Origin of the sequence: Mammaliicoccus sp. H-M34, assembly GCF_022386495.1 — a bacterium.
In the GTDB taxonomy this organism is placed as follows: domain Bacteria; phylum Bacillota; class Bacilli; order Staphylococcales; family Staphylococcaceae; genus Mammaliicoccus; species Mammaliicoccus fleurettii.
Map to the genome: position 1 here is coordinate 1 of NZ_JAJNIK010000009.1, position 57,671 is coordinate 57,671.

At 32.6% G+C, this 57,671-nt stretch carries 48 protein-coding genes (1 of these 48 running past the window's edge); 37 read left to right on the top strand and 11 right to left on the bottom strand.

Features of this window, described 5'->3' with window-relative positions; genetic code table 11:
* From LQ608_RS10430 to LQ608_RS10450, 5 genes are all read left to right on the top strand, one after another.
* Positions 1–482: LPXTG cell wall anchor domain-containing protein (locus LQ608_RS10430; RefSeq protein ID WP_481817138.1), on the top strand; the 482-nt coding region annotated here is incomplete at its 5' end.
* A 53-nt stretch (positions 483–535) separates the two neighbouring features.
* Entirely contained in the window at positions 536–3,142 is a 2,607-nt protein-coding gene (locus tag LQ608_RS10435) for a YfhO family protein (RefSeq protein ID WP_239751794.1), read from the top strand.
* Between the two features lie 64 nt (positions 3,143–3,206).
* Positions 3,207–3,503 (top strand): DUF3219 family protein, encoded by a 297-nt coding sequence (locus LQ608_RS10440; RefSeq protein ID WP_239751795.1) that lies wholly within the window; start codon positions 3,207–3,209, stop codon positions 3,501–3,503.
* A 5-nt stretch (positions 3,504–3,508) separates the two neighbouring features.
* A complete protein-coding gene (locus LQ608_RS10445; protein ID WP_239751796.1) occupies positions 3,509–4,486 on the top strand; it encodes an LLM class flavin-dependent oxidoreductase in 978 nt (325 codons plus the stop codon).
* A gap of 170 nt (positions 4,487–4,656) precedes the next feature.
* On the top strand, positions 4,657–5,178 hold the full coding sequence (locus tag LQ608_RS10450) for a VOC family protein (protein ID WP_239751797.1): 522 nt from the start codon (positions 4,657–4,659) through the stop codon (positions 5,176–5,178).
* Positions 5,179–5,272: 94 nt separating this feature from the next.
* Here LQ608_RS10450 and LQ608_RS10455 read toward each other — a convergent pair whose 3' ends face one another.
* Together LQ608_RS10455 and LQ608_RS10460 are read right to left on the bottom strand one after the other, a co-directional pair.
* Positions 5,273–7,072: an acyltransferase family protein gene (locus LQ608_RS10455; protein ID WP_239751798.1), complete on the bottom strand. Its 1,800-nt coding sequence runs from the start codon at positions 7,070–7,072 to the stop codon at positions 5,273–5,275.
* Between the two features lie 360 nt (positions 7,073–7,432).
* Positions 7,433–7,735: a hypothetical protein gene (locus tag LQ608_RS10460; RefSeq protein ID WP_078357429.1), complete on the bottom strand. Its 303-nt coding sequence runs from the start codon at positions 7,733–7,735 to the stop codon at positions 7,433–7,435.
* A gap of 321 nt (positions 7,736–8,056) precedes the next feature.
* Between LQ608_RS10460 and mqo the strand changes: the two genes are divergently transcribed.
* The 6 genes from mqo to LQ608_RS10490 all read left to right on the top strand — a co-directional run bounded on the left by mqo (position 8,057) and on the right by LQ608_RS10490 (position 18,036).
* On the top strand, positions 8,057–9,541 hold the full coding sequence (mqo, locus tag LQ608_RS10465) for a malate dehydrogenase (quinone) (RefSeq protein ID WP_078357428.1): 1,485 nt from the start codon (positions 8,057–8,059) through the stop codon (positions 9,539–9,541).
* Positions 9,542–10,124: 583 nt separating this feature from the next.
* Positions 10,125–11,702: a fatty acid degradation protein FadX gene (gene fadX, locus LQ608_RS10470; protein WP_239751799.1), complete on the top strand. Its 1,578-nt coding sequence runs from the start codon at positions 10,125–10,127 to the stop codon at positions 11,700–11,702.
* 14 nt (positions 11,703–11,716) lie between these two features.
* Positions 11,717–13,234 carry a long-chain-fatty-acid--CoA ligase FadD gene (fadD, locus tag LQ608_RS10475; RefSeq protein ID WP_239751800.1) on the top strand — a complete coding sequence of 506 codons (1,518 nt, stop codon included), beginning with the start codon at positions 11,717–11,719 and terminating at the stop codon, positions 13,232–13,234.
* A gap of 64 nt (positions 13,235–13,298) precedes the next feature.
* Positions 13,299–14,504, top strand: a complete 1,206-nt coding sequence (gene fadE, locus LQ608_RS10480; protein ID WP_239751801.1) for an acyl-CoA dehydrogenase FadE — start codon at positions 13,299–13,301, stop codon at positions 14,502–14,504.
* Between the two features lie 54 nt (positions 14,505–14,558).
* Positions 14,559–16,817 carry a 3-hydroxyacyl-CoA dehydrogenase/crotonase FadB gene (gene fadB / locus LQ608_RS10485; RefSeq protein WP_239751802.1) on the top strand — a complete coding sequence of 753 codons (2,259 nt, stop codon included), beginning with the start codon at positions 14,559–14,561 and terminating at the stop codon, positions 16,815–16,817.
* A gap of 31 nt (positions 16,818–16,848) precedes the next feature.
* Entirely contained in the window at positions 16,849–18,036 is a 1,188-nt protein-coding gene (locus tag LQ608_RS10490; RefSeq protein WP_203154117.1) for a thiolase family protein, read from the top strand.
* Between the two features lie 180 nt (positions 18,037–18,216).
* On the opposite strand, the gene mbcS is transcribed toward LQ608_RS10490, so the two are convergent.
* Positions 18,217–19,797 carry an acyl-CoA synthetase MbcS gene (mbcS, locus tag LQ608_RS10495; RefSeq protein ID WP_239751803.1) on the bottom strand — a complete coding sequence of 527 codons (1,581 nt, stop codon included), beginning with the start codon at positions 19,795–19,797 and terminating at the stop codon, positions 18,217–18,219.
* A gap of 232 nt (positions 19,798–20,029) precedes the next feature.
* Between mbcS and LQ608_RS10500 the strand changes: the two genes are divergently transcribed.
* The 5 genes from LQ608_RS10500 (at position 20,030) to LQ608_RS10520 (ending at position 25,788) form a co-directional block, all read left to right on the top strand.
* A complete protein-coding gene (locus tag LQ608_RS10500) occupies positions 20,030–21,682 on the top strand; it encodes a Na/Pi cotransporter family protein (protein WP_239751805.1) in 1,653 nt (550 codons plus the stop codon).
* 242 nt (positions 21,683–21,924) lie between these two features.
* Complete coding sequence (locus LQ608_RS10505) at positions 21,925–23,001, top strand: Gfo/Idh/MocA family protein (RefSeq protein WP_239751806.1); 1,077 nt, start codon at positions 21,925–21,927, stop codon at positions 22,999–23,001.
* A gap of 17 nt (positions 23,002–23,018) precedes the next feature.
* Positions 23,019–23,735, top strand: a complete 717-nt coding sequence (locus tag LQ608_RS10510) for a ThuA domain-containing protein (RefSeq protein ID WP_239751807.1) — start codon at positions 23,019–23,021, stop codon at positions 23,733–23,735.
* 17 nt (positions 23,736–23,752) lie between these two features.
* The gene (locus LQ608_RS10515; protein ID WP_239751808.1) at positions 23,753–24,796 is read left to right on the top strand and encodes a Gfo/Idh/MocA family protein; all 1,044 of its coding nucleotides are present in this window, start codon (positions 23,753–23,755) and stop codon (positions 24,794–24,796) included.
* Between the two features lie 23 nt (positions 24,797–24,819).
* Entirely contained in the window at positions 24,820–25,788 is a 969-nt protein-coding gene (locus LQ608_RS10520; RefSeq protein WP_239751809.1) for a sugar phosphate isomerase/epimerase family protein, read from the top strand.
* A gap of 95 nt (positions 25,789–25,883) precedes the next feature.
* Here LQ608_RS10520 and LQ608_RS10525 read toward each other — a convergent pair whose 3' ends face one another.
* Entirely contained in the window at positions 25,884–26,318 is a 435-nt protein-coding gene (locus LQ608_RS10525) for a VOC family protein (protein ID WP_158079035.1), read from the bottom strand.
* 187 nt (positions 26,319–26,505) lie between these two features.
* Here LQ608_RS10525 and LQ608_RS10530 point away from each other — a divergent pair, with 187 nt between their 5' ends.
* The 15 genes from LQ608_RS10530 to cysC all read left to right on the top strand — a co-directional run bounded on the left by LQ608_RS10530 (position 26,506) and on the right by cysC (position 42,873).
* A complete protein-coding gene (locus tag LQ608_RS10530) occupies positions 26,506–27,579 on the top strand; it encodes a YkvI family membrane protein (protein ID WP_239751811.1) in 1,074 nt (357 codons plus the stop codon).
* A 140-nt stretch (positions 27,580–27,719) separates the two neighbouring features.
* Entirely contained in the window at positions 27,720–29,054 is a 1,335-nt protein-coding gene (locus LQ608_RS10535; RefSeq protein WP_239751812.1) for a sodium-dependent transporter, read from the top strand.
* Between the two features lie 35 nt (positions 29,055–29,089).
* The gene (gene cidR, locus LQ608_RS10540; protein WP_239751813.1) at positions 29,090–29,974 is read left to right on the top strand and encodes a cidABC operon transcriptional activator CidR; all 885 of its coding nucleotides are present in this window, start codon (positions 29,090–29,092) and stop codon (positions 29,972–29,974) included.
* A 308-nt stretch (positions 29,975–30,282) separates the two neighbouring features.
* The gene (locus LQ608_RS10545) at positions 30,283–30,666 is read left to right on the top strand and encodes a CidA/LrgA family protein (protein WP_078357906.1); all 384 of its coding nucleotides are present in this window, start codon (positions 30,283–30,285) and stop codon (positions 30,664–30,666) included.
* Positions 30,663–31,352, top strand: a complete 690-nt coding sequence (locus tag LQ608_RS10550; RefSeq protein ID WP_078357905.1) for an LrgB family protein — start codon at positions 30,663–30,665, stop codon at positions 31,350–31,352. Before LQ608_RS10545 ends, LQ608_RS10550 begins: the two co-directional genes overlap by 4 nt.
* A 363-nt stretch (positions 31,353–31,715) precedes the next feature.
* A complete protein-coding gene (locus tag LQ608_RS10555; protein WP_239751814.1) occupies positions 31,716–33,338 on the top strand; it encodes a BCCT family transporter in 1,623 nt (540 codons plus the stop codon).
* 225 nt (positions 33,339–33,563) lie between these two features.
* Positions 33,564–34,295, top strand: a complete 732-nt coding sequence (locus LQ608_RS10560; RefSeq protein WP_239751815.1) for a phosphoadenylyl-sulfate reductase — start codon at positions 33,564–33,566, stop codon at positions 34,293–34,295.
* Between the two features lie 109 nt (positions 34,296–34,404).
* Positions 34,405–36,225: an assimilatory sulfite reductase (NADPH) flavoprotein subunit gene (locus LQ608_RS10565; protein WP_239751816.1), complete on the top strand. Its 1,821-nt coding sequence runs from the start codon at positions 34,405–34,407 to the stop codon at positions 36,223–36,225.
* Positions 36,226–36,240: 15 nt separating this feature from the next.
* The gene (locus LQ608_RS10570) at positions 36,241–37,944 is read left to right on the top strand and encodes an NADPH-dependent assimilatory sulfite reductase hemoprotein subunit (protein WP_481817139.1); all 1,704 of its coding nucleotides are present in this window, start codon (positions 36,241–36,243) and stop codon (positions 37,942–37,944) included.
* Positions 37,945–37,963: 19 nt separating this feature from the next.
* Entirely contained in the window at positions 37,964–38,734 is a 771-nt protein-coding gene (gene cobA, locus LQ608_RS10575; protein WP_078357900.1) for a uroporphyrinogen-III C-methyltransferase, read from the top strand.
* Positions 38,735–38,749: 15 nt separating this feature from the next.
* On the top strand, positions 38,750–39,490 hold the full coding sequence (locus LQ608_RS10580) for a sirohydrochlorin chelatase (RefSeq protein WP_239751818.1): 741 nt from the start codon (positions 38,750–38,752) through the stop codon (positions 39,488–39,490).
* Between the two features lie 25 nt (positions 39,491–39,515).
* The gene (locus LQ608_RS10585) at positions 39,516–40,148 is read left to right on the top strand and encodes an NAD(P)-binding protein (protein ID WP_239751819.1); all 633 of its coding nucleotides are present in this window, start codon (positions 39,516–39,518) and stop codon (positions 40,146–40,148) included.
* A gap of 3 nt (positions 40,149–40,151) precedes the next feature.
* The gene (locus tag LQ608_RS10590; protein WP_078357897.1) at positions 40,152–41,060 is read left to right on the top strand and encodes a sulfite exporter TauE/SafE family protein; all 909 of its coding nucleotides are present in this window, start codon (positions 40,152–40,154) and stop codon (positions 41,058–41,060) included.
* 15 nt (positions 41,061–41,075) lie between these two features.
* Positions 41,076–42,254, top strand: a complete 1,179-nt coding sequence (sat, locus tag LQ608_RS10595; protein ID WP_239751820.1) for a sulfate adenylyltransferase — start codon at positions 41,076–41,078, stop codon at positions 42,252–42,254.
* A gap of 19 nt (positions 42,255–42,273) precedes the next feature.
* The gene (gene cysC / locus LQ608_RS10600) at positions 42,274–42,873 is read left to right on the top strand and encodes an adenylyl-sulfate kinase (protein ID WP_239751821.1); all 600 of its coding nucleotides are present in this window, start codon (positions 42,274–42,276) and stop codon (positions 42,871–42,873) included.
* A gap of 481 nt (positions 42,874–43,354) precedes the next feature.
* Here the strand turns inward: cysC and cudC are convergent, their stop codons facing one another.
* Positions 43,355–43,909 carry a choline uptake/conversion transcriptional regulator CudC gene (cudC, locus tag LQ608_RS10605; protein WP_078357894.1) on the bottom strand — a complete coding sequence of 185 codons (555 nt, stop codon included), beginning with the start codon at positions 43,907–43,909 and terminating at the stop codon, positions 43,355–43,357.
* A 209-nt stretch (positions 43,910–44,118) separates the two neighbouring features.
* Here cudC and betB point away from each other — a divergent pair, with 209 nt between their 5' ends.
* Together betB and betA are read left to right on the top strand one after the other, a co-directional pair.
* Entirely contained in the window at positions 44,119–45,609 is a 1,491-nt protein-coding gene (gene betB / locus LQ608_RS10610) for a betaine-aldehyde dehydrogenase (protein ID WP_239751822.1), read from the top strand.
* A gap of 41 nt (positions 45,610–45,650) precedes the next feature.
* Complete coding sequence (betA, locus tag LQ608_RS10615) at positions 45,651–47,333, top strand: choline dehydrogenase (RefSeq protein ID WP_239751823.1); 1,683 nt, start codon at positions 45,651–45,653, stop codon at positions 47,331–47,333.
* 476 nt (positions 47,334–47,809) lie between these two features.
* On the opposite strand, the gene LQ608_RS10620 is transcribed toward betA, so the two are convergent.
* The gene (locus LQ608_RS10620) at positions 47,810–48,700 is read right to left on the bottom strand and encodes a fructose bisphosphate aldolase (protein ID WP_119634091.1); all 891 of its coding nucleotides are present in this window, start codon (positions 48,698–48,700) and stop codon (positions 47,810–47,812) included.
* A 180-nt stretch (positions 48,701–48,880) separates the two neighbouring features.
* On the opposite strand from LQ608_RS10620, the gene LQ608_RS10625 reads away from it, so the two are divergent.
* Positions 48,881–49,210, top strand: coding sequence for a DUF4889 domain-containing protein (locus LQ608_RS10625; protein WP_078357888.1), 330 nt, complete (start codon positions 48,881–48,883; stop codon positions 49,208–49,210).
* 47 nt (positions 49,211–49,257) lie between these two features.
* Here the strand turns inward: LQ608_RS10625 and LQ608_RS10630 are convergent, their stop codons facing one another.
* The 3 genes from LQ608_RS10630 to LQ608_RS10640 are packed head-to-tail and all read right to left on the bottom strand — an operon-like array spanning position 49,258 to position 52,754.
* A complete protein-coding gene (locus tag LQ608_RS10630; protein WP_107509629.1) occupies positions 49,258–50,661 on the bottom strand; it encodes a PTS transporter subunit EIIC in 1,404 nt (467 codons plus the stop codon).
* Positions 50,662–50,682: 21 nt separating this feature from the next.
* Entirely contained in the window at positions 50,683–51,414 is a 732-nt protein-coding gene (chbG, locus tag LQ608_RS10635; RefSeq protein WP_239751824.1) for a chitin disaccharide deacetylase, read from the bottom strand.
* Positions 51,411–52,754: a family 4 glycosyl hydrolase gene (locus LQ608_RS10640; protein WP_239751825.1), complete on the bottom strand. Its 1,344-nt coding sequence runs from the start codon at positions 52,752–52,754 to the stop codon at positions 51,411–51,413. Before LQ608_RS10640 ends, chbG begins: the two co-directional genes overlap by 4 nt.
* A 133-nt stretch (positions 52,755–52,887) precedes the next feature.
* Here LQ608_RS10640 and LQ608_RS10645 point away from each other — a divergent pair, with 133 nt between their 5' ends.
* The 3 genes from LQ608_RS10645 to LQ608_RS10655 all read left to right on the top strand — a co-directional run bounded on the left by LQ608_RS10645 (position 52,888) and on the right by LQ608_RS10655 (position 55,272).
* Positions 52,888–53,601, top strand: coding sequence for a GntR family transcriptional regulator (locus LQ608_RS10645; protein WP_239751826.1), 714 nt, complete (start codon positions 52,888–52,890; stop codon positions 53,599–53,601).
* A 16-nt stretch (positions 53,602–53,617) separates the two neighbouring features.
* Complete coding sequence (locus tag LQ608_RS10650) at positions 53,618–54,103, top strand: GNAT family N-acetyltransferase (protein ID WP_239751827.1); 486 nt, start codon at positions 53,618–53,620, stop codon at positions 54,101–54,103.
* Positions 54,104–54,333: 230 nt separating this feature from the next.
* A complete protein-coding gene (locus tag LQ608_RS10655) occupies positions 54,334–55,272 on the top strand; it encodes a mechanosensitive ion channel (protein ID WP_078357886.1) in 939 nt (312 codons plus the stop codon).
* 232 nt (positions 55,273–55,504) lie between these two features.
* On the opposite strand, the gene LQ608_RS10660 is transcribed toward LQ608_RS10655, so the two are convergent.
* Positions 55,505–56,866: a CitMHS family transporter gene (locus tag LQ608_RS10660; RefSeq protein WP_239751828.1), complete on the bottom strand. Its 1,362-nt coding sequence runs from the start codon at positions 56,864–56,866 to the stop codon at positions 55,505–55,507.
* Positions 56,867–57,013: 147 nt separating this feature from the next.
* Positions 57,014–57,671, bottom strand: the 3' portion of a protein-coding gene (bioB, locus tag LQ608_RS10665) for a biotin synthase BioB (RefSeq protein WP_239751830.1). 305 nt of this gene lie beyond the right edge of the window; only the last 658 of its 963 coding nucleotides appear in the window; its start codon lies off the right edge, out of view — the gene reads right to left on this strand; its stop codon occupies positions 57,014–57,016.

Genomic DNA, 57,671 nt, shown 5'->3' on the forward strand with positions numbered 1-57,671 from the left:
GTACAGAAGAGCCAAGCACAGAAGAACCAAGCACGGAAGAGCCTAGCACTGAGGAACCAAGTACAGAGGAACCAAGTACAGAAGAGCCGAGCACAGAAGAACCAAGTACGGAAGAGCCAAGTACGGAGGAACCAAGTACAGAAGAGCCAAGTACGGAAGAACCAAGTACAGAAGAGCCAAGCACAGAAGAACCAAGCACAGAAGAACCAAGTACAAATTCAAGTATAGAAAAACCAAATACTGATCCAAGTACTAAAGAACCAAGTAGTCCTGCAGAAGGGAATCAATTAAAACCAAATGATGATTCTAGCAGTACAGATAAAGACAAACATTCAAATAGTCAAATACAGAATAATGATAAAAACAACTTTTTACCAAATACGGGTGAAGCAATTAAATCTCATCCAGTAATATCAACTTTCATTGGTATTTTATTATTAGTGATAGGTATTGGATTATTTACTTTTAGACGAAAACAATAACATTAATGCCCTTTCTTGAATTTAAGAAAGGGCTCTATTTATAGGAGAATATAATGAGAAATATAATTAACAAAAAAATTGCGAAAGTGATAATTGGATTTGGGATATTGTTGCTTTTAGCATTAATTGTAAACGGGTATCCAATATATCAATTTTATAAAAATGAAATTATTTTTACAGGACCAAATGATGGTATATCTCAGATGTTGCCATTTCAAATGTACATTTTTGAACAATATACTTCTGGAAATTTCTTTTATTCAACTGATTTTGGTTTAGGTGGAGACTTTTATTCAGATTTAGCTTATTATTACTCAACTTCAGTAATATTTATGTTAAACATTATAGGTGTATCACTTATTAATATTATCCATCCACTCAATACAGGAGATATTAAATTTTGGGCAGAAAATGCAATTTATATTTCTGTGTTTAAGAGCATGCTTATTATAGGATTTACGTATTTGTACTTTAGAATCATTAAAATGGGGCATTTAACTAGTGTACTCGGTGGATTGCTCTTTGCGTCTTCATCACTTTACTATCGTTTTACGACACACTGGTCTTTTTTTAGTGATGTCTTTATTTGGTTACCTATTTTATTAATAGCTATTGAATTATTTTTTAGAAAAAAACAATATTGGCCGATTATTTTGATTGTAGCACTTTCATTAATTAATAATTTTTATTTTGGTTATTACCAAGCTATAACTGGTATATTTTATTTTGTTATTAGGATTTTTTATAAACAGAAAGATGATTTAAAGGTTAGTAAAAAAGACTACATGAAGTTTATTTTTTCTACTATTCTTGGTTTTGGTATTAGCTTATTTGCATTTTTCTATTCAGCTAGAAGCTTTATAAATAATGAACGACCAAAATATAACGTTGATGTAGGTTTATTTAATCCTTTTAATGTTCATGCAAATATCTTTTATGACAATTATTTAATTGTAATTTTGTTTGTGGCAATCCAAGCAATATTCACTATCTCATTATATAAATATCGTTTTTATAAGATGTTTAGTATTGTGACGATTACTTTGATGTTATTATCTTTTACAAGCTTGCCAGATATCTTTTTTAATGGATTTTCAGCACCTCAGAAAAGATGGCATTATTTATTGGCGTTCTTTTCTAGTGGATTAATTGTGCAATATGTTCAATATTTCAAAGAAATTAAGATAAAAACATATATCATCTCTTTAATACCTACGTTGGTTATTTTAATAATAGGCTGGATGGTAGCAAATTATTTTACAGTTTGGCTATTAATGTTTCCCATAATTTCTGGTATCGGTTATATCATTTTAATTACCAATAAAGAAAAATTGAGAAATGGATTATATATCGCCTTAATTATAAATATCGGCATTTTGTCAATTTTAGTAGCGTATGTTAATACTGACAAACAAATTTATCATGATGATCATCGTAAAAGGGCTTCATTATATTATTTGAATTCCAGCGTATACGATAGTGGCTTACAAAAATATTATATTAATGAAATGAATCGTAATAAAAAAGATGAGGAACGAATAGGTTGGAGAGTACTGAGTCAAGATAACTCACCTTTATATCAAGGTTATAAAGGGATGAGCATTTACTCAAGCATCTTTGATAAACAGTGGGTAGATTTTTATTATAGGAAGATGAAAGTTAATTTGCCTCACGAATCAGTTAGTAGATATACATTGTTTCAAGACCGTTCAAATATTTATAGTTTATTTTCTACAAAATATTTTATGAAAAAATCATACGATCAAGGACATCCGACTAACTTCGAAAAAATTAAAGCAGATGGAAAGTACGACATATATGAAAATAAAATGCAATTACCTGCAGTTAAAGTTACTAATAAATATTATGATGATGAAAAATTGAATACGCCTATTGATAGAGAACACGCTATGATAGATGGCGCAATTACTGATAAAGGAACTGAAAAAATTAATGAATCGAAAAATATGTTAAATCATGCTGAGATAACATATAAAAATATCGCTAAAAAGAATGGTAAATATGAGTTTATGCCTCATAACGAAATTAAAATTCATCTTAACAATGATATTAAATCAAATGAAAATTACTATTTATCTATGTATATAGATCGTAAATCTGTAGAATCAAATTTTAAAGTTTTTGTTAATGATTATCAAAATTTAAGATTATTTGAATCATCAAAATATCGTACTCATGAAAATAATTTGTTATATAATACAAAACCTGATAAAAATGGCGATATTATCGTTCGAGTTACACCTGGTGTTTATAAATTTAAATTGCAAGAATTACATAAAGAGAATTATGAATACTTAAAGTCAGGCATTAAACAATATCCAAAAAATCAATACACATATAATGAAACAAAAAATGATATACAAATTCGATTGAAAGAACACAAATCAGGTAAAGCAATCGTTAATATTCCCTACAAGAAAGGTCTAACAGCTGAAGTAGATGGAGTGAAGAGAAAAGTAGAGAGAGTGAATTATGTAATGACAGGAATAGATGTGAAAAGTAATGAACATCACATCGTATTAAAATACTTTCCTCCTTATTTTAAAATAATCGTTAGTATTAGTATTATTTCTTTAATCTTAAGTATAGTTTTTTGTACTAAATTAGGTGGAAAATTGAAATCTTTCATAAACAAATAACAAGTAATATAAGTACATAAATATTATAATTATCTATAAGAAATGATTACTAAGGTGGGATAATTTGATTAAAGAAATTTATATAGATGACACGCGTGTTCAATTAACTCATTTTGAAGATGAAGTGGATCAAGGATTATACAAGATATCAATTGAATTTGATGTAACAAGTGAAGCGTATCATGACATTGCCGTTTTATTATATAGGGAAGAGTTCGATATAAATATTCCTGAGAAAAACAAGCGTTTTAATGCTAAAATATTCAATTATGCTACATCTTTAACGAATTTATATGAGTCAGATCAAGTTGCGCAATATAGACTCATTCTTGTTGAAATACCAGAAGAAACAAAGGAATGATAAATATGAAATTGAGTATACTTGATCAAGCGCCAATCTCTCCAAATGAAACTGCTCAAGATGCCTTGAATGGATCAATAGAATTAGCTAAATTAGGAGAATCATTAGGTTATTCTAGGTATTGGTTGACTGAACATCATGGGTTATCAAACCTCGCAAGCTCTGCACCAGAAGTGTTATTGGCATACATCGGAGCGCATACGAAAAAGATTAGAATAGGCGCTGGCGCTATATTATTACCGCATTACCGACCTTATAAAGTGGCAGAATTATTTAATACTTTATCTACATTGTTTCCAAATCGTATAGACTTAGGTATAGGTAGGGCACCAGGTGGTTCAGCAGAAGCGACAAATGCGTTATCTACTCAATATTTAAAGCAAGTTTGGGCATTACCTGAATTGTTAGATGAATTGCTTATGTTTTTAGAAGATAATTTTCCAGAAGAACATGAGTACAGCAAAGTAGCTGTGTTACCTAAACCAGATGTTTCGCCTGTTCCTTGGTTATTAGGTACGAGTGAGAAAAGTGCATTGTTAGCAGCTAAATATGGATTGCCATATGTGTTTGGAAAATTCATGAGCGATCAAGATGGAACAGAAATCGTTCAAAGTTATCGTGACCATTTTAAGGAGAGAGTGTCTGGTAAGAAGTCTGAAGTGATTGTCACTGTATCTGTTATATGCGCAGAAACAACACAAGAAGCGGAAGAGCTTGCAGTAAAAAGTTTAATTCCAGCAGTTCAAAGTGATGATAAAAATCATAAAGTAGTCGAGTATGAAGAACTTTCTGAAAGAGAAATAAACATGCTAGATGAAATGAAGAACAATATGATTATAGGAGATACTAAAAAGGTTAAATCAGAACTTCAATCACTCCAAAATCAATATGGTTGTGACGAGATTATGATTAGTACGAATACAATTTCTTATGAAGACAGAATTCAGTCGTATCGATTAATCGCACAAGCGTTATTAGTCTAATTAAAGGGTGATTTCCATGATTCTTTTAATAGGAAAAATAATTATATCAGTCGGCCTTATAGTAGGTTCAATTATAGAAGAAACAGTGAGATCAAGACGAAAGAAAGAGAAACAAAATAGCCACAATGACACTCGTTTTTAATAGTCAAAATGAGACAGGAGAGATTTCATTGAGTATTACAAGAGGAATTAATCATATAGGATTAACGGTTCCTAATATCGATGAAGCAACTGAATTTTTCAAAGAAGCACTTGAAGGAAAAATAGCTTATGATAGTCAAACAGAAATTGATACTCCAAGAGCCGGAGAGTTTGTTGAAAATGTATTAGGACTTGAAGATGGGGCTAAAATAATTAAAAAGAGAATGATGGTATTTGGCAATGGTCCTAATATAGAAATGTTCGAATTCAAAGATGCTAAACAAAAAGAACCTGTTTTGTTACAAGATGTAGGTTATACACATTTATCATTTTATGTAGATGAATTTGATAAAGCTTTTGAACGTATACAAAAAGCAGGTGGTGTAGCATTATCAGAGCCACATGATAATACAAGATATGAAGATACAGAAGGAAATAAGACTGTCTATGTGCAAGCGCCGTGGGGAAGTTTAATAGAATTACAAACTGTACCTTCAGGATTTTATTACCCAGAAAATAGTGAAGCGGAAGTATTCACACCAGAAAAATAAAAACCCCCTGAAGTTGGATTATATAATCTAACTTCAGGGAGTTTTTGTGTAATGATCAAGACTCATAAAACAAGCTCGTTAGCCTACAATATCATCATTTTAAATGTTTATTTATTTCAGAAACGAGTGCTTGTACGCCTTTACGTTCTAAGTGAATACCGTCATATGCAAAGTAGTCTGTGTTACCTTCTGCTCTACAGTTCCAATCTATTAATTGTACATTTTTATGTGTATTGGCAACTTTTGATAATTTTTCATTTACGCTTTTTTTCCAATCACGAGGGACATTTGTATTTACTACGTACACTTTAGAATCTCCAAACAGACTAATTAAATTATTTAAATCTTCATATGAAAAGTCACCGTTTGTACCGAGTTCAAGTACTACTTGTTGGTTTTTTTGTTTAAAATCACTGTACTTATCTTGAACAAGTGGAATGGCATCATATAAATTACGTCCCACCTTACCATCTATTATAGAATCTGGATAATCTTTATGAAGTTCTTCTCCTATATCAACCATTACTGAATCTCCAATAAATAAAGGTGGATCTTTATGGATGTTTTTATTAGTGGTATGTGGTTTGTTTATATCTATTTTAGGCACAGGTAAAATGACACTTTTATGTGAGGTGTCATTACTTGTTACAGTATAAGCAGTCTTTACTTCTTTTTTATTTTCGTGTTGTAAATAGTCATAGTGCCCAAATAAAGTAATAATTGAGCAGCTTATCAATATTAGGGCCGTGCAACTTCTTAAAATCATTTTCTTTAACGCATATTTATTAGGTATGAAATATTTTAATCCTTCTTTTCTAAAAGGCACTTCAACATAACGGTATGAACATTCTGCTAATATCAAAGTTAAAATGATTTCTACAATAATTATATAAAATGGTATTTGTCCTTGAACAAAGTGTCTATTAGTAAACGTTATAACTGGATAGTGCCATAAATATAAACTATAGGATCTTTGACCAATCCATAAAAATATTCTATTACCCAATATTTTGGATAATAAAGTGCTAGGATGAACAGCACTAGCTATTGCAGGAAGTGTACATAATGATATGAAATAAATACCACCAAAATAAAACCAATTGTCATTTGAGGAAACAGTCATAATAAATATAATGAGTAATCCTATTGAAATAAGACCAAAAGATTCAATAGTTATCTTAAGTGGTAATTTGATTTTATCTTTTAATCTAAACGGTGGCCATATGTATGCTAGCAGAACACCTAACAATAAAGTTTGTAATCTAGTATCCGTACCAAAATAAACTCTCGAATTATCAGCATTAGGATGTGCGATAAAAATCATTGCTAAAACAGAAATGATAGAACAAATAAAAATAATCAGTAAAAAATGTTTTTTCAGTTTCTTAATACGAATTAAGAGTAAGAGTAACAGTGGCCATACAATATAGAATTGTTCTTCAATGGCTAGACTCCACAAATGTTTCAGTGGCATAATTTTAAAGCTATCAAAGTAACTAACATCATGAAAAATATACCACCAGTTTGAAACATAAAATAATGCTGCAAGAGCATCTTGTTTAACATTCTTAATGATATTAGGTTCGAAAATCAATGTATATATTAAGACAACACTTATTAAAAATAAGACTGCCGGGAGTAACCTTTTAATTCTTTTCTTCCAAAATTGAATCAAATCAATTGAGCCTGTATGATTATATTCATGTAAGAGTATGCTCGTTATTAAATAGCCAGAAATGATAAAGAACGTATCAACACCTAAAAAACCACCCGATAACCATTTAGGATTAAGGTGATAAATAATAATTGAAATAACAGCTAAAGCTCTCAATCCATCTAAGCCATATAAATATCTAATTGGATGGCTATTTATATTTTTTTCTTGACCATGCATTGTTTATTGGCTCCTTGTAATAAATGTATATATTTGAATCGGTAGAATTATACCATAATTTGACAAATATATACATAAAAAGGATAAAACAGAGAGGGTACATAAATAAGTTTTTTTTAAAAATGAAATAGAGGCTGGGACAATTAATTTGTCCCAGCCTCTGCTTCATCATACTTTTACTATCTGGCCAATATGTGAAGCTCCTTAGAAAGCTCTAACTGGCAAAATTCCGAATAATGCTCCTTAGAAAGCTCTAACTGGCAGAATACTGAATAGTGCTCCTTAGCGACAGCACCTCTTACGGACATTACTCGAAATTATGTCTCTAACACTTCTATACTAGTAATCCTAAATATTGAATTAACCCATACGTTTGAGTAATTCAGCTTTAATAATATTCAATGCTTCTTTATAATTTTCTGCAGTATGTTCTTGTGCATTTACAATGAGTAAATCGATTAAATCAGTATCATTTTTTTGACTAACTTCTTCTTCAAATTGAAAAATATTTTCTTCAGTCTCTTTGTGACTAGCATTTGGTTTAACAATTTGATAGTAACTATCGGCGCCTAATCCACCTTCTTCAATCATTACTGAAATTTCTGAGGATCTATGTTCATTTTGTCGGTTCACTTTGATAAGATTTTTACCTTCAACAGTCATTTGAAAAACCTCCTTGATTACTAAATATTAAAATCCAAAATTTAAAACTAGAGAGACAGTTCTTAATTATCTTTAGTGTATTATTACACGACAGAAAATACAATTAGAATGCTCAAAAAAATTGGGGGGTAAATATATTAGCGCTTTCACATCTTCTAATTTACATTTGATACCAGTTGTTTTAATATAATGATATACAGATTTTTTTCTTGTATTATAAGTGTTTTTATATAAATATTTAGTTTGTTATTGATAAGCTCAAAAGAGATTGTTATTTTTATATAAGAATATTATGGATATTAATCGAGAAGGGTGATTAAAATGGATAATAAGCAACCAAAAGAAATTATTTTAATTGGTGCTGGTATTTTAAGTACGACATTTGGTTCATTTTTGAAAAATGTTGAACCAGATTGGAATATTAAATTATTTGAAAGACTGGATCAGCCGGCTATTGAAAGTTCAAATGAAAAAAACAATGCTGGTACTGGACATGCTGCTTTATGTGAGCTTAACTACACGGTTGAGCAAGAAGACGGTTCTATTGATGTTGAAAAAGCTAAAGAAATCAATGAACAATTCGAAGTGTCTAAGCAATTCTGGTCATATTTAGTTAAGAGTAAAGCAATCGAAAATCCTAAAGAATTTATTAGACCATTACCTCACATCAGTTTTGTAATGGGTATTCGCAATGTAGATTTCTTAAAACGTCGTTATGATGCATTAAAATCATTAGCGATGTTTGAAGGTTTAAAATATACAGAAGACCATAAAGTTTTAGAAGAGTGGATGCCTTTAATGATGCAAGGTCGTAATTCAAACGAACCTCTTGCTGCAAGTAAGATTAATGAAGGTACAGATGTAAACTTTGGTGAATTAACTCGTAAATTAGTTAAAAATATTGAAAAGCATGACCATGCTCAAGTACATTTCCGTCACGAAGTTGTAGACTTTAAACAACTTGAAAATAGTAAATGGGAAGTAAAAGTACGTAATCTTGCAACTGGTGAAACACAAACTCATGTAGCGGATTATATCTTTATCGGTGCTGGTGGTAATGCGATTCCTTTATTACAAAAAACAAAAATTCCTGAAAGTAAACATCTTGGAGGATTCCCAATTAGTGGTGCATTCTTAGTTTGTAACAACCCTAAAATTGTTAATGAACACGATGCGAAAGTTTATGGTAAAGAGCCACCTGGCACACCACCAATGACAGTTCCTCACTTAGATAGACGTTATATTCAAGGAAAAGAAAGTCTATTATTTGGACCTTTTGCTGCGATCGGACCTAAATTCTTGAAAAATGGATCTAACTTAGATTTATTCAAATCTATTAATACAAGCAATGTTGTTACAATGTTATCATCAGGTGTTAAAAACTTATCACTTGTAAAATATTCAATTCAACAAGTAATGCAACGTAAAGAAGACCGTATGAAAGAATTACGTCGATTTGTTCCTAATGCTAAAGACGAAGATTGGGATATTCACATTGCAGGTAAACGTGTACAAGTAATTAAAGATACAGAAGAACATGGTAGAGGATTTATCCAATTCGGAACAGAAGTAGTAAATTCAGAAGACCATACAGTAATTGCTTTATTAGGTGAATCACCAGGAGCATCAACATCTGTATCAGTAGCATTAGAAGTTATTGAGAAGAATTTCCCTCAATATATTAAAGAATGGGAACCTAAAATTAAAGAAATCATTCCATCATATGGTGAATCTTTAATTGAAGATGCTCAATTATTACAAACAATCCGTAAACAAACAGCTAAAGAATTAGAATTAGAAGAATAAAATAGAATTGATCGTATGAAAGCAATATTCCGTAGAGGAATATTGCTTCTTTTTTTGTAGTAATGAGTTAGTATCGAATAGTTTGGACCTAGATTGTACAAAACATGCTATTTTTCAAAAAATGAGGTAAGTTGTAGATTACCTCAGTAGTTAATCGAAGAGATTGAATAATAATATTTAATTTATCAAATATTATTATTTTGAATTTTTTGATAAAAGCATACTATTTTCCCCTTATTATCTAGCATATCGTCATAGATAGATATGTAATAAATAACTAAGCGTACTTCATAAAGTTATATAAATATAGTTAAATATTTTCTTAACATTACTTATATAGTTAAAAATTCACTTGTCATGTGGGTTTGATTATTTTTTGAAATATTATATCTACAGTATGTGAGGAGGTACTAAGTGCTAGTTGTAAATATTTATTTTTAGTTATTAAAAAGATATTGTTGTATACCTTTTTACTTTTAATTTATATTTACACTATGTTATATTTGTATATGTAAGGGCTTACATTTTGTTGGGGAGGTCTTTTATGGATTGATTGTAATAATGAGAGATAGGGGATAATGGTATGCAAATTGCTTCGTTCGATGATTTAAAAGATATAGTTAAAACTGGTGATGTCATAGCACTTGCTGCTTTATCGGTAAGTAATTTACCAGTTAATGTTTTAAAACATATTGTTAATGCCCATGATAAATTTGGAAATATTGATGATTTAACATTTATGTTAGCTAATGATATAAGCGATTATCGTGGTGATGGATATGATCTAGATTCTTTTGTTAGTAGAGGTATGGTTAAACGTCTTATTATGAGTATTATTATTGGTTCGCCTAAAACAATTGAGGCAATCAAAGACAATGATTTAGAAGCATATTTCGTTCCACAAGGTCTATTAGCTACTCACTATAGAAATTCATCAAATAAGTTTCCAAACATGATTTCTAAAATAGGGTTACACACTTCTGTGGATCCAAGATACTCTGGCGGAAAAGTGAATGAAATGACTAAGGAAGATATTGTTTCTTTATTAGATATAAATGGTGAAGAATTTTTACAATTTGATTTTCCTAAAGTTGATGTTGCTTTGCTTCGTGGTACATACGCTGATAACGAGGGGAATATTTATATGCACCAAGAAGCACATCTAGGTGAAGGATACGGTGTTGCTTTAGCTGCTCATCAAAATGGTGGGAAAGTGGTTGTCCAAGTTAAAGAAATTGTACAACATGGCAGTTTTAAACCAACTGAAGTATTTATACCTGGAGAACTTGTGGATTATGTATTTATAAATGATGACCCGAAACTTCATAGACAAACAATTCAACATTATTACAATCCGGCAATATCTGGTGAGTACAAAGTGCTCAGCATGCCTGAACCAGTTAATAAATTCAGTACTCGAAAAGTGATATTAAGACGTGCTGCTCAATTTTTAAATGAAGGAAATGTTGTAAGTATTGGTTTTGGCATAAATAACGAACTTTCTAATTTATTAGTTGAGGAAAAAGTAGAAAACTCTGTACAGCTGAATATAGATACTGGTGTATTTGGTGGCATGATTGGCAGTGGTCAAAACTTTGGTTTGAATTACAACTTAGATGCTAAAATGCGACATGAAATGACATGGGATTTTATTTATAACGGTGGTTTAGACATCGCTTACTTGAGCTTTGCTGAAGTTGATCAGTTTGGCAATGTCAATGTTTCAAAATATGGCGATAGAATGAATGGTTGTGGGGGATTCATCGACATAAGTCAAACTGTTAAGAAAATTGTATTCTCGGGAACAATGGTAGTCGGAAGTCAGGCTACTTGCAATAATAAAGAATTAGTTATTGAACAAGAAGGACACTCGAAAAAGTTTGTTGAAAATGTGCATAATATGGATTTCAATGCATCTTATGCTAAAGAATTAGGGCAAGAGATTTATTATGTAACTGAACGTGCTGTATTCCAATTAACTGATGATGGACTGAAATTGATTGAAATAGCTGCTGGATTAGATTTAAAACGGGATATACTAGCAAACTTAGCATTTCAACCAATCATTGCTGATGAACTTAAAGTGACAGATCAGAATATTTATCAAGAAAATTGGGGAGGATTACATCAATACATTAAAGGCAATGGTTCAAACAAATAAGGGGGTAGTTTAATATGAATTACGATTGGATTAAAACAAGAGCACATTATGATGAGGAAAAGGCAGCAATTATCGATCCATTAAAAGGTACAAAGTGGAGTTATCAAGAGTTGAATATTCGAGCTGAGAACTTAGCAAATCATCTTCAAGAACAAGGCGTTCAAAAAGGGGACGTTGTTGGTATATTCGCTCCAAATGATGTCGCATTATTAGATTTATTATTCGCTTCATTTAAAATGGGTGCAGTATACTTTCCGATGAACTGGAGACTTAATTCAAATGAAATTGAAAGTGTTATAGAAGATTCTGGTGTTAAATTAATATTTTATGCCAATCGACATTTAAGTAGTTTAGAAGGTATTGCGGATGACTATTTGCATTTGGATATCGATTCACCAGAATATGATGAAGTTGTAAACCCTAAGAATCACAAACCTTTCAATACAGTAGATGTTGAAGGTGACGAGTTAGCTTCATTGATGTATACAAGTGGTACGACTGGTATGCCAAAAGGTGTCATGTTCACATATGATTCATTTACTGCAAATGGAATTAATACAGTTCTTACTTATAAAATCAATTCAGATTTCGTATCAATTGTTTCATTGCCAATGTTCCATGTATTTGGACTTAATGATTTAGTGTTACCGTTGTTAATGTCAGGTGGTTCGCTTGTATTACATCGATACTTTGAGGGTGAACAACTTAATGATTTAATGGCTGAATATAAACCTAATTACTTATCGCTTATACCAACTATGTATTATGCGATGTTAGTTGCACCGAACTTTAATCTGAAAAATTTTGATAATATAGATTTTCTTGTTCAAGGTGGATCAGCACCATTACCAGGTGTTCAGAAAAAATTTGAGAGCATGGGTTTAAATATCATTAATGGTTATGGATTAACTGAAGCGCCGCTTGCATTACTGAATACACCGTCTAATTCTCTTAAAAAGCCTATGAGTATTGGTAAAGCAGTAATGTACGTTGATTTGAAATTATTTGATGAGAAGTTTAATGATGTAGAAGTAGGAGAAATCGGTGAATTAGCAATAAAAGGTAAACAGGTAACGCCAGGTTATTGGCATAAACAAGAAGAGACTGACAAGAATTTTCATGATGGTTACTTCTTAACAGGAGATCTTGCGCGAATAGACGAAGATGGCGATATCTTTATCGTAGACCGTCGTAAAGAATTAATCATTACAGGTGGAGAAAATGTACTACCATCTGAAGTAGAAACAGTACTTTCAGATCATCCACTTGTTGCACAATGTGTAGTTGTTGGATTTGAAAGTGAGAAATTTGGAGAATCGGTTTCAGCTGCAGTATTGCTAACTGAAAATGATCCTGATTTTGAAGAAAAGTTAGATAAACATATGAGAGAGCATTTAGCGAGTTACAAAGTTCCTAGAATGTATTTATCAGTTACTAAGATGCCTTTAACAGCGACATCTAAACCTAATAAATTAGAAGTTAAAGAAATGATGAAGAGAAAAGCTGAAAAATTAAATAATAAAGAGGACTGATTATAGTCTGAAAAATTTTTAAATAATAATGTAAGCGCTTTAATAATATATGGAGGTCATAGATATGCCAACAAAATTAGAGATATTAAAAGAATTATTTCCAGAAGATATATTGAATATTTCAAAAGATTTAACTGAAGGGGAAGTAAAGTTTTTAAAACAACTTAATGATTTATTAGAAGAAAAATATCGTCCAACTATTAATGAACATTGGGTAAATGCTACTGTACCAGAAGACTTCTTTGATGATATGGGGAAATTAAACTATTTCCAAAACCCATTATTATTTGAAGGCCGTGAAGGTGCTAAAACGACGAGTCAATTATTCCAATTTTTCTTATCTTACGTTGTAGCTAGATTTGACGTATCTTTAGTTACATTATTAGGTGTACACCAAGGGTTAGGTCATAATTCATTCTTGTTCGGTGGTAGTAAAGAACAAATTGAATACTATATTCCTAAGTTACAATCACATGAATTAAGAACATGCTTTGCTTTAACAGAGCCAGAACATGGATCGGATGTAGCAGGTGGTCTTGAAACGACAGCAAAACGTGTAGGTGATAAGTGGATTTTAAATGGTGAGAAGAAATGGATTGGCGGTGCGAATTTAGCTGATGTTATGCCTTTATATGCTGTAGATGTTGAAACAGGTAAACCAAAAGGATTCATCGTTAAACCTGAACAAAAAGGTGTAGATATTAAAGTTATAGAGAATAAAATCGCATTAAGAATTATTCCGAACACTATTATTAAGTTAGAGAATGTAGAAGTTGAAGAAGACCAAAGACTTCAAAATATTAATGGCTTTAAAGATATAGCAAGAATACTTTATTCAACGCGTGCTGGCGTAGCGTACATGGCAACTGGAGCTATGGCAGGTGCATTACGTGCAACACTTGATTATGTAACAGAACGTAAACAGTTCGGTAAAGAAATTAGTAAATATCAATTGATTCAAGAGAAATTAGCAATGATGCAAGGTAATTTATCTCACTCAATGGCAATTTGTGCACAACTTGCAAGAATGCAAGAGCATGGTGAATACGATGAAGTAGCCACTTCAACTGCCAAAATGATGAATTCCCTTAGATTAAGAGAATCAGTCGCAATGGGTCGTGGTATTACTGGTGGTAACGGAATATTAGCAGAATATGATATTGCGAGATTCTTCTCAGATGCAGAAGTAATTTACACATATGAAGGAACACATGAAATTAATGCATTAGTCATTGGACGTGCATTGACTGGCGATTCTGCATTTATTTAGTCTAACTAAATGACACAATATAATCTCAGAATAAATTAATTTGGAGGACTTTTTATGACGATAAATAAAGCAACCGTTCTAGGTGCAGGTACTATGGGTAGCCAAATTGCTGCACTATTAGTTAACGCAGGTTTAAAAGTAAAATTATTAGATATAGTAATAGATGAAAAAGATCCAAATAAAATTTCTAAAAAAGCATATGACGTAATAACAGATGCTAAAAGACCATTATTATTTGATTTAGAATTTGCATCAAATTTAACTTATGGCAATTTCCAAGATGATTTAACTGGTGAAGATGATGCAGATATTTATATTGAAGCGGTGAAAGAAGAATTAGATATTAAGCATCAAGTATGGAAACAAGTTACTCAAGTAGCAAAAGACAGTGCAGTATTTGCTACAAATACTTCAGGTATTCCGATTGAAGCGATTTCTAAAGCTTTTGATAAGAAAGATAAAGAACGATTTTTAGGACTACATTTCTTTAATCCGCCTCGTATTATGAAATTAGTAGAGGTTATCCCTAATAGCAATACTTCAGATGCAATAGTTGAAAGAACTCAAGTATTTGCAGAAGAAGTATTAGGTAAAGGTGTAGTAGTTGCAAACGATGTGCCAGGCTTTGTTGCGAATAGAGTGGGTACTCAAACGATGAACGATATTATGTATCGTGGTGAAGATCAAGGGTTCTCAATTACTGAAGTAGATGCTTTAACTGGAAGAGCAATTGGTAGACCTAGTACTGGAACATACGGTTTGTCAGATTTAGTAGGTTTAGACATTGCGGTTACTGTTACAAGTGGTCTACAAAAAGTACCAGAAGAAAAACCTTATTTTAAAGATACAAAAATTGCAGACACACTTATTAAAAATGGTTCGTTAGGTCGTAAAACAAAACAAGGTTTCTACAAAAAAGATAAAAAAACGAGACTAGTTTATGACATTGATTCAAATGAATATGTTCAACCTGAACAACCTAAATTTGAAATACTAGCAAAATTCGGCAAAGACTTACAATCGAATTTAGATGTAATCTTTAATGCTGAAGATGATGCAGGTAAATTCTTATGGGAAACATTAAGAAATAATTTCTATTATTCTGCGATTAACGTTCCTAAAGCTGCATCAGACTTTAAAGATATAGACCGTGCACTTGTATGGGGATTCAACTGGAAAAAAGGACCATTCCAACTTTGGGACTTAATGGGATTTGAACGCGTTAAAACAAGAATGAAAGAAGAACTTGGTGAATTACCTGAATGGATTGAACAACAAAACGGTTCATTCTATAAGGAAGATGAAACAATCGAACGCGTAACACCTACTTCAGCTTTTGTAGACCGAGAAGTTTGGAATAGAGAAGATTCTAATTTATCAGTAGCCAATAAAGATCAATTATTACTTAAAATACAAAGTAAAAATAATATTATCTCAGATGGCTTTGCAAGTGATTTAATTGAGTCCATCGATTTATTAGAACAAGAAGATTATACAAGTATGGTTATCTACGCTGATGGAAACAACTTTAGTGTAGGAGCAAACTTATACTTAATGAAAAAAGCGCACGAAAGCAAAAAAGTAGAAGAGCTTGTTGGACCTGCAATTGATAAACTTCATGAAAGTTTCGGTAGAATGAAATATTCACTTAAACCTATCGTAACAGCTATACACGGTAGAGCATTAGGTGGTGGTTGTGAAATTGTATTACACTCACCATTTATAGTTGCAGCGAGTGAAACATATATTGGTTTAGTTGAAACAGGTGTTGGCTTATTACCTTCAGGTGGAGGATTAGCTGAGTTTGTAGATAGAACATTACGAACTGATCACAAAAATGATGATAAACAAGAATCTATTTCTAAAGTTCTTATGAATGTAGGTTTAGCTAAAGTTTCTACAAATGCATATGAAGCTAAGAAATATGGTTATTTAAGAGACATTGATACAATTATTTTCAATAAAGAAAAACGTGTTGAAGTGGCACTTAATAAAGCACGTTATGAATCTGAAACAAACTATGTACCTAAACCTAAAGCTCAATATCCAGCATTAGGTAGAGATTTCAAAGCGTTAGCTCAAGCTCAATTAGATGCTCAACGAATCGGTCACTTTATTAGTGATTATGATTATGAAATCACATTAAAAGTAGCTCATATACTTTCAGGTGGCGATTTACCACGTAATACGTATATCAATCAAAGGTATATTCAAAAGCTTGAAAGAGAAGGTTTCTTATCACTTTTACAAAACGAAAAAACTTATGATCGTATTTCACACATGCTAGAAAAAGGAAAACCTTTACGTAACTAATGAGTAGCTGAATAAGAGAGGATGGATATCAATGCAAGAAGCATATATAGTAGCATACGGACGCTCTGCTGCAGGGAAAGCTAAACCAGGTGGCGCATTATTTCACGAAAGACCTGATGAGGTTGCAGCTCAAGTATTAAAAGGAGTACTTAATAGAGTTGGGGGTTCATTTAATCCAAGCATGGTTCAAGATGTCATTGTCGGAAATTCTTTTCCTGAAGGTTTACAAGGACAAAATATCGCACGTTCAATTGCGTTGCTTGCTGGATTACCAAATGAAGTTCCAGGACAAACAGTCAATCGTTATTGTTCATCAGGACTTCAAACAATCGCAATTGCAGCAAATGAAATTATGTCAGATCAAGCTGATGTGCTCGTAGCTGGTGGTGTAGAACTTATGAGTGCAGTACCAATGGGTGGTAATGAACCTACAAATAGTCCAGAGTTGCAAGAAGCGGATACTGGCGTTTCATACCCAATGGGATTAACAGCTGAAATGGTTGCTGAAGAATATAAAGTTTCTAGAGAAGCACAAGACAAATATGCAGTTGAAAGCCATAAAAGAGCAGCTGAAGCACAAAAATCAGGGAAATTTGAAGATGAAATTATACCTATAAACGTGCATAAAGTGAGCTATGATGAAAATGGACCATCTATAACAAAAGAAGAATTTAAACAAGACGAATTAATACGACCTGATACAAATTTAGAATCTTTATCTAAATTGAGAACCGTATTTAAAGCAGATGGTACAGTAACAGCAGGTACGTCAGCACCACTTACAGACGGTGCAGGTTTTGTGGTATTGATGTCTGGAGACAAAGTGAAAGAACTAGGAATCAAGCCTATAGCTAAATTTGTAGGATTCAAAGCAGTAGGGGTAGATCCTAAATTAATGGGTATTGGACCAGCTTATGCAATACCAGAAGTATTAGAATTAACAAACCTATCAGTAGATGATATCGATTTAGTAGAATTAAACGAAGCATTTGCATCACAAACAGTAGCTTCAATAAATGAAGTAGGTTTAGATATTAATAAAACAAACGTTAACGGTGGTGCAATAGCATTAGGACATCCACTCGGTGCAACCGGTGCAATGTTAACAGGTAAGTTATTATCTGAAATGAGTAAACGACCAGACACTAAATACGGTATGGTTACAATGTGTATCGGAGTAGGAATGGGCGCAGCAGGTATATTTGAGTATGTAAGATAAAAAGTAGAAAGCATTCGATTCTTTGAATCGAATGCTTTTTTTAGTTAGAGGAATTGAGTTGTAAGGGTAAGTTGTAGATTAATTTGGAAGTTAATCTAAGACATCTCCAAAATTAATGCCATAAAATAAGAAGCTGAGACAAATTAATTGTCTCAGCTTCTATTCATTTTCGTTATGATTCTATTTATTATATTTTTGTTTTTCGGCTTCTCTTAATTCTATTCGTCTAATTTTGCCTGAGTTAGTTTTTGGTAATTCAGTTACGAATTCGATTGCTCTTGGATATTTATATGGTGCTACATCTTTTTTGACATAGCTTTGTAATTCTTTTACGAGTTCGTCATTGCCAGTGATATCGTTTTGCAAGATAACGAATGCTTTTACGATGTTACCTCTTATTTCATCTGGGCTTGCAACGACTGCACATTCTTGTACTTTAGGGTGTTTAGTTAAAGAGTCTTCTACTTCGAACGGTCCTATTGTATATCCAGAACTAATGATGATGTCGTCTTCTCTACCCATGAACCAGAAGTAACCGTCTTCGTCTAATTGAGCGCGGTCTCCAGTTACATAATAGTCGCCTCGTTTTGATTTTTCCGTACGTTCTTCATCTTTATAGTATCCTTTGAATAATGATGGTGAATCTAATGAAACGGCTATGTCGCCAACTTTTCCATTTGTTATAGGTTCACCGTCTTCATCGATAACTGCTACGTGGCTACCTGGTATTGCTTTACCCATTGCGCCTGGTCTACTTTCTGTATCTTTTAAAAATGCAATAAGTAATGTGTTTTCAGTTTGGCCATATCCATCTCTTACTTTAATGTTGAAGTTGCTTTGGAATTGTTCTATTACTTCTTTATTTAATGGTTCGCCTGCTGATACAGCACTGTGAAGATTTTCTAATGTATAGTCAGATAAATTTGGTAACTTAGCCATTAAACGATATTCTGTTGGTGTACAGCATAATGCGTTTATTTGGTGCTTTTCTAGTAAGTCTAAATATTTTGCTGCGTTAAATTTACCGTTATATACGAATGCTTTTGCACCTGAACCTAGAATTGATAAGAAAGGACTCCAAATCCATTTTTGCCATCCAGGTGCTGCAGTTGCCCAAACTGTATCTGATTCAGTAATACTTAACCAGTGTTTTGGTGCAGTTTGTATGTGTGCATAACCCCAACCATGTGTATGGATAACAGCTTTAGGTAGTCCTGTTGTACCTGATGTATAAGATAAAATTGCGATATCATCTCTTTTTGTTTCATTAACAACTAGTTCTTCACTAGCTTCTTGTATTTCATCATCAATTGATATCCAATTTTCTTGTTTAGATCCTACAACAAATTTTGTTAATTGATTGAATTCTTTAATACCTTCAAATTCAATTGTACATTGATCGATTACGACTACAGCATTAACTTCACCGTGTGTGATTCTATGTTGTAAATCTTTCGTACGTAACATTTCAGAACTTGGGATTATGATAATGCCCAGTTTAAGTGCTGCAATGTAAATTTCATATGTTTTAATTGAACGAGGCATTAGAATGAGCACTTTATCGCCTTTTTTAAGACCGTGTTCTTTAAATATATTTCCAACTCTATTAGCATTTTTTATAAGTTTTGAATAAGTAATAGTTTGAACGTTGCCTTCAACATCTTCAAAAACAATCGCTTCTTTAGATTCGTCGGCAGTATGTTTTTCGATTTCATTAACAATGTTGTATGTTTCTGGTGCTATTAAGTCTGAATTTTTCATGTTAATCTCCTCATTTTTTATTATTATTTTATTTTATCAGTGAATAATCATAAATACGAATAAATGAAACTATATGAAAACACGAGTATCTAATTATTTACATTTTATAAAAATATTGCAAATGAAAGCGATTTTTTGTTAACTTAAAGGAAAGTTAATTAAATCTTTACACTAGATTTACAATTATAGTTTAATATTCACAATGGTTACAAAAACTTTAAAGAGGTGTCTTATGGAACTGTCGGCTTTAGAAATTATCTTTACATTTATTGGTGGTTTAGGTATTTTTCTATATGGTATTAAGCAAATGGGTGATGGCTTACAAGCAGCAGCGGGAGATAGATTAAGAAGTATATTAAATAGATTCACGAGCAATCCAATAATGGGTGTGCTAGCAGGTATGATTGTTACGATACTAATACAAAGTAGTTCGGGAACAACAGTTATTACTATCGGCTTAGTTAGTGCAGGATTTATGACGATGAGACAAGCTATTGGTGTTGTTATGGGTGCTAACATCGGTACAACGGTTACAGCTTTTATTATCGGTATTAATATTGGTGACTATGCTTTACCAATATTAGCTTTAGGTGCATTCTTAATATTCTTCATTCAAAAGCGTAAAGTTAAAAATATTGGTATGATATTCTTCGGATTTGGTTCATTATTCTATGGTTTAGAATTAATGAGTGGTGCAGTGAAACCATTAGCAGATTTAGAAGGATTTAAACAAATTATGTTAGATATGTCTTCAAATCCATTTTTAGGTGTACTAGCGGGTACATTTGTAACATTAGTTATACAAAGTTCAAGTGCGACAATTGGTATATTACAAGGGTTCTATGCAAATGATTTAGTATCATTACATGGTGCTTTACCGATTTTATTAGGAGACAATATAGGAACAACTATAACAGCGGTATTAGCAAGTTTAGCTGGTTCAATAGCTGCAAAACGAGTTGCAGTTGTACATGTTATGTTTAATGTCATCGGAGCTGCAATATTCTTATTAATATTACCATTTTACGAAGCAGCAATGCAGTGGGTCAATCATGCATTGAACTTAAACCCTAAAATGGTTATCGCATTTGCACATGGTACATTCAATATAACGAACACGTTAATTCAATTACCATTTATTTTCGCATTAGCTTGGATTGTTACGAAAATTATTCCAGGTGAAGATGTAAATGAAAAATATAAACCAAAATATTTAGATAATAATTTAATAAATAGAGCACCAAGTATTGCATTACAAGAAGCACAAAATGAAATTCAAAACATTGGTAAAATGACAGTTTCAATGCTAGATAATGTTGGAAATTTAAATGAAAAAGCATTAAAAAAACATAAACAAAAACATGTAGCTGTTGATAACATGTACGATAATGTTAGACAGTATTTAAATAAATTATCTGAGAAAAAATTATCTGCGAAAGATGCTGAAAGATTGTCAGTCTTATATGATGTGAATAGAACAATATTAAAAGTATCAACATTAACAGAATCTTACTTAGATGAACTTCAGAAAAAACAATCATCAGATATTCATATATCTGACAAAGCAGACCAAAGTATTGATAAATTATATAATCACGTTAAAGTATCATATGAAAAAACATTCGAAGTATTTGATGTTTATGATTATATTAAAAAAGATGAAGTCGTTAAAAGAAGTGAAGATTCATATTTATTAGAACACGATTTACGTAAAAAGCACATAAAACGATTAAGTTCCGGAGAATGTTCTCCAGAAGGCAGCCTCGTTTATATAGATATGATTTCTATTCTTGAAAGAATTGGTTACCACTCAAGAAATATTTCAGAGTCTATGATTAACTTAGGCGAAGACACATATACCCAAACATCAGAAGTTAGATTATAAAATTAGATACAAAATAAGGGGCTGGGACAATTAATTGTCTCAGCCTCTTTTCATTGTGTGGTGTTATTTAAAAATATTTTCAGACTTTGAAAATAAATTCAGATGTAAGATATAAATGTCTTTACGAGGGTTATTCATTGGTCTTTGAACTTTTTTATTTTAACATAGTTATATGAACATTAATGTAAGCGATTACTATAAATTATTATAAATATGTTAAATACATAAAAGGGGCTGTACGTATGAGTTTAAATGTTGGAATCATTGGTTGCGGTGGTATTGCAAATGGAAAGCATCTACCTAGTTTGCAGAAGATAAGTGAAGTAAATATTGTTGCTTTTTGTGATATTGAAATTGAAAAAGCTCAAGCTGCTGCAGAACAATATGGTACAAATGATGCAAAAGTGTACGAAGATTATAAATTATTGTTGGAAAATGATGATATAGATGTTATTCACGTATGTACACCTAACAGTTCTCATAAAGCATTAACGGTTGCTTCACTCGATGCTGGTAAACATGTGATGTGTGAAAAACCTATGGCTAAGACAACAGAAGAAGCGAAAGAGATGATTGAAGCTGCTAAACGTAATGGTAAAAAATTAACGATTGGTTATCAAAATCGTTTCAGACCTGACAGTCAATATTTACGTAAAGCTACGCAACGTGGAGACTTAGGTGATATTTATTACGGTAAAGCTCAAGCTATACGTAGAAGAGCTGTACCTACTTGGGGTGTCTTTTTAGATGAAGAAAAGCAAGGCGGTGGACCTTTAATTGACATTGGAACACATGCTTTAGATTTAACATTATGGATGATGGATAATTATGAACCTGAATCTGTAATGGGTTCAACTTTCCATAAGCTTGGCAAAAAGGAAAATGCAGCAAATGCATGGGGATCATGGGATCCTAAAAAATTCACAGTTGAAGATTCCGCATTCGGTTTTATTAAAATGAAAAATGGTTCTACAATTATTCTTGAATCAAGTTGGGCGCTGAATTCATTAGAAGTGGATGAAGCAAAATGTGCACTTTCAGGTACTGAAGGGGGCGCTGATATGAAAGACGGTTTGAGAATTCATGGTGAAGAGTTCGGTTCTTTATACACTACAAATGTAGAGTTAGAAAATAAAGGTGTAGATTTTTATGAAGGTGAAACTGTTGATGAGGCAGAAGTAGAGGCGCGTAGCTGGATTGATAGTATCGTAAATGACACTGAACCAGTTGTTAAACCAGAGGAAGCTATGGTAATCACGCAAATATTAGAAGTACTTTATCAATCAGCAAAAACAGGTAAAGCTGTATACTTCGATTAATAAAAGGGGATATTAAAATGAATATAACTGTATGGAATGAATATAGACATGAAGTAGAAAGTGAAACAATTAAAGCTGTTTACCCGGATGGTATTCACAATGTTATAGCAGGATTTTTAAGTGAGGATCATGAAGTTAAGACAGCAACATTGGATGAGCCTGAACATGGTTTAACTGATGATGTGTTAGCTAGTACAGATGTATTAATATGGTGGGGACATAAGGCACATGATGAAGTGAAAGATGAAATTGTTACTAAAGTGAAACAACGTGTATTAGATGGCATGGGTCTAATCGTATTACATTCAGGTCATTTTTCAAAAATCTTCAAAAGCTTAATGGGAACAACGTGTGATTTAAAATGGCGTGAGGCTGACGATAAGGAAAGACTTTGGGTAGTAGATCCGACACATCCTATTACAGAAGGTCTCAACTCATATATAGAGTTAGAAAAAGAAGAGATGTATGGTGAACATTTTGATATACCTGCACCAGATGAAACAGTATTTATAAGCTGGTTTGAAGGTGGAGAAGTCTTTAGAAGTGGTGCAACATTTAAGCGTGGTAATGGTAAGATTTTCTACTTTAGACCAGGTCATGAAAGCTATCCTACTTATTATAATAAAGAAATTCAACAAGTTATTAAAAATGCAGTTGAGTGGGCGTGTAATAGAAATACACCTAAGCATCAATATGGTAATGCACAACCTCTTGAGAAAATTAGCAAAAAATAAAATAGGAGACTTCTAATATGAATAAACTAAAATTAGGTGTCATAGGTGTTGGTGGAATTGCACAAAATAGACATATACCAGCTTTTAAAAAATTAGACCACTTAGTAGAAATAATAGGCGTACAAGATATTAACTTTGAATTGTCTGAAAAAGTAGCTTCAGAATTTAATATTACGAATGTTTTTGAGGAATATAATGAAATGTTTAAACAAGTAGATGCTGTCGTTATATGTACGCCGAATAAATTCCATGCTGAAATCAGTATTGCAGCTTTAAATTCAGGTGTGCATGTATTTTGTGAAAAACCAATGGCAATGAATCGTAAAGAATGTGATGCGATGATTGAAGCGGCAAATCGTTCCGGAAAATTGCTAGCAATTGGTTATCATTATCGTTTTACAGATGCGGCAATAACAGCTCATCGTGCAATTGAAGAAGGTGTAGTTGGAGATGCGCTCGTAACAAGAGTACAGGCATTACGCAGACGTAAAGTACCAGGTTGGGGTGTCTTTACTAACAAAGAACTTCAAGGTGGAGGCAGTCTTATAGATTATGGATGCCACTTATTAGATCTTGCTATGTGGTTACAAAAAGATGCTCAACCGGTGGAAGTATTGGGTAAGACTTATAATCGATTAAGCAAAACACCGGACCAAATAAATGACTGGGGAACATTTGATTACGAAACATTTGAAGTAGACGATCATGTGTCTAGTTTTATCACTTTTGAAGATGGTTCAACAATGCAATTTGAATGTTCATGGTCAGCAAATATTAAAGAAGATAAAATTCATTTAAGCATGTCTGGTGTTGATGGCGGTCTAAATGTATATCCGTTTGAAATATATCAACCTCGATTTGGAACATTTTTTAATGAACAAGCATACGCTGAACATAATGAAGATAATGCAGCACAACGACAATCTTTAAACTTTGTAAACAGCTGTTTAGGTTTAGAAGATTTAGTTGTGAAGCCTGAAGAAGCAAGACGTGTAAGTTCATTAATAGATGCTATTTATCAAAGCAGTGAAGAGGGAAGAAGTGTAAGAATAGAGTATTAATAAATTTATAAGGGGTGTTACATATGAAAATCGGTGTATTTACAGTGCTTTTTCAAGATAAAACGTTTGAAGAAATGTTAGATCATGTAGCAAATTCTGGATTGAAGATGGTTGAAATTGGTACTGGAGGAAATCCTGGTAATCATTTTTGTGATTTAGATGAATTGCTAGAAAATGAAGATAAAAGAACAGAGTTTATGAATGCAATTACACAAAGAGGATTGGAAATTAGTGCATTTAGTTGTCATGACAATCCAGTTTCTCCAGATAAAGAGCATGCTAAACAAGCACATGAAACATTTATTAAAACAGTCGAATTAGCTTCAATCCTAGGCGTACCAGTTGTTAATACATTTTCAGGCGTACCAGGATCTGACGAAGATTCGAAACATCCAAACTGGCCAGTGACACCTTGGCCAACAGCTTATTCTGAAATACTAGAATGGCAATGGGAGAAAAAACTAATTCCGTATTGGAAAGAAGCGGCTAAATTTGCTAAAGATCACAATGTCAAAATTGGTATCGAGTTACATGCAGGTTTCTCAGTACATACACCATATACATTGTTGAAATTAAGAGAAGCGACAAACGATGCAATAGGTGCTAACTTAGATCCGAGTCATTTATGGTGGCAAGGTATAGATCCAATAGCAGCAATAAAAATATTAGGTAAAGCCGGTGCAATACATCATTTCCATGCAAAAGATACTTATATTGATCAAGAAAATGTCAATATGTATGGATTAACAGACATGCAACCATATAGTTCAGTCCAATCAAGAGCATGGACATTTAGAACAGTCGGTTATGGACATAGCCCACAAGTATGGGGAGATATTATAAGTGCACTAAGAATAAATGGATATGATTATGTCGTAAGTATAGAACATGAAGATCCTATAATGTCAGTAGAAGAAGGCTTCCAAAAAGCAGCACATAACTTACAGACAGTGAATATCAACGAATCACTAGATAATATTTGGTGGGCATAATGAAAAACATGACTTCAGCTTATAAAAATGGGCAGAAGTCATGTTTTTTAGTTGGATATTTGGTGGTGTATTATGAAGTTGTAAGTGATATGTTATTAAAGTTTTTCTGCTAATTCTACAAAAATGCCTTCGGGTCCTTTTATATAACATAGTTTATAGAGGTCTTCGTATTGAATGATTTCTCCTATTATATTTGATGATGTTGATTTCAAGTTCTCGACAACTTGCTCAATATTTTGAATTGCAAATGCGAAGTGACTGCCACCGATATTTTTGGGGAAGTATTTAGTTTCATTAGAAGTCTCTACTTGGTTATGGAATTTTATAAGCTCTATTGCGGTTTCTCCGTTGTGGACTTTCATCATAGCAATTGTTGCTTCTACTGCATCGACTCCGTATATGTTATTAATCCACTCGCCATTGACATTTTGTTCGCCAATTAATTCTAAACCTAAAGTATTGAAAAAATGCTTAACTTCTTCCAAATCTTCAATGACAATTCCTACATGGTCCATTTTCTCTAATTTCATGTTATACATCTCCAATTTAGTTTATGAGTTATTTGTCATTATATAATGAAATTGTTATTTAAACTAATAAATTAAATCATAAAATGAAAGCGATTTCAAATAATTGTCTTTCTTCTCTAAAAATAGGTTGAATATTGAAAAATCGGAACTAAACTTTGATATAGTATATTTAAGGGGAGTGAGATTTATGAAAAGAATTTTTTTGATAGCTAGTGCTTTTATAGGTGTCATAGTAGGTGCTGGATTCGCATCTGGCCAAGAAGTTCTACAGTATTTTACGAGTTTTGGGGTTATGGGGATATTTGGAGGTATCATAACAACAGCACTGTTTGCATATGTAGGTATGATGCTAGTTTGGCTCGGAAGTAAAATGAAGACAGATTCACATAAAGAAGTTATACATAAAGTAACTGGTAAATCAGTTTTTGGAAGTATAGTCGGTTGGACAATTGATTTAGTAATTATCTTTACACTGTTTGGTGTAGGTGTCGTAATGTTAGCAGGTGCAGGTTCGAATTTAAGCCAACAATTTGGTATAGCACCTATTATCGGTACATTAATTATGACGGTTTTAATTCTTTTAGCAGGTATGTTGAAAGTAGAAGGTGTCGTTAAAGTTATCGGAAACATAACACCATTTCTTATTGTCTTTATTGTAATTATATCAGTTTATAGTTTCTTCACAGTAGATACATCGTTTGCTGAGTTAAATAAAATATCTGACTCATACTCATCTACATTACCAAACTGGTTTATAGCTGGTATTAATTATGCATCATTTAATACTGCAGTAGGTGCATCAATGGCTATCGTTATGGGTGGCGCTGAAAAAGATTCTAAAATCGCTGGTATGGGTGGATTATTAGGTGGACTTGCATTAGGTATCATGATTATATTAAGTCATTTAGCTATTTTCTCTAAACTAGATACAGTAGGAGATCTAGATATGCCGATGTTAGGTATTGTAAATGAAATTTCTCCTATCTTAGGTGTGTTTATGGCGATTGTGATATTTGGTATGATATTTAATACTGGATTGGGAATGTTTTATGCATTTGCTTCTAGATTTACTTTTGTAGGTACAAATTCATTTAAAATATTTTACATAGTATCAGTCATAGTCGGTTTAGGATTAAGCTTCGTAGGATTTACAGACTTAGTTGCAATATTCTATCCGTTAATTGGTTATTTAGGGTTAGTATTAATATTAGTGCTAATTTATGCACCATTTAAAATGAAATTTGGTAAAAAGGAACTTTAAATATATTTTTCAAGAGTTAAGGCTGGGACAAATTAATTGTCTCAGCCTTAATTGTTAAAATCATTAAATTATTACTGTGTAGTCTACAATTATACGATATACTTCAATAAAGAGTTAATAGACATGAATGGAGGGATAACATGGATAATCAAAGAGATCAATGGTCATCTAAACTAGGTTTTATTATGGCATCTGCTGGTGCTGCAATCGGAATAGGGGCTATATGGAAATTTCCATATGTTGCTGGTCAATTCGGTGGTGGAGCCTTCTTATTATTATTTATTATATTTACACTATTTATTGGATTACCAATGTTAATATCAGAGTTTATAATCGGGCGTTCTACGAGTAAAGAGGCAGTTGCGGCTTATGATTCTTTAGCGCCAAAATCACCTTGGAGAATAACTGGTAGACTTGGCGTAATCGGATGTTTCTTATTATTATCGTTCTACAGTGTTGTAGGTGGTTGGATAACGATTTATACGGTACTAGGTGTAACGGGTAATCTTATTTCAGATGATGCAAACTATGGTAAAGTCTTCGAACAAATTATCGGACAACCTTTCACTGTATTGATTGGTGTATTTGTATTTATCTTAATGAATGTTATCGTATTGAATTTTGGAATTAAAAAAGGTATTGAACGAGCAAATAATATTTTAATGCCATTATTATTTATCTTTTTCATTATTCTTGTTATAAGAGCGGTTACTTTAGAAGGTGCTTCTGAAGGGCTATCTTTCTTCTTTAGTTTTAATTTTGAAGATTTTTCAGCAGAAGGTGTCTTATATGCGCTCGGCCAATCATTCTTCTCATTAGCAGTAGGATTTTCATGCATGGTTACATATAGTTCTTATTTAAGTAAAAAAGAGAGTCTACCAACATCAGCTGCGTCAGTATCAGCGATGAATATTATAGTTTCAATATTAGCAGGTATGGCTATTTTCCCTGTTGTGTATGCATTTTCTTTAGAGCCAGCAGAAGGTCCAGGTTTATTATTTATAGTATTGCCTAATGTATTTAGCCAAATGGCATTTGGTTCAATATTTTTAACTTTATTTTTACTATTGTTCTTATTTGCTACTTTGACTTCATCGTTCAGTCAGTTTGAAATTATTATTTCTGCTTTAGAAAAAGAAGGCAAAAGATCTAGAACAAAAATCGTATGGATACTTGGCTTACTTACATTTATTGCTTGTATACCTTCTTCGTTATCAAATGGTGTATTAGCAGATGTTTCTATATTTGGAAGATCCATATTCGATGCAACAGATTATTTAGTGAGTAATATATTACTTCCAATTGGATGTTTGCTTATTGCAGTATTCATCTCATTTAGAATGGACCAAGCAATTGTGAAAAAAGAATTTCAAATTGGTAATCAATTATCTCTAAAATGGTTCAAATTATGGAAGTTCTTAATGAGATATATTATACCTATCATTATCATTATAGTATTTATATTCTCACTTTAATTTTGTAATGACATCCATGAAAAGAGGTGCTAGAAATGGAATTTAAACAGTTAAAATATTTTGTGGAGATTGTCAGAAATGGTGGTATGACACAAGCTGCAGAACATTTATTTGTAGCACAATCAACAATAAGTAAAGCAGTTAAAAATCTTGAAAATGAATTTGAAGTCACACTTTTTGACCGTTCACAAAAACATATTAAACTGACAGATACGGGAGAAGTTTTTTATGAAAAAGCCGTAGAATTTTTAACACTATTTGATCACTTAACATTAGAACTTAATGATATTTTTGACGTTCAAAGAGGGCATATAAGATTAGGATTATCACCCATGATAAAAGTTGACCTCATAACAGATAGTCTTGAAAATTTTCATAAAAAATACTCAAACGTCACATATGAAGTTACTGAAGGTGGCGGTAAAGCCGTAGAACACTATATAAATAAAGATGAAGTAGACATTGGCGTGACGACATTGCCAGTAGACTCCTCAAAATATAATAGCGTCGCCTTGTATAAAGAAGAGCTATTTTTAGTCGTAAACAAATTACATAAACTCGCAAAGAGATCACAAGTTTCAATTAGTGAACTGAGAGAAGAAGAATTTGTATTATTTCATGACGATTATTACTTAAGAGATATGATTATAGAAAATTGTCGTAAAGAAGGATTTTATCCAAAAACCGTAGCCAAAATATCCCAGCTAACATTTATAAGCAATATGATAGAAAGAGGACTCGGGCTATCAATAGTACCTCGAAGTATAGCAGAACAAATGAGTGAAGATGTCAGAATGATTGAGCTGAAAGGTGAGAAAATATATTGGCACTTAGGCCTCATCTGGAAAAAAGGCGCTTACGTCAATCAAGTTACAAAAGAATGGATAGTATTTTTAAAAGACTCCCTAGATAGGAAATAAGCATTAGGGACAAAATTCTGAGAAATGTCCGTAAGAGAAGCTATCTCTAAGGAGCATAATTCAGAATTCTGCCAGTAAGATCAACATAAGAATGACAATCAAAATTTAATAGAACCCCCGAAGTTAGACTTTTGCCTAACTTCGGGGGTTTTTTATATCAAATCAGTTTGATCATCACAATAACAGGCTCTGTTTTAGACTAACTATTCCAAATTGGAATGCATGTAATCGATAATATGTATTTTATTAATAGTTCGTATGGTCATATAATGATGTCTATAACGATTTATTAAAAGGGTTGTGTTTATATGGTGAAACTATTTATAAAGATATTATTTCAAGTGTCTTTGATATATATAATTACGCAAGTTGGAAAATGGCTACAAGAGATACTGCATATACCGATTGCAGGTAGCATTGTTGGTCTTGGGTTTCTGTTTTTCTTACTATTAACGGGTATTTTACCTGAGCATTGGATTGAGGTTGGAGCTAATAAATTAATCAATGTTATGATTCTATTTTTTGTACCTTCAATTGTAGGTGTAATGGATATCGCTGATCAAATTGGACTGAGTTACATTATTATGGTCGTTTTATTGATTGTAAGTACGAGTTTAGTTGCATTGTCATCAGGTTATGTTTGTGAAAAGATTTTAAAGTTAAATAAAAAAGATAAGGAGAAAACAGCATGATTATAAAAACAATTACGATGATATTTTTAACACTAGCATGTTTTATAATCGCTAAGAAATTACAACTGAAGTATAAACATCCTCTTCTTAACCCAGCGCTCATTTCTTCTATCATGATTGTGAGTGTATTACTTATTCTAGGATTCAACTATAAGGACTATATGGTGGGTGGCTCTTGGATACATCAATTTTTAGATTGCTCTGTTGTGAGTTTAGCGTATCCTTTATATAAATATAGAAAATTAATTGTCGCAAACTTTAAGATTATTATCACGAGTGTATTAACAGGTATTATGGTTAATTTTATTGTTATTTATAGTGTGCTTTATGTAATGGGTTATCCTAGTTCAACTATTGTTACGATATTGCCTAGATCTATGACAGCAGCTGTTGGGATAGAGGTTTCTCATCAAATGGGTGGAACGGATACACTAACTGTCATGTTTATCATTGCGACTGGATTGATTGGCAGTATTCTAGGTAATTTCTATATAAGTAAAGCTAGATTTAAAAGTGATTTAGCGAAAGGCTTAACTTATGGAAATGCTTCACATGCATTTGGAACAGCAAAAGCATTAGAGGCTAATATTGAAGCTGGAGCATTTAGTACAATAGGTATGATATTGACTGCAGTCTTAAGTGCAATTATGTTACCGGTCATGTACTTAATTACGACATATATTTAGAATATGAAGTCATGGTGTGAAATTTCCATGACTTCTTTTTTTTATTAACGAAACGACGTAATGAAAAATATTTTTATATAAATTTTTATTCATAAATTACGTATAAATATACTAAATGAAAGTAAAAAAGATTTGTTTAGTTTGTTAAATTATAACTTAACACAACTGTTGTAGCAATATTTCTAATCATTAAAAATGCTTCGTTATATATATTTATTCATAAATAATCGTAATTACCTTTGTATGTAATTTGCATTTTTATTAAAAGTTCTATAGTGTCTTCAATGTGATTTAAATCATCGTGTTCATTAAAAGTGATTATATTGACGATGTACATTAATCGACAACGAGGAGTGTTCAGAAGTGAAGCAACATAAAGTAATGGACTGGTGGACATTTTACGGGACTGTAGCTGTATTGCTTATCGCAGTTATACCAATGATGGTTTTCCCGAAAGCTAGTCAAGAAGTAATAACAAGTATTAATGATATGATATCCAATACATTAGGTCCTTGGTATTTAACACTTGGTCTAATTGTTTTTGCGTTTGTATTATACATAGCGTTTGGTAAATATGGGAATGTAACTTTAGGTAAAGCAAGTGACAAACCTGAGTTCAATAATTTTAGTTGGATTTCTATGCTATTTTGCGCAGGTATAGGTTCAGATATACTTTACTGGGGTGTAATTGAATGGGCATATTACTATCAAGTACCGCCATATGGTGCAAGTGGTATGACTGACGAAGCACTCCAATATGCAACGATGTATGGCATGTTCCACTGGGGTCCAATTGCTTGGGCTATATATGTGTTACCAGCATTGCCTATTGGTTATTTAGTATTTGTTAAGAAAAAACCAATTTATAAAATTAGTCAGGCGTGTAGACCAATATTAAAAGGACAAACAGACAAATTACCAGGCAAAATTGTCGATATTTTATTTATTTTTGGTTTGCTCGGTGGTGCTGCTACATCTTTAGCACTTGGTGTGCCATTAATTTCAGCAGGTATTGAAAGGTTAACCGGACTAGATGGTGAAAATATGGTCATGAGAAGTGTAATCTTACTGATCATCACAGTTATATTTGCATTTAGTTCGTATACTGGCCTTAAAAAAGGCATACAAAAATTAAGTGATATTAATGTCTGGTTAACTTTCTTAATTTTAGGTATTGTACTTATTGTTGGTCCTACAGTATTTATAATGGAAACGACTGTTTCAGGGTTTGGTAATATGCTTAAAAACTTCTTCCAAATGGCTACTTGGTTAGAACCGTTTGGTGGAATTGGGAAAAGAGAAGAGACGAACTTCCCACAAGATTGGACGATATTCTATTGGTCATGGTGGTTAGTATATGCACCATTTATAGGTCTGTTTATTGCAAGGATTTCTAAAGGACGTACTTTGAAAGAAGTTGTCTTAGGGACAATTATATATGGAACATTAGGTTGTGTATTGTTCTTCGGTATTTTTGGGAACTATGCAGTATTTCTACAAATTTCTGGCCAGTTTGATGTCATTCAATTCTTGAATCAGCATAGTGCAGAAACCACTATTATAGAAGTAATGCATCAATTACCGTTTCCAAAAGTGATGATTGTTTTATTCTTAATATCAGCATTCTTATATTTAGCTACTACATTTGATTCAGGCTCTTATATATTAGCAGCAGCAACTCAAAAGAAAGTGATAGATGAACCATTAAAAGCAAATCGTTTATTCTGGGCTTTCGCTTTATGTTTATTACCTTTCTCCCTAATGTTGGTAGGTGGAGAACGAGCATTGGATGTATTGAAGACAGCTTCAATTTTAGCCAGTGTTCCCTTAACCATAATATTTGTTATGATGATGATTTCATTTATACGAACATTAAATGGTGATCGGATTAAATTAGAGGAACGTGCAGATAAACTAAAAGCAGTAGAAAGACGTTCATTACGGATTGTTCAAGTAAGTGAGAAAAAAGAAGACGATAATTTATAGATTAAAAAAAGTTCGTAATTCATCTGAATTACGAACTTTTTTTATTTGTAAAATTAACTGAAAATTAAAAAAGAAATGTTGACATCATATTTTGTATCGGGTATGCTAATGAGCATAATTTATTATTTCATAGTAATCCTATCTGTTTAAAATAATTTATCGTTTTTTAGGTAGTTTTTAGATAGAAAAGCTTTAGAAATAAACATAAGGAGGACGTTGTATATCATGACAGAAGTGTTGACTTATGAACGTTTTGACACAGATCCTTTTAAAGACATTAATATTGATGATGAAACTAAAGGTGCTTATCAAATCATAAAATGGGCCTATGAACATTATGGAGATTCTATAGTTTATTCATGTAGTTTTGGTGCAGAAGGTATGATTTTGATAGATTTAATTTCAAAAGTTAAAAAAGATGCGAAAATCGTATTTTTAGATACGGATTTACATTTTCAAGAAACATATGACTTAATTGATCGTGTTAAAGAAAGATATCCTTCGTTGAATATCGAATTAAAAAAACCTGATCTAACATTAGAACAGCAAGCTGATCAATATGAACCAGCTTTGTGGACAAGTGATCCAAACCAATGTTGTTACATAAGAAAAATTAAACCTTTAGAAGAAGTACTTTCTGGTGCGACAGCTTGGGTTTCAGGATTGAGAAGAGAACAATCACCTAGTAGACAAAACACTGACTTTATTAATAAAGATGAAAGATTTAAATCTATTAAAGTTTGTCCTTTAATTTATTGGACGTGGGATGATGTTTGGGCGTATATGGAACGCCATGATTTAACTTATAACGAATTGCATGATTTCAATTATCCAAGTATCGGGTGTATACCTTGTACATCACAAGTTTCGACTTCAGGGGATTCACGTGAAGGAAGATGGAATAATTTTAATAAAACTGAATGTGGTTTGCATACAGCAAATAGTAAGCCTAAATAAAGTATCTCATTAAAAGATTTTTTATAGTCTTTTTTTAAGTATAAAACATACTATTCCTATATGAATAGTAAAAATGAAAATAAAAATTGGACAGGATGAGGTGACATTTTTGGAATTAACAGTAACAAATAGCCCATTTAATCAAGAACAGTCAGAAAAGCTAAATCAAGTACTTTCAACACTTACTAAGGAGCAAAAGATTTGGTTTAGTGGTTACTTATCAGCGGCAGCTGCCCAAAGTAATGAACCAAGTGCATCAATAGTTGAAACAGCAGCACCAGTTAGTAATGAACCAAAACCAAAAACACGAGAAATCACAATATTGTTTGGTTCTGAAACAGGAAATGCTCAAGGATTAGCAGAAACATTAGAAAGTAAATTAAAAGAAAAAGATTTCAAAGTTAATCTTGCATGTATGGAAGATTTTAAACCGAAAGATTTAAAGAAAGTCGAAGATTTATTTATTATTACTGCAACTCATGGTGAAGGTGATCCACCAGATAATGCGATCACTTTCCATGAGTTTATACATAGTCGTAAGGCGCCTAAGTTAAATGACTTAAGGTATTCTGTCTTAGCTTTAGGAGATGAGTCTTATGAATTCTTCTGTCAAACTGGTAAAGATTTTGATAATAGACTGGAAGAACTTGGTGCAGAGAGATTACATTCAAGAGTCGATTGTGACTTAGACTTTGATGAACCGGCAGAAAAATGGATGGAAGGTATCTTGAATTCTATAGGTCATGTATCAGGTCATGAATCAACTGAACCAGCTAAAGTTGACCCTGAAGATATATCTGCTACCCAAACGTATTCAAGATCTAATCCATATGAAGCTGAAATACTTGAGAACATCAATTTAAATGGTAGAGGTTCAAATAAGGAAGTGAGACATATCGAACTATCTTTAGAAGGTTTCACCGACTCCTTTGAACCAGGAGATTGCATTGGTATATTCCCTAAAAATGACCCTGAAGTAGTATCAGACTTAATTGAAACACTCGTTTGGAATCCAGATGAGAGTGTTCCTATAAATGATGCGGGTGATACATTAACGCTCCGTGATGCACTGACAAATCATTTTGAAATTACGAAACTTACAAAACCAATTGTTACAAAAGCAGCTAATATTTTTGGGAACGACGTGTTATCTGAAAAAGTTAAAAAAGACCGTTGGATATACGGTTATGTTGAAGGTCGCGATTTAATTGATTTAATTAATGACTTTCCACCAGAAGACTTACAACCAGATGCACTACATCAGATTTTACGAAAATTACCTGCTAGAGAATATTCAATTGCTAGTAGTTATCAAGCTACACCAGAAGAAGTACATCTTACAATTGGTGCCGTTCGATATCATGCAAATGAACGAGATAGAAACGGTGTTTGCTCAGTACAATTCGCTGAACGATTAGAACCTGGCGATACTGTACCAATTTATTTGAAAAAGAATCCAAACTTCAAGTTTCCTAAAACGAATGAAACACCTGTTATCATGATTGGTCCTGGTACAGGCGTAGCACCATTTAGATCTTATATTCAAGAAAAAGAAGAATTAGAACTTAATAATAAAGCATGGTTATTCTTTGGAGAACAACATTTTACAACAGACTTTTTATATCAAACAGAATGGCAAGGTTGGTTAAAAGATGGCGTGCTTGATAAATTGAGCGTGGCATTCTCTAGAGATTCTGAAGAAAAAGTGTATGTACAACATCGAATTGAAGAAAATAGTAAAGAATTTTATCAATGGATTCAAGAAGGCGCTGCTTTATATGTTTGTGGAGATGAAAAGTGCATGGCTAAAGATGTACATCAATCCATTTTGAATGTGATTCAAAAAGAAGGACATTATAACGAAGAAGAAGCAGAAGACTTTTTAACTCAAATGAAAAAAGACAGAAGATATCAAAGAGATATTTATTAAGAGGGGGGCATTATTGTGAGCACTCAAACTAATTTATCCGAAAAATTAGATGAAATGGAACACATTAAAAATAGAAGTAATTATTTAAGAGGAACAATTAAAGAAGGCTTAGCTGATGAAATAACAGGAGCAATAGCAGAAGACGATACGAAATTGCTGAAATTCCACGGAAGTTATATGCAAGATGATAGAGATATCCGTGACGAGCGTCGTAAACAAAAGCTAGAACCTGCTTATAGTTTCATGATTAGAGTTAGAGTTCCAGGTGGTACAGCAACAGCTGATCAATGGATTGCAATGGATGATATTTCTACAGAGTATGCAAATGACACAATCAAATTAACAACGAGACAAGCATTTCAATTTCACGGCATTTTAAAAAGAAATTTAAAAAGCTCTATGCAAAGTATTCATCACTCAGTTATGGATTCTTTAGCTGCATGTGGTGACGTAAACAGAAATGTTATGTGTAACCCAAATCCATATCAATCAGGTGTACATAAAGAAGTGGATAAACTTGCAACAGATATTAGTGATCATTTATCACCACAAACCGGAGCATATCATGAAATTTGGTTAGATGATGAGAAAATTGTTGATACTAAAGAAGAAGTAGAACCGATGTATGGTAAGACTTATTTGCCTAGAAAATTTAAAATCGGTATCGCTGTTCCACCTTCAAATGATATAGATGTTTATTCACAAGATATTGGACTCATTTCAATAATTGAAGATGACCAATTAGTTGGATTTAATGTCACTGTTGGCGGTGGAATGGGTATGAAACACGGTAATACGAAGACATACCCTCAAGTAGGTAGATTGCTTGGTTACTTCCCTAAAGAAGAAGCGATAGATGTTTGTGAGAAACTATTAACAATACAAAGAGACCACGGTAATAGAGAAGATAGAACAAATGCACGATTTAAATATACAGTTGACCGACTAGGTGTAGATTGGATTCGTGAAGAATTAAATACAAGATTAGGTTGGGAAATTGAAGAACCAAGACCATTCGATTTTAAACATAATGGAGATCGTTACGGGTGGACTGAAGGTAGTGGCAAATGGCATTTCACATTATTTATTCAAAATGGCCGTGTGAAAGATACACAAGACTACAAGTTAAAAACAGCTTTAAGAGAAATTGCTGAAATCCATACAGGAGATTTCCGTTTAACTCCGAACCAAAACTTAATTATTGCTAATGTAGCCAAAAGTAAAAAGGCTCAAATTCAAAAAATTATAGATAAATATGGTATTACAGATGGAGAAAATTATACAGGGCTTAGAAGAAATTCAATGGCATGTGTAGCCTTTCCAACTTGTGGTTTAGCAATGGCTGAATCAGAACGTTATTTACCTACACTTATTAATAAAATTGAAGGTCTTTTAGATGAAGCAGGTTTAAATGAAGAAGAAATTACAATTCGTATGACAGGTTGTCCTAATGGTTGTGCAAGACCAGGTCTAGCTGAAATTGCATTTATCGGTAAAGCACCAGGTAAATACAACATGTATCTTGGTGGTGGATTCTCAGGAGACCGCCTAAATAAACTATATAAAGAAAATATAGGTGAAGATGAAATTTTAGAAAGTTTAAGACCAATTATTATTCAATATGGTAAAGAAAAAAATGATGGTGAACACTTTGGAGACTTTGTTATCCGTAAAGGCATTATAAAAGAAGTGCACTCAGGACAAGACTTTCATAGTTAAACAGAAAAGGGGTGGAAGCATGGGCAAAGTATTCTTAGTTGGTGCTGGACCAGGTGATCCAGATCTAATAACAGTTAAAGGTATTAAAGCAATTAAACAGTCCAATGTCATTCTATATGATCGACTTGTTAATAAAGCGTTACTTGAATATGCAACTGAAGATACAAAAATGATTTATTGTGGAAAAAGCCCTAAAAATCACTCATTAACGCAAGATGAAATTAATGAATTACTTGTGAAGTTATCTTTAGAAGGTCATACCGTAACACGATTAAAAGGTGGAGATCCATTTATATTTGGTCGTGGCGGTGAAGAAGCGGAAACATTAAAAAATTATGATATTCAATTTGAAGTAGTTCCTGGTATTACAGCTGGTGTTGCAGCACCAGCTTATGCGGGAATCCCTGTTACACATAGAGATTACAGCTCGTCGGTTGCATTTATAACAGGCGTGATGAAGGATTCTATAGATGAAGACGAATATTGGAAACATTTAGCTTTAGGGCCAGAAACTCTTTGTATTTATATGGGCGTCAAAAAGCTACCAGAAATTAAAAGATTGTTAGTTAAACATGGTAGAAGTTCTGATACACCTGTTGCATTAATACATTGTGGCACATCTAATCATCAATTAACTGTAACTGGTACTTTGGATGATATTGTCACTAAATCAAAACATGTTAAAAATCCTGCAATGATTGTCATTGGAGAAGTCGTCAAACTAAGAGAAAAAATGAGTTGGTTTGAAGAAGTAGCGAACGAACAACAGGTTCCACAGCTCATTTATTAATACTGGAGGGATACAATGATAGGCGTATTATATGTCAGTCATGGTAGCAGAATTAAAGAAGCAACAGAAGAAGCTATTACTTTTATAGACTCAGTTAAAAAGAAAATAGATATTCCTCTACAGGAGATTTGCTTCTTAGAGTTAGCACAACCAGATATTCAACAAGGTGTAAAAAAATTAATAGACAATGGTGCTACTGAAATTTCTGTTATACCCGTATTATTGCTCAGTGCAGGTCATTACTTTAAAGATATACCGAATGAAATTGATGAAATAAAGAAAAAACATCCTGAAGTTACATTTACTTATGGAAAGCCTTTAGGTGTTCAACCAAGATTATCAGCTATTCTGAATGAACGCATTCAAGAAACGAATATTTCAATCAAAAAAGACGCAAAACTACTTGTTGTAGGAAGAGGAAGTTATAACCCTCAAACTAAAATAGATATAACGGCTATTGGCAAAGCATTATATGAAACGACAGAATTTGAAAATGTAGAAGTTTGTTACTTAGCTGCGTGTGAGCCATCATTTGAAGATGCGTTACAAGTAGCATTACAAGCTGAACATTCACAAATATTCATAGCACCATATCTTTGGTTCACAGGCGTGTTAGAACGTCACATAGAGAAAACAGCTAAAGAACATAATATGAACAGTGACATTATCGTTTGTAAACACTTAGGTCATCATCCTTCTATACAAGAAGCATTGAAAGACCGTGTTCTTGAAACACTTACTACTCAAAAAGTTTGAATATATGAATAAAGGGTGATTTATATTGGCATATGTTCCGCTCAATATTGATTTTACAGATAAGCAAGTTAAAGTTATCGGCGGTGGAAAAATAGCAGAACGAAGAGTGAGAGCCATACTTGAAAGCGATGCTGTGATTCACGTTATTAGCCCAGAGCTTACAGAAGACTTATTTCAACTTTATCTTGATGAAAAAATATTATGGAAGAAAAAGATATTCGAATCATCAGATTTGGAAGATGCCGACTTTATTATATCTGCTACAAATCAACAAGAGGTAAACGATGTTATTAAAAAGGCAGCCCCGAAACATAGTCTTATAAATATGGTCAGTGATGCACAAGTCGGAAATGTTATATTTCCTGGGACATTAAAGCGAGGGAAATTACAAATAAGCGTGACATCAACTGGTGCGAGTCCAAAGTTAGTAAGTAATATTTTGGATGATTTAGAGAAGCAATATCCTGTTGATTATGAAGAATACGTAGAATTTTTATTTGAAAGTCGCATAATCATTAAATCATTAAACCTAGAAAAAACAGAAAAAAACCAATTGTTAGAATCTATATTATCTTATCAATATTTTGATAAAGATGAACAAAACAAATTAACAAATTGGTTAAGACGACAACCTAAAAAGAGAACAAGAGAGGAGTAGTATATGCGAAAACTAACAATATTTGCGATTGTAGGATTTTTAGCTCAATTAATTGATGGTTCTCTCGGGATGGGATTTGGTGCAACTTCTTCTTCATTATTATTAACATTTGGTGTTGCTCCAGCAATCGCATCAGCAACGATTCATTTTTCTGAAGTTGCAACAACAGCAGCATCTGGTATTTCGCATTTGAAATTTAAAAATGTAGATAAATCCATTATTTTAAAGCTGGCGTTACCTGGTGCCATCACAGGTTTTATTGGTGCAGGTGTACTCAGTAATCTACATAGTGATTTTATAAAACCTTTTATAGCAATATTTTTATTATCTATGGGCGTCTACATTATTTATCAGTTTGTTTTTAAAAAACAACAAAATAATAAACTGAATGGTGGAAAGTTATCTGGATTTATACTTGTTCCTCAAGGTGCTGTAGCAGGATTTTTAGATGCAATTGGCGGAGGAGGCTGGGGACCAGTCAATACACCATTATTGTTATCTAGAAATCAAATAGAACCGAGATATGTTATAGGTACAGTTTCAGCGAGTGAATTTTTTGTAACAATTTCTACATCATTAGGATTTATCATTTTCCTTGGATGGAGTCAAATTAGCATATTATTAGTTGTGGCATTAGCATTTGGTGGCGTAGTTGCAGCACCATTTTCAGCTTGGTTAGTAAAGACTTTGCCAGTATATGTTCTAGCAGTACTTGTAGGCGGACTTATTATTTTTACAAATAGCAGTGTGTTATTAGGCAGTTTTGTAAGTAATGAAACAACAGTATATATAGTTAAGATAGGAATTGTCGTTGCATGGTTAGGTCTCGTATTATTTACGCTTTACCAACATAATAAATTTCCTTTCAACATTCAAAATCAAAAATCAAAAGAAGTAGATCAAATAAATTAATAGGAGTGAATCAGAATGGTATCAGCAACTCAACAAATTAGCGAAACAATTAAGCCTCATGGTGGTGAATTGATCAACCGTCAAGTTACAGGTGAAGAAAGAGAACAATTAATTGAAGCAGCAGAGTCATTCTCTAAGTTAACTTTAAATCCTTGGAGTTTATCAGATTTAGAACTGATTGCAATAGGTGGCTTCAGTCCATTAACAGGCTTTTTAGGTGAAAAAGATTACGTAAGTGTAGTGGAAAATGTACGTCTAGAAAATGGACTAGTTTGGAGCATTCCGATTACATTGCCTGTAACAGAAGAAGAAGCGAATAACTTTGAAATAGGTTCTAACATCGCGTTATATGGTGAAGATAATCATCTTTATGGTGTGTTAAAGCTTGAAGAGAAATATACGTACGATAAAGAAAAAGAAGCTCAAAACGTATATGGCACAACAGATGTAGATCATCCAGGTGTTAAGCTTGTATATGAAAAAGGAAATGTATATCTTGGAGGACCTATTCAATTAGTAGATCGTCCTAAACACGATGAATTTAGTGATTTCCATTTAGACCCAAGTGAAACAAGAGCATTATTTAAAGATTTAGGATGGAAAACAGTTGTTGGATTCCAAACAAGAAACCCTGTTCATCGTGCACATGAATATATTCAAAAAATAGCACTTGAATCAGTAGATGGCTTATTATTAAATCCACTCGTTGGTGAAACAAAATCTGACGATATTTCAGCAGAAATTAGAATGGAAAGTTATCAAGTTATTTTGAAACATTATTACCCTGAAGAAAGAGCAAGACTTGTTATATATCCAGCAGCTATGAGATATGCTGGGCCACGCGAAGCAATTTTGCATGCATTAGTACGTAAAAACTATGGCTGTACACACTTTATTGTCGGTCGTGATCACGCTGGAGTAGGCGATTATTATGGAACTTATGATGCACAAGAATTAATCTCACAATATGAAGATGAAATTGGCATTCAAATCTTTAAGTTTGAACATGCATTTTTCTGTACTGTTTGTGACAATATGACAACAGCTAAAACTTGTCCACATGATAAATCAAATCATGTCCACTTAAGCGGAACAAAAGTAAGAGAGAAATTGCGTAATGGAGAACAATTACCGAAAGAATTTTCAAGACCAGAAGTAGCAGATGTATTAATTAAAGGCTTGAAACAAAACTAATTTCTTGAGGAGTGAAACAATGAGCGCGTCAACAAATATTACATGGCATGATTCAGAAGTAACAAAAGAACAACGACAAGAAAGAAATGGTCATAAAAGTGTCGTTATTTGGTTTACAGGTTTATCAGGATCAGGTAAATCAACAATTTCAGTAGCATTAGAAAAAGCATTGTTTGAACAAAAAATAACATCATATCGTTTAGATGGAGATAATATACGTCACGGATTAAATCAAAATCTTGGATTCAGTCCAGAAGATAGAAAAGAAAATATTCGTCGTATAGGAGAAGTAGGTAAACTTATGGTAGATGCGGGTGTTGTAACAATGACAGCATTCATCTCTCCATATAAAGAAGACCGAGACATCGTAAGAAACATTCTAGAAGACGGAGAGTTTATTGAAGTGTTCACAAAATGTAGCTTAGATGAATGTGAGTCAAGAGACCCTAAAGGTTTATATAAAAAAGCTAGAAGTGGTGAAATTAAAGAATTTACAGGCATTAATGCACCATATGAAGAACCATCTAATCCGGAAATTGTAATCGATACAGAACACGAAAGTATTGAAGAGTCAGTAAATAAAATCGTGACATACTTAAAAGAAAATCAATATTTATAATAGGTAATATAAAAAGCAGAGAAAATTCTTAGTATTTAAGAATTTTCTCTGCTTTTTTAGTTGAGTATAGATTTCAGATGAATCGCACGATATCTCAAAAGTCTTCGTGCGATTCGCCCGGATTTAAGCCAAAACGCACGATATCTCAAAAGTCTTCGTGCGATTCGCCCGGATTTAAGCCAAAACGCACGATAACTCAGAAGTCTTCGTGCGATTCGCCCGGATTTAAGCCAAAACGCACGATATCTCAGAAGTCTTCGTGCGATTCGCCCGGATTTGAGCAAAAACGCACGATAACTCAGAAGTCTTCGTGCGATTCGCCCGGATTTGAGCAAAAACGCACGATAACTCAAAAGTCTTCGTGCGATTCGCCCGGATTTAAGCCAAAACGCACGATAACTCAGAAGTCTTCGTGCGATTACCCCAGATTACCCCAGATTTAAACAGTATCAAATTTCACTTAGGAAATAACTTCAATACTTTATTTATCTTCACGTTCTGGTATAGGGAAATATTTGTATATTTCTCCTGTTTTAATAGCGCTACTAATATTCGATAACCATTCGTAATAAACTTTGTAGTCTTCTAATTGTTTATATATGATAGTTGCTTCTTCTTTAGTATCTTCATCAACACCATCAGCTTCAATAACTTTTTTAAGTAATACTTCTGCATCTTTAACTGAGTCCATATTAATAGATATTTCTCGATCCCATTTTCTTGAGAAGAAGTTATTAAAGAAAATAAAGAAGTCTTTCTCAGCTATAAAGTGTTGTTTTCTGCTACCTCTTGTAAATTGTTGTTTGACGATATCAAACTCCTGTAGTTTCTTAACACCAGCGCTCATACTCGGTTTACTCATTTGGAGTTGTTCGCGCATTTCATCAAGTGTCATACTACCTTCAAATACCATCGTGCCATATAAATTACCAACACTACGGTTAATACCATATAAATCCATCGTTTCTCCAATTCCATTTATAACGATGTCTTTAGCTTGGTCTAATTGTTTTTTGTAGTTATCTGAACGTACCACTACATACACCTCCAATAATTACTTTAATTGTACCATGAATTCTTTTACATTGTAGTTGCTTTTCCCTTACTTGTCTATTTGTAATACCTGTATAAAGTTATGATTTTAATTTGATATTGAAGATTTGACGTCATTTATAATTATATGCTAACATAAATTTGTAAAGTTCGTTAAATAAAAATTTAACAAAGTTAACGGAGGTAATTTAAATGGAATATATAGATCGTTTATCAAGACGTCAATTTATTAATGGTGACTGGGTCGAAGCTTCAAACAAAGCGACTCGTGACATCGTTAATCCATATAATCAAGAAGTAGTGATTTCAGTCTCAGAAGGTACTAAAGAAGACGCTGAGCAAGCTGTATTGGCTGCAAGAAAGTCTTTTGAATCAGGAGAATGGTCACATGAGACGAGCGAGAATAGAAGTCAAAAAGTTAGAGAAATAGCAGATTTAATAAAAGAACATAAAGAAGAGCTCGCGACTCTTGAAACGTTAGACACTGGTAAGACATTAGAAGAATCATTTGCAGATATGGATGATATTCATAATGTGTTTATGTATTTTGCTGGATTAGCAGGAAATGATGGTGGAGAGATTATTGAATCACCGATTCCTAATTCAGAAAGTAAAATAGTTAAAGAGCCTGTTGGTGTTGTAACTCAAATTACACCTTGGAATTATCCATTACTTCAAGCTTCATGGAAAATTGCTCCAGCTCTTGTAACGGGTTGTTCATTAGTTATGAAGCCAAGTGAAATTACACCGTTAACAACAATTCGTATATTTGAATTAATGGAACAAGTTGGTTTTCCAAATGGCGTGATTAACCTCGTACTTGGTAAAGGTTCAGAAGTTGGTGACGTATTATCATCTCATAAAGAAGTTGACCTTGTTTCATTTACTGGTGGAATTGAAACTGGTAAACACATTATGAAACGCGCAGCAGACAATGTAACGAACATTGCGCTTGAATTAGGTGGTAAAAATCCAAACATTATCTTTGATGATGCAGATTTAGAGTTAGTTGTTGATCAAGCATTAAACGGTGGATATTTCCACGCTGGTCAAGTTTGTTCAGCTGGTTCACGCATAATCGTACACAATGATATTAAAGCGCAATTTGAAGAAGCGTTAGTTGATAGAGTAAACAAAATTAAAATTGGTAATGGTTTTGATAAAGAAACTGAAATGGGTCCTCTAATTTCAGCAGAACATAGAGGAAAAGTTGAAAAATATATAGAAGTTGCTAAAGAAGAAGGGACAACAATTGCCGCTGGTGGTAAACGTCCAGAAAGAGCCGACTTACAAGATGGTTTCTTCTTTGAACCTACTGTTATTACAAACTGTGATACTTCAATGAGAATTGTTCAAGAAGAAGTGTTTGGTCCAGTTGTAACAATTGAAGGATTCTCTTCAGAACAAGAAGCAATCGAACTAGCTAATGATTCAATTTATGGATTAGCTGGAGGCGTATTTACTCAAGATATAGGAAAAGCAAATAGAATCGCTAACAAATTGAAAATGGGTACGGTTTGGATTAATGATTTCCATCCTTATTTTGCACAAGCACCATGGGGTGGATATAAACAATCTGGTATCGGTAGAGAGCTAGGTAAAGAAGGATTAGAAGAATATATTATTTCTAAACACATTTATACAAATATACAACCTGAACCTGTGAATTGGTTTAGCAAATAAAAACAACAATGATTATTGAAAATATAGGAGGATATTAAAGCATGGAGAAGTCTTATGATTATATAATTATCGGTGGCGGAAGTGCTGGTTCAGTATTAGGAAGCCGCTTAAGTGAAGATAAAGGTAAAACAGTATTAGTATTAGAAGCTGGTAGAAGTGACTATGCTTGGGATTTGTTAATTCAAATGCCAGCAGCTCTTATGTATCCATCAGGTAATCGTTTCTATGACTGGAAATACGAAACAGATGGAGAACCTCATATGGGCGGTAGAAAAGTTGCACATACAAGAGGTAAGGTATTAGGTGGATCTAGTTCAATCAACGGAATGATTTATCAACGTGGTAACCCTATGGACTATGAAGGATGGGGAGAACCAGAAGGCATGGAAAGTTGGAAATTCGCTAATTGTTTACCATACTTCAAAAGATTAGAAAAAGCATATGGTGCAGATAAATCAGATCAATATCGTGGTCATAATGGTCCAATTAAATTAAGAAGAGGCCCAGCAACCAATCCATTGTTCCAAGCGTTTTTTGAAGCGGGTGTAGAAGCAGGATTTAATAAAACACCTGATGTGAATGGATTTAGACAAGAAGGATTTGGACCATTTGATAGTCAAATTCATAACGGTAGAAGAGTTTCAGCTTCACTTGCTTATTTAAGACCAGCTATGAAGCGTAAAAATTTAACAGTACAAACAAGAGCTTTTGTAACAGAAATTAATTACGAAGGTAGAAGAGCGACAGGCGTTACGTTTAAGAAAAATGGTAAGAAACATACTGTAGGAGCTGGAGAAGTTATTTTATCAGGTGGCGCATTCAATACACCACAACTACTACAACTTTCTGGTATCGGTGATTCAGAACATTTAAACTCACTAGGCATCGAAACGCGCGTACATTTACCAGGTGTAGGTGAAAACTTTGAAGACCATTTAGAAGTTTATGTTCAACATGCATCTTCTGTACCAGTTTCACAACAACCAAGTTTAAATAAATTTAAAATGCCTTTCATTGGTTTACAATGGATATTTGGACGTAAAGGACCAGCAGCAAGTAACCACTTTGAAGGTGGAGGATTTGTGAGATCAAACAACGAAGTAGATTATCCAAACTTAATGTTCCATTTCTTACCTCTTGCAGTACGTTATGACGGACAAAAAGCAGATACAAAACATGGTTTCCAAGTACATATTGGACCTATGTATTCTAACTCAAGAGGTAGTCTGAAGATTAAATCTAAAGACCCATTCGTAAAACCAAAATTCGTATTTAACTATTTATCAACAAAAGAAGACGAGCAAGAATGGATAGAAGCAATTAAAGTAGCAAGAAACATTCTAGCTCAACCAGCATTAGCACCATATAATGACGGAGAAATATCACCAGGACCATCAGTACAAACAGATGAAGAAATTTTAGAATGGGTTAAGAAAGATGCAGAAACAGCATTACACCCATCATGTAGTGCTAAAATGGGACCAGCATCAGACCCAATGGCTGTTGTAGACCCATTAACAATGAAAGTACACGGTATGGAAAATCTACGAGTAGTAGACGCATCAGCAATGCCACGTACAACAAATGGTAATATCCACGCACCAGTATTGATGCTAGCAGAAAAAGCAGCAGATATTATAAGAGGTAAAAAACCATTAGAACCAGAAGAAATAGATTACTACAAACACGGCGTGCACGATAAAGACGCAGGTATAATGAAGTAAAATAAAAAACACGAGGCTGGGACAATTAATTTGTCTCAGCCTCTTATCGTAAGTTAGCTATGTTCACACATGTCGAGGGAAGTGTAAGTAAAGATAGCCATATTTACACAAGTCGGAAGAAGTGTAAGCAAGGGTAGCCATATTTACACAAGTCGGAAGAAGTGTAAGCAAGGGTATCCATGTTTACACAAGTCGGAAAAAGTGTAAGCAAAGATATCTATATTCACACAAGTCGAGAGAAGTGTAAGCAAGGGTAGCCATATTTACACAAGTCGGAAGAAGTGTAAGCAAGGACATCCATATTCACACAAGTCGAGGGAAGTGTAAGTAAGGGCAGCTATATTTACACAAGTCGAAAGAAGTGTGAATAATTTATATAAGAAAAAGAGCAGAAATTCAATTTTACAATGAATTTTTGCTCTTTTTAAATTTATAAAATATGTTTATCTCAGTCTGTTTTATGATTCAACTTCAAATTAATTTTTATTCACAGAAGCGTCATAGATAGAATCTACTGCGTCTTGTAATCCGCTATCAAATTCTTCTGATGATTGACCAGCGAATAAATCAGTTACTAATGCGCGTGAGAAACTTGCGATAAGTTCATCATTTTCTTTTAGTAATTCGTTTGCTTTTTCTCTAGAGTAACCGCCTGATAATGCTACGACACGAACTACGTTAGGGTGTTCGATCAATGATTTATATTGATTTGGTTTTGTTGGAATTGTTAATTTCAACATTACGTATTGATCATCATTTAATTTGTCTAATTCTTTAGCGATTTCTTCTTTTAAGATATCTTCAATTTCTTCTTTATCTTTAGCGTTAATGTTAACTTCAGGTTCAATAATTGGTACTAATCCTGCTTCGATGATTTGTTTACCAATTTCAAATTGTTGTTGAACGACTTTAGCGATAGCGTCTTTATTTGCTTCTAAAATATTTGAACGCATTTTAGTACCAAATACGTTGCGTTCTTTAGCGCGTTTTAATAATTCATCTAAACCTGGAATAACTTTCATTAATTGAACGCCATTTTCTTCTTCAGCAAGTCCTTTGTCGACTTTTAAGAAAGGTACTATACCTTTATCTGCTAAGTAGTTTGATGTGTATTTGCCTTCTACTTCACGGTCCATTGTTTGTTCAAATAAAATGGCACCTAATATTTTTTCTGGTGTAAAGGCTGGTGATGTAACGATACGTGTTCTCATTTCGTGAACAAGTGTAAACATTTCATCTTCATTGCTATATTGATCTTCTTCAATACCGTAATCTTTAAGAGCTTTCGGAGTACTACCACCACTTTGATCTAGTGCAGCTATAAAACCTTTACCATTTTTCATTTTTTCAAATTGTTCTTGGTTCATTTTTTCCACTCCTTTAGATATTCTTCACTTAATATTATGATGATTTTTAGTTTTTATGGCAAGTTATTCAACTTTTCAAACTGTACATCTAAAAAAATATGTCGAATTTAAGAAGATTCCACGAAGGTCATTTCATAATTAAGTAAGACGTTTTATGATGTAGGTTAGGGAGGATTCTCAATGAATAAAAAATCAGCAATATTATTAATTAGTGGCTTGGCAGTTCTTGCTATAGCAGTAGCATCATTATTATTATTCTCAACACAAAAAAGCACATACTACGGGTATATGGAGAATGGAACAACAGCAGAAAAAGTAGTGAGCGAGAAAAATAACGAAGTAACAGAAAACGTTAAACTAGAATCAACGAAAGACTTCAAACCTAAAAAAGGTGACTTCGTGAAACTGATTTCTAAAGACGATGGAAAAACATTTTATAAAAAAGATGTAGTAACTCATGACGACGTACCACACGGATTAATGATGAAAATACATGATATGGAAATGTAATATAAAAAAACTACCAACAAATATAAAATTGTTGGTAGTTTTTTTAGTTAAGTGTTATCCATTTCTTTATTAAATTCTTTAACAAGTTTTGTTACTTCAGGACCAATGACGATTTGAGCATTATGTTTATCTATAATTACAACGCCATGAGCACCTGTTTGCATAATTTTATCTTTATTAATTAAAGAAGTGTCTTTAAGTTCTAACCTTAATCTAGTAATGCAATTTTCATATTCAATTACATTATCTTTAGTACCAATGTTTTCAAGTATTTTTTTAGACATATATTGGTATTGATTATGTGATAAAGATAACTCTTTTTCTTCATCAGATTTTTCTTCTTCAAAATTAGTTTCTTCTATTTGCCCCATGATTGGAACGTTTCGATTAATGATATAGAAGTAAAATGTAATGAAATATAGTATGAAAAATCCTATGCCTACTGGTATAATCATCCAACCTTTGTCTGATAAACTTAAATTGAGAACATAGTCAATGATACTACCACCCCAAGAAAAGCCTTCTCGAATGTGTAAATAATATAAGGTCATTCCGGCTAAACCAGTATAAACAGAGTGAATAAAATATAGGAATGGTGAAGTGAATAAGAAAGTGAACTCTATAGGCTCAGTTATACCTGCAACTATTGCAGTAAAACTACCTGATCCCATAAGAGCTTTTGTATTTTGTTTGTTGTATTTTGCAGCTTTAGATATAGCTAGGGCTATAGCAGGAACTCCAAACATAATCGATACAAAATACCCACTCAAGAAATAGCCTGCTGTTGGATCCCCATTTAAGAATCTTGTAACTTCACCATGGACTACTTCTCCTCCAGATGTTTTGAAATCTCCAAGTCCAAAGTAAATATAAGTATTCAATACATGATGTAAGCCGAATGGAAGTAAAAATCTATTTAAGAATCCATTTATAAATACGCCTAAACCACCCAAATTGACTAACGTTTGAGCCAACCAATCAATTGAAGATTGAGCATATGGCCAAACTAAAAAGCTTATTCCTGTTACTGGTAACATGATTACAATAATCATTGTAATAGGGAAATTTTCACCAGAAAAGAATGAGAATATTTTAGGCAAATCAACATCCTTAAATTTATTGTAAACCCAAGCTGCGAGCAAACCCGAAATGAGACCACCGAATACGCTCATGTTTAAATCGGAATCCAGAATATTTAAGCCCTCTTTTAAAATAGAAATTGCAATAAAACCTGTTAAAGCAGGTATCCCTCTGTCTTTAGTCTTTGATAATCCCATCGCAATACCGATAGCTATAAGAATATCAATATTATTAAATATTGCACCGGATGCTTGAAATAGTTTCCAATCCAATAAGTCTTCAGAGCTAATTCTAAATAGAATACCTGCTGCTGGTAATGCTACTATTGGAATAAGCATGGATTTTCCAAGCTTTTGTAAGAATCTCATCATACTAAATGTCCCCCTTTGACATTACAATTCCGAATAATTGATTAAAGATATTCCGTTTTGTTCATTAAATGTATTTTTCGCATGATCACTAGTTAAAATGTCTAATTCTTCAATTCTTGGCATAACAAAAGATGAATGATCTCTTAAGAATTTATCTATATAAGCTGGATGACACATTATTTCGATTGATTCATATTCTATATATTTATCGTTAATTACTTCTATTGAATTTAAAATAGTTTCAGGGTGATATTCAAAGTAATCTACCATTTTATATTGTGGAAAAATTTTTTTATCGCCTAAATTATTTCTAATAGGTAAATGATATTCAGATGCTAATTTTAAAAATATAGGCTTTATTAGTTCTAAGTTATTAACATGATGATGACTATCTAAATGAGTAGGTGTTAAACCAGTTGATAGAAATTTTTCGATTTGTGCTTTCCATTCCTCATATAGCTCATCTACATCTATATAATATTTTTGTTCGTAATGAGATAAATCTCTAAAATCTCCATTACTGTCTACTAAACTATATAAATTGTTAATTAATGGTCTTCCACAAGTTAACGATAAGTGAATCCCAACGCCCAGTTCAGGAGTGTTATTAGCTAAATTGATAGCATGTTCAAATCCAGGCATATTAGTTAAACATGTAGTGGAGGTGAGTATTCCATTTTTGTGTGCATCAATAATTCCATAATTCACACCATTTGAATATCCAAAATCATCCGCGTTTATGATAATTTTCATATATTTCCCTCCTTTTTATTTAAATTTGGCCAGTAATCTTTATTTGCTTCAAATAAATCAGTTAAGACATCTTTAGCTTTGTTTGTATCAATGACTGTTCTATTTAATACGAGTGCCTGTATTAATTTGTCATAATCATTTTCAAAGTATGCTTCGACAACTAACTTTTCATAAGCATATTGATTTTCTAATAACCCTTTATAGAATGTAGATATTTCACCAACATGAAGAGGTTCTGCACCATTGTTTCCGAGTAGAGCAGGAACTTCAACAAGTGCGTCACTCGGTAGGTTAGGTATAATTCCATCATTTCTTGTGATTATAATAAATCTTTTATTTAAATGATAAACAAGTGATGCGGCGATGCGGATCATATATATACCGTGAATATCTCCTGAAATATCTATGTTGTGTGTATTATTTTGATTAATGATAGTGTCACAATCATTAAATACTTCCTTTTCACGCCCGTTTATAACTTGTCTAGCACGTGTGTTTTCTATAGATTCTTTCTGAGATAGTTGGTTAGGATAAAGGTAATACTGTAGATATGTGTTAGGTAAATATTCATTAAAATCCATTACCATTTGTTTAGCTTGTTTAAAAGTTGATTGCCATGATGGATCATTATCAATTAGTTTATCTGTTGGTTTAAAGTCATTATTTTGAATTAGTTGTTTGAGTTCTGATGTATAATCATGACCATCTTTATTTCGTATTTTTGTAAACCATCCAAAATGATTTAATCCGAAGTAATCAGCTTCTAAATTCCAAACATCTTCATTTAATATGTCTGCATAACTTTTCATTATTGCGATAGGCATATCACATATATTCAATAATCGATCATCATTAGGAAAAACTTTATCTAGCGCTAAACCAACTATTGCAGCAGGATTTGTATAATTCAAAATCCATGCATCTTTATTTATTGAACGAATATCTTCAACAAGTTGTATCATATCTGATATAGAACGTAACCCGTAAGACATACCTCCAGCACCACAAGTTTCTTGTCCAACCAATCCATGTTGTATAGGTATTTGTTCATCTAATTCTCTCATTAACAAACCGCCCGTTCTAATTTGGACGAAAATAATATCAACATCTTTAAAAGCTAATGTTTTATTAGTTGTATATTCAAACTTTTCTAATGAAGGATAATGTTCTTTTAATAAGATTGAAGCAGCTTGTCCAATCTTTTCTTGTCGTGAACTATCAGTATCGTATAGCGTAATATGACTCAGTGGTAAATTTTCGGATTCCTCGATTAAACTCATTAATATTCCTAGAGTATAAGTGCTTCCTCCACCTACAATTGTTAATTTACATTTTTTCATTAATTTGTAACCCCTTTCACGTGTATTATACAATATGTATTATTAAAATCAATACAAATATAATACATATTTTAAATATGTATGTTTTTGATGGTCAAAGTGTTAAAATGAAATACGAAGGTGAGGGGTTTTTATGGATGATAAAAAAATGCCTTTATATCAAGAAATTATGAAAAATCTACAAGATTATATTAAAAAACAAGGACTTGAATATGGAGATGTTATACCAACTGAAAAGGCTTTGTCTGAGAAATATCAAGTGAGTAGGGTAACTGTGCGAAAGGCTATTTCTAAATTAATAGATAAAGAAATATTGTTTAGCATTAAAGGCAGTGGAACGTATGTAGCATTTCCAAAATTTGAACATAACTTATTTAAATTACAAGGTTTTACTGAAGAAATGCAACCATATCATGATGCTATCAAAAATGAAGTAACAGAATTTAGTCTAATGAAGCCTAGTGAGCTAATACAAGAAATGCTCAATCTTAACAATGATGAAAAAGTTTATAATATTAAAAGGATTAGGAATTTAAATGGGGAAGCTTTAATTATAGAGAATGCATATATCCCGTTTAAATTATTTCCAGATCTTTCAATTGAAGCAATGACAAAATCGAAATATGGGTATTTAAAAGAAAAAGGTTATGCTATACAAAAAAGAGTAGAAGAGTTCATTCCTAAATTACCGGATAAGGATACAATGGAAACTTTCAATATCGATTCCAATACGCCGTTATTAGAATTGAAAGCATACTCAATATTAAATAATGATGAAATATTTGAATACTCCGAAGTATTGTATCATCCTAAAAAATACAAATTTAAATTAGAACTATCAAGATAAAAAGGAGTGGCATTATATGATTATACGTAATAAAAAAGAATCCGATATAGAGTCATTAGCTAAAGTTCATTATGAATCTTGGATAACTACATATAAGGGGATTGTTCCTGACAGTTATTTAGATAGTTTGTCCTTAGAGTCTTATATTGAAAAACATCATATGTTTAATGCACCATGTATTGTGGCGGAAGTCGATGGTAAAGTTGTTGGATTTCTAATGTATAGTAAAGATAAAGATGAAGACACGAGTGACAAATGTGGTGAAATTATGGTTATATACTTATTACAAGAATATCAGCATAATGGTATTGGGACGCTTTTAATGAATGAAGCGGAAAAAAGAATGAAATCTGAATTTGATCAATTAAGCCTTTGGGTACTTGAAGATAATATTCCGACTGTTAAATTCTATGAGAAAATGGGATTTGAAAAAGACGGTAAGTATGAGCTTGAAGAACTAGGAAATGTTTTACGTGAAACGCGAATGATAAAGAATATATAGTGGGAAATAAATGAAAATTTGAAGCTGAGACAATTAATTTGTTCTCAGCTTCTTGTTTTATCTATATTCACACAAGTGGAGAAAAGTGTAGCTACGAAGCATATTAATTTTTATTCCAACTTTAATTTGAATCTAAAATTAATATTTTCAGAATAATGTTGAAAATATTATTTAAAATATGATTATTATTATTATACTAGGGTAACATATCAAGAAAGGAGGAATTAAATATGAGTAAAATTACAGATTCGTTTTTAAGTGCTTTAGATAGCGTTATTGGTTTTATACCAAACTTGATTAGTGCAATTATATTATTAATTGTTGCATGGCTTATCGCAGTCATAGTTAAAACAGTTATTGTAAAAGGTTTAAGTGCACTTGGTGTAGAAAAATGGCTAGAGAAAAAGGGGTTAACTGAATCAGGAAGTGGTAAATCAGAGTCTGAAGGATTAATTCAGACATTTGGTAAATTAGCTTACTTCATTATATTCTTGTTATTCTTACCATCAGTGTTTGATGCATTAAACATGACATCTGTATCAACACCTATTAAGAACATGATGGGTAGTGTATTAGACTTCTTACCTAGAATTATTGTTGCGATTGTAATATTAGTAATAGGTTTATTTATCGCAAAAGTATTAGGTACATTAGTTAAAAACTTACTAACTAATTTAAATGTTAGTAAATACAACCACTATGTAAACTTTGGTGAGAACAAAGAAAGTATTGATATTCCTTCAGCTGCAGGCTGGGTGATTTCAGCAATTATTGGATTATTCTTCGTTGTTGAATCATTGAATACAGTTAATTTAGAAGTATTAAATACAATTGGTGAAGCAATTATCGGTTACTTACCATTAGTAATTTCAGCAGCAATCATATTACTAATTGGTTTTGTTGGTGGTAACTTATTATCTAAATTAATTAAGAAATCAACAGGTAACACATTCGTTTCAGAAATTGTTAAGTATTTAGTAATCATCGTTTCAGTATTTATGACTTTAGATCAATTAAACTTTGCTCAAAGTATTGTTAATGTAGCATTCTTACTTATCTTAGGTGCAGTAGCAGTAGCATTTGCTATCTCATTCGGTATCGGTGGTAAGTCATTTGCAGAAAAAACATTATCAAAAATTGAACGTAAAGCTGAATCAAAAGATAAATAATTAGCGTACAAAGTTAATATGTATAATGATAAGAGGCTGAGACAATTAATTTGTCTCAGCCTCTATGTCTGGGTAGGACGATGAAAATAAAGTTTTTTGAAAAAATGAGATAAGTTGTAGATTAATCCAAGAGATCCTCTAAATTAACATTAACACCATACAATAAGAGAGCTTGGGACACAAATGTCTCAAGCTCTCTTATATTGTAATGTCTATTAACTAAGTGACAAATCTATATTGTAACGATACCCATTAGTATTGCTATAAATAGCAACAGTATTGAGAAACCCCAAACCCAGAAGAATGCGTATTTAATATATTTACCCATACTTATTTCAGCAAGTCCAACAGCTAACCATACGGCTGGTGCGAATGGACTTACGAATGTTCCAATTACGTTACCAATCATTAATGAGAATGCAGTTGATTGTGATGGAACTCCGAATTGACTTGCTGTTGATTCTACTATAGGTAAAATCGCAAAGTAATAAGCATCTGTACTTGTTAATAAGTCTAATGGTACACCTAGCACACCAATTATAATGTGTAAGTACGGTCCAACGACTGTTGGAAGTACAGCGATTAATGATAAGGCGATTGAATCTAGCATGCCTGTTTCATTTAATATTCCTAAGAATACACCTGCAGCTAATATTACTGCTGCCATCATCAGTGCGTTAGGTGCGTGTGCACGAATTCTTTCCATTTGTTCATCTACATCATGGAAGTTCAATGGTAATGCAATAGCCACACCAAGCATAAATGCAAATTCAGGTGGAACGATATCTAGTAACATCATAGTAACGATGATAACTGTAAGTATTAAGTTTAACCAAAGTATGTAAGTATGTTTAGTCGCTTCACCTTTAACTGAAGCATTTTCTTCTTGGTCTTTTTCATAGTTTGCAATAATTTTATCCATATCAACTTTTATGTTTTCTTCATCAGGAAATTCTTTTGAAATACGTTTTTTCTCACGTAATCCTAGATAAATTGAGAATAATATTGCTAGTACGATACCAATTAATTGTAGTGGAATGACTTGATACCATAAATCATTAATATTATCGACTTTTAATACGGAAGCAGTTCTTGCCATTGGTCCGCCCCAAGGTACCATATTAATAATAGCGGCACTTAATGCCAATAGAAGAACTAATAAATAAGGACTCATTTTTAAAGCTCTATATAATGGTAATAAAGCAGGAATAGCTAATAAAAATGTTGTAGCACCAGCACCATCTAATTGTGCACATGTACCAATAATTGTCGTTACGATGGCAACGATGATGATATTTCCTCGAGTTAGTTTGATCATACCTCTAACGAATGGTCTAAATAAACCACTGTCTGAGATAATACCAAAGTAAATAATAGCAAAAATAAACATGATTGCTACGTTGAATACTTGATCAATACCGGACTCTACGTATTTACGTATGTCTCCAAAACCATGGCCAATCACTAATGCTCCAATGACAGGTATTAAAATCATACCTACAACTGGACTAATCTTTTTCATAATTAACATTGCAACGATTGAAATAATAATAACTAATCCAACTATCGTCAGCAGTGTATTTGGTTCTTCCATATACATCCCCCTTGTAATATAGCGCTTACATATAACATAATTTAAAAAGTTTCCTAAATCACATTTAAGTGAAATAGAAAACTTAATACATATTATATCATTTGAGATAATAAAAGAATATAATAATTCTTAAATTTACAGAATATTTTAACAATCAATTTCGAATCCTAAATCTTGTATCATATCGTAGTCTAATTGATTAGGTTGACCACCGGTAATTAAGTAATCACCCACAAAAATAGAGTTTGCGACCATGAGAGATAAAGATTGAAGACTTCTTAAATTAACTTCACGACCACCAGCGATTCGAATTTCTTTAGTAGGGTTGATCAATCTGAACATACACAAAATTCTAATGCATTTCATAGGTGTTAAGTCATCCATACTTCCGAATTTCGTTCCTTTAATAGGATGTAAAAAATTCATAGGGATACTATCGGCGTCTAAGTCATTAAGTGTAAAAGCCATATCAATAATATCTTCATCAGATTCACCCATACCACAAATTACACCAGAACAAGGTGAAATGTTTTTGTCTTTCATTATATTTATCGTATTTACACGATCATCAAAACTATGTGTTGTTACGACTTCATCATGATAGTTAGCACTCGTATTAATATTATGGTTATAGCGATCCACACCACAATTTTTTAGAGATTCAGCTTGTTCTTCATTAGTTAAACCAAGACAAGCACAAATTTTTAACTGAGGATGGTTTCTTTTAATTTCTTCTACAGAACTTGTAATATGAGAGATTTCTTTATCACTAGGTCCACGACCACTCATCACAATGCAATATGTA

Coding starts and splice junctions, on each gene's coding strand:
- LQ608_RS10460 (WP_078357429.1), bottom strand. CDS start 7,735: ATGACTGTTGAAGGTAAAAATCTTATCAAAGTGAACCGACAAAATGAA.
- LQ608_RS10445 (WP_239751796.1), top strand. CDS start 3,509: ATGAAATTGAGTATACTTGATCAAGCGCCAATCTCTCCAAATGAAACT.
- cobA (WP_078357900.1), top strand. CDS start 37,964: ATGGGCAAAGTATTCTTAGTTGGTGCTGGACCAGGTGATCCAGATCTA.
- LQ608_RS10525 (WP_158079035.1), bottom strand. CDS start 26,318: ATGAAATTAGAGAAAATGGACCATGTAGGAATTGTCATTGAAGATTTG.
- LQ608_RS10560 (WP_239751815.1), top strand. CDS start 33,564: ATGACAGAAGTGTTGACTTATGAACGTTTTGACACAGATCCTTTTAAA.
- LQ608_RS10505 (WP_239751806.1), top strand. CDS start 21,925: ATGAGTTTAAATGTTGGAATCATTGGTTGCGGTGGTATTGCAAATGGA.
- LQ608_RS10645 (WP_239751826.1), top strand. CDS start 52,888: ATGGATGATAAAAAAATGCCTTTATATCAAGAAATTATGAAAAATCTA.
- LQ608_RS10530 (WP_239751811.1), top strand. CDS start 26,506: ATGAAAAGAATTTTTTTGATAGCTAGTGCTTTTATAGGTGTCATAGTA.
- mbcS (WP_239751803.1), bottom strand. CDS start 19,797: ATGAAAAATTCAGACTTAATAGCACCAGAAACATACAACATTGTTAAT.
- mqo (WP_078357428.1), top strand. CDS start 8,057: ATGGATAATAAGCAACCAAAAGAAATTATTTTAATTGGTGCTGGTATT.
- fadD (WP_239751800.1), top strand. CDS start 11,717: ATGAATTACGATTGGATTAAAACAAGAGCACATTATGATGAGGAAAAG.
- sat (WP_239751820.1), top strand. CDS start 41,076: ATGGTATCAGCAACTCAACAAATTAGCGAAACAATTAAGCCTCATGGT.
- LQ608_RS10630 (WP_107509629.1), bottom strand. CDS start 50,661: ATGATGAGATTCTTACAAAAGCTTGGAAAATCCATGCTTATTCCAATA.
- LQ608_RS10510 (WP_239751807.1), top strand. CDS start 23,019: ATGAATATAACTGTATGGAATGAATATAGACATGAAGTAGAAAGTGAA.
- LQ608_RS10455 (WP_239751798.1), bottom strand. CDS start 7,072: ATGCATGGTCAAGAAAAAAATATAAATAGCCATCCAATTAGATATTTA.
- LQ608_RS10660 (WP_239751828.1), bottom strand. CDS start 56,866: ATGGAAGAACCAAATACACTGCTGACGATAGTTGGATTAGTTATTATT.
- LQ608_RS10640 (WP_239751825.1), bottom strand. CDS start 52,754: ATGAAAAAATGTAAATTAACAATTGTAGGTGGAGGAAGCACTTATACT.
- fadX (WP_239751799.1), top strand. CDS start 10,125: ATGCAAATTGCTTCGTTCGATGATTTAAAAGATATAGTTAAAACTGGT.
- LQ608_RS10580 (WP_239751818.1), top strand. CDS start 38,750: ATGATAGGCGTATTATATGTCAGTCATGGTAGCAGAATTAAAGAAGCA.
- fadB (WP_239751802.1), top strand. CDS start 14,559: ATGACGATAAATAAAGCAACCGTTCTAGGTGCAGGTACTATGGGTAGC.
- cysC (WP_239751821.1), top strand. CDS start 42,274: ATGAGCGCGTCAACAAATATTACATGGCATGATTCAGAAGTAACAAAA.
- LQ608_RS10590 (WP_078357897.1), top strand. CDS start 40,152: ATGCGAAAACTAACAATATTTGCGATTGTAGGATTTTTAGCTCAATTA.
- fadE (WP_239751801.1), top strand. CDS start 13,299: ATGCCAACAAAATTAGAGATATTAAAAGAATTATTTCCAGAAGATATA.
- LQ608_RS10550 (WP_078357905.1), top strand. CDS start 30,663: ATGATTATAAAAACAATTACGATGATATTTTTAACACTAGCATGTTTT.
- LQ608_RS10625 (WP_078357888.1), top strand. CDS start 48,881: ATGAATAAAAAATCAGCAATATTATTAATTAGTGGCTTGGCAGTTCTT.
- LQ608_RS10545 (WP_078357906.1), top strand. CDS start 30,283: ATGGTGAAACTATTTATAAAGATATTATTTCAAGTGTCTTTGATATAT.
- LQ608_RS10650 (WP_239751827.1), top strand. CDS start 53,618: ATGATTATACGTAATAAAAAAGAATCCGATATAGAGTCATTAGCTAAA.
- LQ608_RS10490 (WP_203154117.1), top strand. CDS start 16,849: ATGCAAGAAGCATATATAGTAGCATACGGACGCTCTGCTGCAGGGAAA.
- LQ608_RS10535 (WP_239751812.1), top strand. CDS start 27,720: ATGGATAATCAAAGAGATCAATGGTCATCTAAACTAGGTTTTATTATG.
- cidR (WP_239751813.1), top strand. CDS start 29,090: ATGGAATTTAAACAGTTAAAATATTTTGTGGAGATTGTCAGAAATGGT.
- LQ608_RS10435 (WP_239751794.1), top strand. CDS start 536: ATGAGAAATATAATTAACAAAAAAATTGCGAAAGTGATAATTGGATTT.
- LQ608_RS10620 (WP_119634091.1), bottom strand. CDS start 48,700: ATGAACCAAGAACAATTTGAAAAAATGAAAAATGGTAAAGGTTTTATA.
- chbG (WP_239751824.1), bottom strand. CDS start 51,414: ATGAAAATTATCATAAACGCGGATGATTTTGGATATTCAAATGGTGTG.
- betB (WP_239751822.1), top strand. CDS start 44,119: ATGGAATATATAGATCGTTTATCAAGACGTCAATTTATTAATGGTGAC.
- betA (WP_239751823.1), top strand. CDS start 45,651: ATGGAGAAGTCTTATGATTATATAATTATCGGTGGCGGAAGTGCTGGT.
- LQ608_RS10500 (WP_239751805.1), top strand. CDS start 20,030: ATGGAACTGTCGGCTTTAGAAATTATCTTTACATTTATTGGTGGTTTA.
- LQ608_RS10520 (WP_239751809.1), top strand. CDS start 24,820: ATGAAAATCGGTGTATTTACAGTGCTTTTTCAAGATAAAACGTTTGAA.
- LQ608_RS10515 (WP_239751808.1), top strand. CDS start 23,753: ATGAATAAACTAAAATTAGGTGTCATAGGTGTTGGTGGAATTGCACAA.
- LQ608_RS10655 (WP_078357886.1), top strand. CDS start 54,334: ATGAGTAAAATTACAGATTCGTTTTTAAGTGCTTTAGATAGCGTTATT.